Consider the following 48,092-nt stretch of genomic DNA (forward strand, 5'->3'; position numbering starts at 1 on the left):
GCTATTTATGTCCCAGCCTCTTAACTTATTTACGACAATCTAGCAATAATGCCTTCCTCATCATCTAATACAAGCTCGATACCAGTTGAAAATGGATCACCATGTAGGACATCTTTAATCCAAACGCGTAATGCACCAATCATCGCTGCTGTATTGAATAACTCTATCTGTCCATTCACTTCAACTTCAGCACCAAAGCCTGAATCATCATCGTAGGTTAGCTCTACAAGCACTTCTTCTGGGCGAATATTTTTATAATATGCCTGTGATAAGCAAATAGCATTAATAATATCCTGTTCATTAATTATTTGTGCCATTGCGCTTCCTCTTTACGCTTCTTATCTTTAAACATATTGATAATTTTTACAACAAGCATAACGATGACTGCAATTGCTGCTACGTTAATTAATAAACCTAAAATATTACCTAACAAACCCATACCACTAAAGAGGCTACCAAATAATAAGCCGGCTAAACCACCCAGCATTAGTCCTTTCATTAGACCACCAGAAAGGAAGCCGCCTTTTTTTGAAGTTGTATCTGTTTTATTTGTATTATTTTTATTCGTTGTTGCATTATTTTGATCTTTAGATTTATCCTGAGATTTTTGGATATTAGAGCTATTGTTATTGTTTTTAAAGCCTTTTTTCCCCGATTTATAGGATTTAGCTTCTGCAGTTGGTGTATCAGAAACAAACAATGTTGCCCCAACAGTCGCAAACATCAGTGTCGCTACAAAAATAGCGGCAAGAATTTTTTTCATTACTTACATTCCTCCAATTTATCATTTTGTCATAAACTAGTTCTTGCAACTAATTTTACATGAACGTTTTCAAAAAATAAAATAATAGCCGTCATTAATTTAGAAATAACGACAAATTTGAACAAGCAGTGTCAGCAAAAAGGGTATAAAGACAATAGGAAGGAGTGAGACGATTATACAAATATTGTTGCTATTAACGGCAATTTTCCTCCTATTAAATACGACAGAAAAAAGACGTTTTTTTCAATGTAGTAGTTCTAGGGCTATTAGGTTTATATATTTTAAGGGCAATCATTATTCAGTACCCACTATTGCTGCCAGATAATCAGGGTGTTGTCACGGAGATGGGAATCATCATTATACTTGGGGAGTTTTCCGAGCATAATGTTTATTTTATCGATTGTTCAAGATGATTTGGTATGTATTTGTGATATTTATGATTATATGAAATTTGGCATATACTTTTTTCTATGCGTTTTTAATTTTTGGTTATACAATGTTTGTATACACAAGGCTATGAGCCAAATTATATTATTGTTCTGGGATCAGATGAAAAAGTATCGGACGCCTATGCCATGAAAAATTATATGGTGGTGGAAATACATCAAATACCTGCTCAATAGATAATAATGGAAGATCAATTAATAAATACTGAAAAAATATGGCATTTTCAATGGCGATTCATGTGAAAGGAATAGACTGCTTTTTATTATGTTCCAAATGCCTTTACTCGTTTTTTAAACAGTATAAATGGGCTCATATATATGTTTTTTAGTTATCCCATTATTCATTGGGTGAATACTAAGTGTGTATGTGTAATCAATTTTAAACTGTCTTCCATATAATATTGGCAAGACGGTTTTTTTATAATGCAAGGGGGGAAACGAATGTATGGACAATTTTTAGCTGAACGAAATAAAAAGCGAATTGAATCCTTACTAATGCTCACGCAGACTCAAGGTACATGGTTTGCACAAAACATCAAATTGCTAACATTTGAAGAAGTGTCATTAACAGCCTTGCATAAAATGCTGTATCAAGTTGTGCTTGGACTTTTAAAAAAAAATCAACAACGCCATTTACAAATTGTTCATCCAGAGCAGACACAATCAGTACAGGAAAATGTCTTAACGCTTTTAGCTGAGTATGATGATTTACTGCGTGAAGCAATTCCACTCCCTATTTATATTTTAATTTGGCAAATTTCTTCACTTGAGAAGTTAGCCTATTGTAACGAGGTTGCTGACGATGTAATTGATGTATTGGAATGGTATTTTAACAATCAAGATAAGCAGCTTGAAGCATTTGATGAAGAAGATTTAGATCATGAGTTCATTATTGATTTATATAAAGAGGCAATAGAAGAACAAGATGCAGAGGCACAGTTTCAGCTTGGAGAATACTATAGTGCAAGTGAAAGCTTCTGTTTTCAGCCTGAAAAATCTTTAAAATGGTTAGAATTAGCAGCATCGCAGGGGCATGCCGATGCACAATATGAACTTGGGAATTTTTATTTCGAAGGTATAGGTGTACAGGAAAATTATCGCAGAGCTTTTTCATTGTATGAGGCGGCGGCAAAGCAAGGGCATCCAGATGCGGCGAATAACTTGGCAGATATGTATTTTAACGGTGAAGGAGTATCAGAAAACATGCTTCTAGCGAAGAAATGGTTTGACTTTGCTGCCAAGCAGGGTGTTGCTGAAGCAATGTTTACTCTTGGAATTATTTACGAGCAAGGGTTAGACGTTGACATTGACGAGGAGCACGCATACTTCTATTATAAAAAATCTGCCGAAGCTGGCTATGTTGAAGCACAATATAGGCTTGGCGGAATCTGTTTTGAGGGGCGATTAGGTCAGCACCGAGATGTGAATCGAGGTTTATATTGGTATGAAAGAGCTGCAGAGCAATACCATGTGGATGCATTTTATGATTTGGGATTTATTTGGAGTCAGGGTTTAACGGGTATACGTAATATTGAAAAAGGAATTCATTGGTTTAAACAGGCTGCTCTTCAAGGAGACTCAGAGGCAAAATTACAGCTTGGGCATCTTTATAATAATGGAGAGGGCATAACCAGAAATGTAAAAGAAGCTATTAAATGGTATGGACTGGCTGCAGAGTCAGGAATAGAAGAGGCAGCCATTTTGCTGAATGAATTAAAAGGAATGTAAATTTTTCGTAAAAAAATTATAGTTATTTAGTTTCTATTATCGTTCCTGGTTTTATAGGTATAAAAGATTGTTTTTGTTGTTTATTTTAGGTATATAATAGTGCATAGAACTAACGGTAAAAATATTAATATAGTGAAGGGATAATAAAGACAAAGGAAAAATAAACAAAAAATAAGCAAAAGAAATATTAGATGATACAAATTAGCTACCAAAAGATATAGTGGTAGCTTTTTTACTGCTTTAAGCCAATAGATTGGCTACAGGGACTTTTTATACAATTAATGGTAAAAAATGTATAACAGGAAATTGACAGCTATTTATAAAATGGATAAGGTATATGAGTGATTTTGAAAAGAGTAGTTCATCTATGGCTAAATGATGATTGGGATTTTGTTCAACTAGAACTTGAGCAGAAATTAACCTAAACCTATTTTCTTACATTTTGAAATATATATTTTTGTAAACGGAATTGGATTTTCTCAGCTTTGCAAAAGTACACGTGAAAGAGGGAAAATGTGTGATTTTTCAAAAACAGAGAAAGACAGCAGCGATAGACCTTCAGCAATATATTGTAAAAATGGATGTTTCTAATTGCAAGTCAATGGTCAAGCAAATAGAAATGCTAAATTTAACAAAGCAGGATTTACAGTATTTAAAAGCCTTTCAGCCATTTGTTATAGAAAATATTAATGATATTGTTGATAGATTTTATAGAATGATAGGAACTGAGCGTAGTTTAGTAAGTATAATTAATAGTCACAGTTCTGTAGAAAAATTAAAAGTAACGCTTTGCCGCCATATTATAGAAATGTTTAACGGCACAATTGATGATGAATTTTATCAAAGACGTACTAAAATAGCCAAAGTACATGTTCATATTGGTTTAAGAACACAATGGTATATGTGTGCCTTCCAAAATTTATCTATATCATTTATTAACTTAGTGGAGGAGTATATACATCATCCCAAAGATCAGTTGAATACAATACGAGCTATTTCTAAAATTTCAAATTTTGAGCAGCAATTAGTACTAGAGGCTTTTGAAAATACTGTTGAGCAGCACAAGGAGAATATGGAACGGAAAAAGGAAATAGTGGAGAAGGAGATCGTCGCGTCTACAGAAAGTCTTGCTACAATATCTCATGAAACAAATAACTCATTTCATCGAATAAGCAAGCAATCAGATGAAATTAAACAGTTTGCAAAAAACTCACTTTTGGTGTCGGCGATGGCTGAGAAGCAGGCATTAGAGGGGCGAGAACGAATAAAGAGCCAATCACAAAACATGTGTAATATTATTCACTTGCTGAAGGATATAACAGAAAATATTGAACAGTTGACTGGTATGTCCAAAGAAATGGAATCAATTATGAGTGTGGTTACTACTATTGCCAACCAGACTAATTTGTTAGCTTTAAACGCAGCTATTGAAGCAGCCCGTGCTGGAGAGGCGGGTAAAGGCTTTAATATTGTTGCAGATGAGGTTCGAAAACTATCGATTCAAACAAAAGATTCTGTGACCTCAGTAGCCATGTTGTTACATAAAACAAATGAACGGACAAATAAGCTAACACATTCTCTTAATAATATTCAAGAAGAGGTCATATCTGGCAAGGAAAATATGGTTCAAACAGAAGGGCAATTTACGAAAATATTAGAATCGATGACAGAAGCAAAAGAGCAAAATGATAGTATGGAAAAAGAAGTATTAGCGATAGCGGAGGTTCTTAATGAGCTAGGGATTGCCTTTGAAGAAGTAACGAATTCAGCTGAGAAATTAGCAAATGTTGCCCAACACTTAAATTAATTCATGGTAAGGATAATTTTTATTGTGGCAACTGAAATCTACAGCCTATAAACACTATAACAACCATTAATACATGGTGTTAAATGGTTCTTTAGTAAATATTAGCTAGTGAATTGCCGAGATTTTAAGTTCAATGGTATTTTTTGTTTCATCATGAAAAGATACATATTTAGTCATAGTAATGGAGCTATCCTCGCACTGGATAGCTCCATTTTTGCTAAATTTGTAAAGGGTTTAGCGTAATTTTCAATAAAAAGGGTTTATACTAAAGGAAGACAACAAAAATTAGGGGCGGTTAATATGGAAACAGTGGTTGTATTAGGTGGAGGAATTACGGGTTTATGTACGATGCATTATTTACAGCGTCAAGTGAAGGAAAAAAAAATAGATGTAAGGCTGGTGCTTGTTGAAAAAAATACATATCTAGGTGGTAAGTTGTACTCTGAATACGAACAGGGATTCATTATGGAGACAGGGGCAGATTCAATTGTAGCTCGTCATAAAGGTGTTATGGAGCTGGTTGAAGAGCTTAATTTTAAGCAAGATTTGGTATACAACGAAACGGGGATTTCTTATATATACACAAATAATGAGCTCCATGCCATTCCGGCAGATTCAACGTTCGGTATTCCGATGAGCCTTCACTCCCTAGAAGAAAGCACACTTGTATCCGAAGAAGGTAAAAAAGAAGCGTTAAAGGATTTGACAATGCCAAATGTAGGCTTTACAAAAGACAGCTCAATTGGAGAATTTTTAACGTACTATTTAGGGGAGGAGCTTGTTCAAAATCAAATAGCGCCAGTATTAGCAGGTGTGTATTCAGGAGATTTACATCAACTATCGATTGCCTCAACATTACCTTATTTAATTGATTATAAAAATGAGTACGGTAGTATTATTAAAGGTTTTGACGCAAATCGAGAACAATTTGTAAAAGCTGCTAATAAAAAATTTATTTCATTTAAAAATGGTTTATCGTCTTTAATTGATCGTCTTGAAGAAACGTTAACTGATGTAGAAATTTTAAAGGGAATTAGCACTACAAGTGTCAACAAGCAGGAAGATCACTACCAAGTTACTTTAGCAAATGATACGATCATTGAAGCAGATCATGTAGTTTTAGCATTACCTAATGAAACTGTACAGCACTTATTACAGGATGCAACATTGAACCGTTATTTTGACCAATTCAATACTGCCTCCGCTATTACAATTTATTTAGGATTCGATGTACCCGATAGTAGATTACCAGCTGATGGAACAGGCTTTATTGTGTCTCATAATTCAAATGTAATCTGTAATGCATCGACATGGACAAGCCGTAAGTGGAAGCATACTTCAGCAAATGAGCAATTACTTGTTCGACTCTTCTATAAAAGCATTAACCCTGCGTATGAGAAGTTACGTAGGATGACAGATGAAGAATTAGCAGTTGTTGCCTTAGAGGATGTAAGAAAAAGCTTGGGGATTAAAGAAAAACCAAGTGTCGTGAATGTAAGTAGATGGATTGATCAAATGCCGAAATATGATTTAGCACATCGTGAGGCATTACAGGGCTTATTACGAGAGCTCGAAACAAATTATCCAAATTTATCCATTGCAGGCTGCTCTTATTTTGGTGTAGGTATAGGAGCTTGTATTCAAAACGGTAAAAAAATAGGGGATAATATTGCTGGAAAATTATCTTAATTGCAGAATATAAGACAAAAAATTATATTTTTCGTTTGAAATATCCTTTGTTACGTGAAATAGTCTTGACTCAAACGTTTGTTAACGTTATGATTCTTTTAATTATTTAAAAAATTCATACTAAATTCTTATCAAGAGAAGCTGAGGGACTGGCCCAATGACGCTTCAGCAACCAACTTTTTGTCAGGTGCTAAATCCAGAAGACCCTATGGTCGAAGATGAGAAGGAACAAAATTACGAAACGTAAAAGCCTTCTTTGTGTTAAAGAAGGCTTTTTTATTATAGAAAAATAGGAAGAGGGGCTAGTTTTATGGGATTGCTTGAAAAGTTAAAAACGCATGTTCTGACAGCAGATGGTGCAATTGGTACGGTATTATACGGCTATGGCTTGGAATACTGTCATGAGGAAATGAATGTTCAAAGACCAGAATTAATTGAAAAGATTCATAGAGAGTATATCGCAGCTGGAGCCGACATTATTCAAACAAATACTTATGGAGCGAATGCCATAAAATTAGCACGTTACGGATTAGAATCGCGTGTTCAGCAGTTTAATGAAGCAGCTATGACGATTGCCAAGCGAGCAGCTGCAGATGGAGGTCAATTTGTTTTAGGGACTATTGGGGGGATTCGAGGCATTCGAAAAAGCGATGCAACGTTAGAAGAAATTTTAGCGACTGTTGAAGAGCAAGCAACAGTGTTACTGGCTGGGAATCCAGACGGCCTTTTACTTGAAACCTATTATGATTTTGAAGAATTAACGGCGACATTAAAAATGCTTCGAACAAAAACCAAGTTGCCAATCATTGCGCAAGTTTCAATGCATGAACCGGGAGTATTGCAAAATGGTAAGAGTTTAAATAACGCTCTACATGAACTTGAAGCGCTTGGAGCTGATATTGTAGGTGTTAACTGTCGTTTAGGTCCATTCCATACGATTCAAGCATTTGAAGGTGTAGAGCTTCCTGAGAAGGCATTTATGTCAGCATATCCAAATGCATCTCTTCTAGATTTAGAAGACGGGCGTGTTGTTTATGAGTCAGAGACAGACTATTTTGGTCGAGCAGCTGTAGCACTTCGAGATCAAGGCGTCCGTTTAATAGGTGGATGCTGTGGTACAACACCAAAGCATATTGCTGCAGCGAAAAAATACTTAGAGGAATTATCTCCAGTAGAAGAAAAATTAGCGAAGCCTGAGAAAGTAGAGATTGTACGTGAGGCAGAACCTTCAAGATTCGAGCCACTGCATATAAAAGTAAAACGTCAACGTTCGGTTATAGTAGAGTTAGATACACCAAGACATTTAGAAATCGATGGCTTTATTAAAGGTGCTAAAAAATTATATGAGGCAGGCGCAGATGTGGTGATGATGGCGGATAATTCCCTAGCATCGCCAAGAATAAGTAATGTGGCAATGGGCGCTTTATTGAAAGAAACACATGGGGTACGCCCGTTAACACATATTACATGCCGAGATCGTAATTTAATTGGGCTTCAATCCCATTTAATGGGTTTAAATGCACTAGGCATTCATGATATTTTAGCGGTTACTGGAGATCCAACAAAGGTTGGGGATTTCCCAGGGGCAACGAGTGTTTATGACGTATCATCAATGGAGCTTATCCAATTAATCAAACAGTTAAATGAAGGTGTATCTTTTTCAGGGAAGCCGCTACGTCAAAAGGCAAATTTCTCTGTAGCCGCAGCGTTTAATCCGAATGTCCGTGTATTAGACCGAGCTGTATCTCGATTAGAAAAGAAAATTGAACATGGGGCAGATTATTTTATTTCACAGCCTGTCTATACAAAGGAAAAAATTGTAGAAATTTATGAGGCGACAAAGCATTTAGAAGCACCAATTTATATAGGAATTATGCCAGTTACGAGCTATAAAAGTGCAGAGTTCTTACATCATGAAGTTCCCGGCATTAAATTATCTGAAGACGCATTAGCACGGATGAAGGCTTGTGGTGAGGATAAGGAGCACGCGACACTAGAAGGAATTGCAATCGCTAAGGAATTAGTAGAGGTAGCCGCAGAATATTTCAATGGTATTTACCTCATTACACCATTCCTACGCTATGATATGACACTAGAACTAATGGAATTTATAGAGCAATTGGATGAACAGAAAAAAGGGGTAAGTATAAATGGCTAAGCATTTGATTGAAGAGCAACTTGAGAAACGAATTTTAATTCTTGATGGCGCAATGGGAACAATGCTACAAAACGAAAACTTATCAGCTGAAGATTTCGGTGGCGAGGAATATGATGGCTGTAATGAAAATCTTGTACTAACTAGACCTGATGTGCTTGAAAAGGTTCATAGAAAATATTTGGAAGCAGGGGCAGATATTATTTGCACAAATACATTTGGAGGTACTCCTCTTGTATTAAATGAATATAATCTGGGAGCAAAAGCAGAGGAAATCAATAAACGTGCTGTAGAAATAGCACGTAAGGCAGTGGATGATTTTTCTACCTCTGATTGGCCACGTTTTGTAGCAGGAGCGATGGGACCTACTACAAAGACCTTATCAGTGACAGGTGGGATTACCTTTGATGAGCTAGAAGAAAACTTTTATGTACAGGCAAAGGCATTGATTGAAGCTGGAGCGGATGTATTGTTGCTTGAAACCAGCCAGGATATGCTCAATGTGAAGGCGGGTACTTTAGGAGTATCTCGCGCATTTGAAGTGACTGGCAAAGTGCTTCCTGTGATGATATCGGGAACAATTGAACCGATGGGAACGACACTTGCAGGACAATCCATAGATGCATTCTACATTTCTATCGAGCATATTAAACCACTATCTGTAGGTTTGAACTGTGCGACAGGTCCAGAATTCATGACAGACCATATTCGTTCATTAGCAGAGCTTTCTACGGGATATATAAGCTGTTACCCGAATGCAGGCTTACCTGACGAGGAAGGCTGCTACCATGAATCACCAGAGTCACTGTCACAAAAGCTAAAAGGCTTTGCAGAAAAGGGCTGGCTGAATATAGTGGGAGGCTGCTGTGGAACAACACCAGCTCATATCGCTGCTATTCGTGAGGTACTAAGAGACGAAAAGCCACGCCAATTACCTGAGAAAACTCATGGTCATGTAGTTTCGGGTATCGAGTCATTAGTGTATGACGATTCTATGCGTCCATTATTTATTGGAGAACGTACAAATGTAATTGGCTCTCGTAAGTTTAAAAACCTAATTATTGATGGGAAATTTGAGGAAGCAGCAGAAATTGCTCGTGCACAAGTAAAGAATGGTGCTCATGTTATTGATATTTGTTTAGCAAATCCTGATCGCGATGAACTAGCCGATATGCGCGGCTTTATGCAGGAAGTTGTGAAAAAAGTAAAGGTACCTCTTGTGATAGACTCAACGGATGAAAAAGTTATCGAAGAAGCACTTAAATTTTCGCAAGGGAAAGCTATAATCAACTCTATTAATTTAGAGGATGGGGAAGAGCGTTTTGATGCTGTGATGCCGCTTGTGAAAAAATATGGTGCCTCCTTGGTTGTAGGAACGATAGATGAGCAAGGCATGGCGGTTGATCGACATCGTAAACTAGAGATTGCTGAACGTTCCTATCACTTGTTAACTGAAAAATGGGGACTTGCACCAGAAGATATCATCTTTGATCCATTAATGTTTCCAGTAGGTACAGGAGATGAGCAATATATTGGTTCGGCTCTAGAAACAATCGAAGGAATTCGACTCATCAAAGAAAAAATGCCAAATACATTAACGGTGCTTGGTGTCAGCAATATCTCATTTGGTTTACCGCCTGTTGGCCGTGAGGTGTTAAATGCAGTTTATTTATATCATTGTACACAGGCAGGCTTAGACTATGCCATTGTGAATACTGAAAAGCTAGAGCGCTACGCTTCCATTCCAGAAGAGGAAATTAAGCTTGCAAATGATTTATTATTTAATACAAATGATGAGACATTAGCCGTGTTCACAGATTTTTATCGCGATAAAAAGAAAGAAAAAACGGAGGCTGACATCCCTAAAACAGTAGAAGGTCGTTTAGCTTACTATATTTTAGAGGGGACAAAAGAAGGTCTTATTGAGGATCTGGAGGCTGCTCGTGAAATATTTGAAGCACCTCTTGATATTATTAACGGACCATTGATGGAAGGAATGGCTGAGGTCGGTCGATTATTTAATAATAATCAGCTTATCGTCGCGGAAGTATTACAATCAGCTGGGGTTATGAAGGCTGCTGTTGCTCACTTGGAGCAATTTATGGAGAAAAATGAAGAGAGTGCTGGTAAAGGAAAGATGGTGCTCGCAACAGTCAAAGGCGATGTACATGATATTGGGAAAAACCTAGTTGATATTATTTTAAGCAATAACGGCTATAAGGTGGTTGATCTTGGCATCAAAGTAACACCTGCTCAATTAATTGAAGCGGTTCGAAAAGAAAAACCTGACTTTATCGGGCTTTCAGGCTTACTTGTAAAATCAGCACAGCAAATGGTCATTACGGCTCAGGATTTCAAAGAAGCGGGGATTGACGTTCCAATTTTAGTGGGCGGTGCAGCATTATCTCGACGTTTTACAGAAACTAAGATTGCGGATGAGTATGATGGACCAGTCATCTATTCGAAGGACGCGATGCAAGGATTAGAGCAGGCAAATCTTTTAATGGGTTCAGAAACACGTGCAGATTTCCTAGCCGAAATTGTGGAATCCCGTAAAAAACGTTTAGAAGCAGATGAGAAACGAGCGGCCCGCCCTGCAAAAGAAACAGCTATAAAACCTGCTCGTACAGTAAAGGAAGCACCTGTATTTTTACCAGCCGATGTAAGGCGACATGTGAAAAAGGAGTATTCTGTATCTCATTTGTATCCTTATGTAAACATGCGTACTTTACTTGGTCACCACTTGGGTTTGAAGGGGCAAGTACAACAATTACTTGATGTGGGAGATGCAAGAGCAATAGAATTAAAGGACTTAGTGGACGATTATTTAAAAAGTGACTTGTTGAAACCGTCTGGAATGTATCAGTTTTTCCCTGCACAGGCAGATGGAGATGATGTTATCGTCTATGATCCAGCAGATAATAAAACAGAAATTGAGCGTTTTACCTTCCCACGTCAGCAAGTGGAACCATTTTTATGCCTTGCAGATTTCTTAAAAACGGTTGAGAGTGGAGAAATGGATTATATTGCCCTAATGGTTGTTACAGCAGGACAGGGGGTCATGGCCAAGGCGCGTGAATTAAAGGAGGATGGGAAATTCCTTGAAAGCCATGCATTACAATCTACAGCATTAGAATTAGCAGAGGGCTTTGCAGAAAGAATGCATCAGGAAATTCGTGATCAATGGGGCTTCCCGGATGCCACAGACTTTACAATGCGTGATCGTTTTGCAGCCAAATATCAAGGACAGCGCTTCTCATTCGGCTATCCTGCGTGTCCAAATTTAGAGGATCAGGAGAAGTTGTTTGGCTTATTAAAACCGGAGGATATTGGTGTTCATTTAACTGAAGGCTTTATGATGGAACCAGAGGCTTCTGTTTCTGCAATTGTCTTTGCACATCCAGATGCTCGCTATTTTAATGTGTAAGGTTAAAAAAGAAATTTATATAGAAGTACAGATTGGCAAACTGTCATAATTGGTTGAAGGATGTGAACGGGATGATACGCTTCATGGAGGAAAAAGATATACCTGAGGTTTTAGACATCTACAACAATATTATTTTAACGAGTAAGGCTGTTTATCGTTACGAAACGCAATCGTTAGAGGAGAAATTGCAATGGTTTAAGGACCAACAGGCTTCTCATAATCCTCTCCTTGTCTTTGACGAGAATGGTGTAGTAGCAGGCTTTGCTACCTATAGTCAGTTCCGTCCCTATCCTGGTTATAAGCATACGATGGAGCATTCTGTGTATGTGCATAAGGATCATTATCAAAAGGGAATTGCTACTAAGCTAATGCATAAGCTTATTCGAATTGCAGAGGAGCAGGGTGTGAAAACACTTGTAGCAGGCATTGATGGTGAAAATATTGGTAGTATTAAAGCACATGAAAAATTAGGCTTTGAATATGCAGGTACAATAAAGAATGCAGGCTATAAATTTGAACAATGGCTGGACCTGGTGTTTTATCAGCTTCATTTATCTGGACCTGAATAAAAGGATATGACAAATGTCATATCCTTTTTATGATGTTTGCGTCTGTTGCTTGTTTATGCTCATGTTTTATGATGAGGTCATAAAGAAAAAAAGAAAAGAGGGAGCAAAACAATGGCAACAGATAAAGAAAAAACAAAAAAACTGCGTCAAGATGTAGCGCCATTTGCGAAATCAGATACTGCTAAAAGTATTTTTCAAATGATTAATACGATTGTACCGTTAATCGCACTATGGATTGCTGGATATATGGTTGTAGATGTTTCACCATGGTTAACAGCTGGATTAAGTGTTATCTCGGCTGGGTTTGTCGTAAGGGTATTTATAATTTTCCACGACTGTACACACGGTTCATTTTTTAAAAGTAAAAAAGCAAACGATTGGGTTGGCTTTTTTACAGGGGTATTAACGTCATTCCCATATGAAAAATGGAAACGTGAGCATACAATTCACCACGCAACTAGCTCGAACTTAGACAAGCGTGGTATCGGTGATATTGATATGATGACAGTAGAGGAATATTTACAGGCTTCTAAAGGTCAACGATTATGGTACCGTTTCTATCGAAATCCATTCGTTATGTTTGGATTAGGTCCATTATATATGGTATTAGTATTAAATCGTTTTAATCGTAAGGATGCAAAACAAAAGGAACGTCTTAATACCCATGTAACAAATGTTGTGATAGCAGGACTTTGTGCAACGTTAATCTATACGATGGGCTGGCAAGCATTTTTACTAGTACAGGGTGTAACATTATTCGTCGCTGGATCTCTAGGCATTTGGTTATTCTATATTCAACATACGTATGAAGATTCATATTTTGAACATGATTCAGAATGGGATTATGTAAAGGCTGCCGTTGAAGGAAGCTCGTATTATAAATTACCAAAGCTATTACAATGGGTTACTGGGAACATTGGTTTTCACCACGTACATCATTTAGCTCCACGTGTGCCAAACTATAATCTTGAAAAAGCGCATAATGAAACACCACCATTGCATACTGCAACAACAATTACATTGCGTACAAGCTTAGAATCATTGCGCTACAAATTATACGATGAAGATCAAGGGAAGTTTGTAACGTTTAAGGATGTTAATGAAATCATTAAACGAAAAGCAAAAGGCAGTATCGCTGCTTAGTAAAAAATTTTTAGCCATCTCTTCTGAAGGGATGGCTGTTTTTACTTAAATAGTTATCTTTATGATGACTAGCTAAGGAAAGCCATGTACAGGCATAAAATTAATTTTCTTGTTATAATAAGGGAAAAGTAGGAAAGAGCGTGAGATTATGTTGAGGAAATGGCACAGTATTATTCCGAATAGTCCAATGCTCAGTATATATTTATGGATTATTTTTTGTTTCCTACCGTTTTTCTTTATTTTTAGAAAATCATCTTATTTAGAAATATCCATAGGGATTACTTTTTTAATGTTATATTTTATTTTCTATCGATTTTCTATGAATTCGAAAAACGGCCTTGTATATATGTGGATCAGCTTTGAAATGGTCATTAATATCGTGATGACAATACTGTATGGCTATGTGTATTTATCAATTTTCACAGCTTTCTTCATTGGTAATATTCGTAGACCAGTTGGCTTCTATATTATGTATGGATTACATATTGGCTTTACGGTTATTTCGACAGGTGTTGGTTTCTTTGTGGAGCTGCACTTATTTTTATCACAACTGCCGTTTGTTGTATTAACAATTTTAGCGGTTGTACTTCTTCCGTTAACGATTTATTCAAAAAATAAACGTGAAAACTTGGAGGGGCAGCTGGAAACAGCTAATGAGCGAATTGCGGAGTTAATTGTTTTTGAGGAACGACAACGTATTGCACGGGATTTACATGATACACTAGGTCAAAAATTATCCATGATTGGCTTAAAAAGTGACTTAGCATCAAGACTAATTGAACGAGATCCACAACAAGCTTTAATAGAGATTAAGGACATTCGTCAAACAGCTAGTATTGCATTGAAAGAGGTTCGTGAATTAGTTTCTGATATGAGAACAACAAAATTTGAGGATGAGCTTATGCGCATTTCTCAGATATTGAGGGCAGCTGAAATGGAATTTATTTTTGAAGGAGATAAAGAGACATTACAAGTGCCCCCACTTGTAGAAAATGTTTTATCGATGTGTTTAAAAGAGGCTGTAAATAATGTCATCAAGCATAGTGGCGCTACCAAATGTGAAATTGCCTTTCATCAGAATTTTAAAGAGGTGCATTTGGTAGTTCGTGATAATGGACAAGGAATTACGAAAAAGCAAGCATGGAAGACAGGAAATGGCTTAAAGGGAATGCGTGAACGTTTAGAATTTATAAACGGCTCCTTTAAGATTGAAGGTGAGGAGGGCACCACATTATCGGTGTCGATTCCAGTGGCAATTACGCATCAGAAGGTCAAAGAAAACCTGAAGAACATATAGAAAAGAGGCTTGTAACATGATCCGAATTGTAATTGCTGAAGATCAGGGTATGCTATTAGGCGCACTTCGCTCTTTACTTAGTATGGAGGATGATATGGAAGTCGTAGGCTTAGCCAAAAATGGAGAGGAAGCATTGGCACTTGTAGCTGAGCATCAGCCTGATATTTGTATTATGGATATTGAGATGCCAGTGAAAACTGGACTTGACGCTGCAGAGGAAATGCATAACTCTGGATTTGATTGTAAAGTAATTATATTAACAACATTTGCAAGACCAGGTTATTTTGAGCGTGCTAGAAAGGCTAGTGTCCGAGGATATTTGCTAAAGGATAGCCCTATAGAGGAATTGGTCAGTGCCATCCGTACCATTATGGATGGTAAAAGAATTTACGCACCTGAACTAGTCGATTTTGTTTATGAGGATGATAGCGAAAATCCATTAACTGACCGAGAGAGCCAAGTACTGACACTTGTTGCAGAGGGAAAAACGACAAAAGAAATTGCTGCAGAATTATTTTTATCGGCAGGGACTGTTCGGAATTACATCTCCACTATTTTAGAAAAATTAAATGTTGGGAATCGTATTGAAGCCATTGCCCGCTTTAAAGAAAAAGGATGGAATAAATAAGCAGCTTAAGAACCTATCATGAATAACCTTATACCTATGCAAGTATCTTGATTGAAAATAGACAAAAGGCATTGAATCATTTAAATTCAGTGCCTTTTGTCATTACAAAAAATATATTAAGATATTGTATATTTTGACTATTAATGATAAGATTTAGAAAAATTTAATCATTTTAACGGGAAGGATGGAAATAATTATGAGAAAAATTATGAAAGTTACTTCAACAGCGTTATTAGCAACAACATTTGTCGTTACTAGCGCATATCCTTCAGCCGTTTTTGCTGCAAGCAACGATATGGTTGATCCAGTAGTTGAGACAGAGACATCATTACAAAGTAATATGGATCTAGCTGTTCAGGCGGCATTAGTCGGTCCTGAAATTAAAAAATTAAATGTACTAGGTCATGAATTTAATGTGAAACCGGCTTCTATTTCGAAAAAGAATAATCTAACAGTTGTAAATGGGCAAATATCCCATCACTTAAGCTGGCGTCCGGATGATCAGTTATATTACCGTATTGATATAGAAAATGGAGAAGTAAAGCAAGTAGAGATTAAAATTGACCGTGGAGGATGGACAAGTTTATCTGCTCCATTTCTTGCTACATTAGCACAAAAGAATGATATCCCGGTTACGCTCGAAATGATACAAGAACTTGGGCAAAAATTAGGTAGTTTTATTGATGGTAAATGGGAATATGCAGCAGAAGCAATTGTTTCAACTATTGCGTTACATATTGAATAATATAAAAATAATCAGTGAACTCTTTGTCATCCCCACTGATTATTTTTATGACACGTTTTTAAGAATTTCTTTGAGGGATCAGAGTTTGAATATCCACAACTAAAGCCAGAAGCTTATTCATTAAGCTTCTGGCTTCTTTATGTGGGGCCTTATTTTTTCCGTTTTGTTAAACGTCCCAGAACAAATGCACCTGCTGCTACGGCAAGGACTGTATTTGTTTTTTTCGTAAATACTTGTTTTGTCACAAGATTAAGGTTTTGAGGGCGCTCAGCTAAACGGCGCATAAAGTAGCCGTACCAATCCTCACCAAATGGTACATATACACAGAAATTATAGCCTTCATTAGCAAGCTCTTTTTGCATGTCTGTACGGAAACCATAAAGCATTTGGAATTCAAATTTATCTAATGGAATATTATGATCAGCTACAAAGCGTTTTACATGTGCTATTACATTATGGTCATGCGTTGCAATGGACGTAAATTTGCCATGAAGTAAATGATATTCGATTAACTCAATGAAATTTAAATCAATATCTAATTTATCTTGGAAGGCAACCTCAACAGGCTCTTTATAAGCACCTTTTACGATACGTAAACGATAGTCCTTAAATTTCTCAATATCGTCTTTTGCACGGTAGAAGTACGATTGAATAACAGTACCCACATTATTAAAAGTTTTGGAAAGCTCCTCAACCATATCAAATGATGTCTGTAAGCGACCATAGTTTTCCATATCAAAGTTCACAAATATATCATAAGCCGCCGCTTTTTCTACAATCTCGTATAAATTATCGTAGCAAAAATCAACATCGATATCTAATCCTAATTGCGATGGTTTTAACGAAATATGGGCATTCACACCATTTTCGTGAATAGCTTCAATAACAGCGAGGATTTGTTCTTTTGCCTTTGTTGCTTCTTCTTCAGTTGAAACAAATTCTCCTAAATTATCCACTGTGCAAGAGATATTATGTGCGTTTAGCTCTTTGATGCTTGCAATTGTTTCCTCAATATTTGTACCAGCTACTACACTTTGTGCTCCTAATTTAAGGCCATATTTTTTTGCAGCACTATTTAATAATTGGTTTTCAGATAAATGGATGAAAAAATCGCGTAATACCATGGTCATTCTCCTCACTGCTTTTCTTTTTAGTATAACATAATTTATAAAAGTTATATCGATTTCAACACAATCGTTATTTCATTTCAAGAATTTGCATGCGTTTGTTAAAAAGAGCAGGATAGCTTAAAAAGCCTATCATTATGCTTGATAATGTCGCTGTAGTGAGGAGAGCAAAAATAATTAAGAGCTGAAATTGGACTGCTTGTATAGGGTCTGCACCACCGATAATTTGACCACTCATCATGCCCGGCAGTTGAACGAGCCCGATGGTTTTTTGACTCTCGATTGTAGGAATCATACTTGCTTTTACTGCATTTATTAGCTGTCGATGAATAGCCTGTTTAGGCGTGCCACCAAGTGATAAAATTAATTCAATTTCGTCATGTCGATTGGTAATCTCTGCTGTAAAACGATTTAAAAATAGAATGGACAATACCATAGAATTACCAATCAGCATGCCGCTAATGGGAATAATATACTGTGCAGTTGCTGGAACAATATGAAAGCCGAGTAAAACGCCTTGTGTGACAGCTTCGATTACAACTAAAGTCAAAGCTATTTTCCACGTGATGCCTTGAATACCCTCTCCTTTTTTGCGAGCATTTAATGTTGCCACTACAATCATTAATGCAACCATAAGGAAAATATAAAGAAAGCTTTGGGCATCAAAGACAAATTTTAAGATATAGCCTACTGCAAGCAGCTGAATAATTGAGCGTATTGTAGCAATAATTGTATCTTTTTCAAGTCCAAGCTTTAATGTTTTTGATAGCAGCAGAGGGATAAAAACAAAAATTAATGTCAGAGATAATGTTGTAAATGTCATACATTCGCCCCCTGTACAAATTCTACTACACGTGGATTTACAGGTGCTTTCAGTAGAGAGCTTTTTCCTGTTTCAATCAGCTCACCATCCATCATGACCCATGTGAAGTGTCCAATTGTTAATGCTTGCTGCAAATTATGTGTAATCCAGATCATTGTCACATTGTATTTTTTGTTAATGGTAGTAATGAGTGTCTCGATATCCTGGACAGATTGACGGTCCAGTGCAGAGGTGATTTCATCTAATAATAAAATGGAGGACTGATTAATAAGCGTTCTCGCAATAGAGACTTTTTGTCGTTGTCCACCTGATAATCCATTTGTAGAGCGCTGTAAAAAGCTTTGATCAAGTCCGACATCTTGTAAATATTGAATGGCTTCTTCTTTTGTAAGCTTTTTTCCTTGTAATGAACGAGGAAGTGCGAGATTTTCAAACACAGTTCCGTTGGTCATAGGTGCTGCCTGAAGGGCGATGCCGACATGTCTTCTTAAAGCGGTTGGTTCATATGTAGAAATAGGTTGATTATCAATTAATATTTGACCATCTGTAGGTGATAATAAGCCATTGCATAATTTTAGTAGAGTTGTTTTGCCAGCACCAGATGGACCAACTAAAGTGGTAATTTTTCCTTTAGGGAATGACCCAGTAATCGATTTTAAGATGGTCTTGCCATTTGCTGAAAAACTGACCTGCTGAAGGTGAATAGAAGGCTCGTATAACATATTCATGCGGTTGAAACTCCTTTATACTAATAGGTACAATAACTTTATCATGAAATGAATAAAGGCTACAGCTATTTAACCATTGTGTAGTCTGTGAAAATGGAAGGAGAATGGAAAATGAATGTATTATATGTAGATACATTAGCATATGCACAAGGCAATATGTATATCGTAGCCTCAGATGAAGGTCTCGTTTATATTGGAACACCAAATGCACCGTTTGAAGAGGTAGAAGTATGGGCCAAAAAGCCATTTAAAGGCTTTCGTTTTGAAGAAAATAAAGAAAAGTTACAGCCATATATTAAGCAATTTACGGCTTATTTTAATAAAGAGCTTACAGAATTTGATTTGCCGATACATATCAAAGGGACTCCATTTCAGCTAGCAGTATGGGATGCACTAATGGAGCTACCATACGGTACAACTGCATCTTATTCTGATATTGCACACCGCATAGGTAATCCAAAGGCAGTAAGAGCGGTAGGTGGTGCAATAGGGGCTAATCCAATATTGGCGATTATTCCGTGCCATCGTGTGATTGGAAAAAATGGTAAATTAACAGGTTTTCGGAGTGGATTGGCAATGAAAGAGTTTTTACTTGAAATGGAGAGAGCTTGAAGAAATTGATTTCGATAAAGAATGCGCTGATAATAAAAAGTTTACTCCAACAAAATTACATGTTTGAGCGTAAGACTTCAAGGAATGATCAGTAAATCCACACGTTTATTAATTCAGGAAAAGAATCTGCATGACATCTATAGAAGCTATGCAGATTCTTATACTATCAAATATTAGATATGTTCCTCTTGAACATTGGTTTTTGTTTTTCCAAAATGTGTTAAACGATGGGCGAATGTTTCACCTTTAACGGCAGAGCCTTTGAAAATATCCTGGTATTCATAGGCTGGTGTACCATGTTCAATAACATCCAAACCAGCAATTTCTTCCTCTGCAGAAACACGTAATGGCACAAATGCTTTAATAATAAATAAACCGATTGTTACAGAAATGCTAACCCAGGCAATGGTAGCGATAATCCCGATTGCTTGCACGCCTAGAAGGCTGATGCCGCCACCGTAGAATAATCCTTGACCATTAATATCAAATAGACCTACTGCGAGAGTCCCCCAAATACCACAGATTCCATGTACGGCAATGGCACCAACAGGATCATCAACTTTCAATTTCCATTCGATGAAACGTACACCTTCTACAAGTAATGGAGCTGCAATTAAGCCAATAATGATAGAACCCATAACACTAACATTAGCCGCACCAGCTGTAATGCCGACAAGTCCTGCCAAGGCACCGTTTAATGTAAGTGAGCCATCAATATGTCCATATCGAAACTTTGTATAGAAAGCAGTTGCGACAACTCCAGCAGCGGCTGCAAAGAATGTATTGGCAATAACGCTAGGCACTAGTTCAGGATCAGCTGCTAATGTAGATGCTCCATTAAAGCCAAACCAACCAAACCAAAGTAAAAATACCCCTAGAGAGCCCAAAGGAATACTGTGCCCTGTGATGACGTGAACACGACCGTTCTCATATTTACCAAGACGTGGTCCGATCATCGCCGCTGCTACAAATGCTGCTACAGCCCCTGTTAAATGAACTACTGTTGAGCCTGCGAAATCAATAAATCCAAGATCTGTTAACCAGCCCTGACCACTCCACACCCAATGACCGACAACAGGGTAAACTACTAATGTCATGAGTATAATAACGCCGATATAAGCAAAAATATTTGTACGCTCAGCAACTGCACCAGATAAAATGGTTGCGCCTGTAGCTGCAAACATTGTTTGGAAGATAAAGAAGGAAAGATCATCTACACCTTTTAAAGCAAAGCCACTTGTACCAAATAAACCTCCTGCAGTATCACCAAACATAATTGCGTATCCACATAAAAAGTAAATAATACCGCCTAGTGAAATCGTTAGAAAGTTTTTCATAATTATATTGACCGCGTTTTTAGAACGTGTAAAGCCAGCCTCAACCATTGCAAATCCAGCGTGCATAAAAAATACTAAAACTGTACCTAACATTACCCAAACTAAATTTACCGATAATAGAACCGCATCCATATAAATTCCCCCTTATTCTACCGCAATTGAGCCGACTTCTTTAGTACGGATTCGAATTGCCTGTTCTACTGGATAAATAAATATTTTACCGTCACCAACTTGACCGGTCGCAGCATCTCGTAAAAGTACTCCCACTATAGGATCAACTTTTTCATCATCAACAATCATTTCTAATTTCAACTTTGGTAAAAATTCAATTTCGTACGTGTTGCCACGGAATAAACCAGTCCGACCTAGCTGACGTCCACAGCCCGCAATTTCGGAAACACTTAGCCCTGCAATTCCTTCCTGTGCAAGTCCATCCCTAACGGCGCCGAAAACTTCAGGACGAATAATTGCTTCGATTTTTTTCATTGAAACCAGCTCCTTGCGTTAATTTAATTTACATGTTAAAACGACATCAAAAACAACGCAATTATTTTTTTGATATACATGTTATATTTTATGACATGGAATATTTCGTTTCTCGTAATATATTTAGTAAAATGTTTTTATAGGGGGAATGTAAGCGGTACTAAAAAATGTGTCTAAAATGTGTCGTGTTCTAAATTTTCTGATTATTAATGTAAGGAAATCTAACATTAAAACAGAAGAATGTAAAACGCAAGAATTTGGGTATATAGTGTATACTAGGACTAATTATCAAAGCGGAAGAAGGGGTTACTTGTGAGTTCACACTATGCAGATGATAGCTTAGCGCTGCACACAGACTTATACCAAATCAATATGGCAGAGTCGTATTGGGCGGATGGTATACATAATAGAAAAGCAGTTTTTGAATTATATTTCAGAAAATTACCATTTGGCAATGGATATGCCATTTTTGCTGGATTAGAAAGAATGCTTGATTATTTACGCAATTTTAGTTTCAGCGATTCAGATATTACCTACTTACGAGAAGAGGTAGGCTATAAAGAAGACTTTATTGATTATTTGAAAAATATCCGATTCACAGGAGATATGTACTCCATGGTGGAGGGGGAGCTTGTTTTCGCTAATGAACCAATCGTTCGCATTGAAGCACCATTAGTAGAGGCACAGCTAATTGAAACAGCTCTTCTTAATATTGTGAATTACCAAACATTAATTGCAACAAAGGCTAGTCGTATTAAACAAATTATTAAAAATGAAGCAGCAATGGAATTTGGCACAAGACGTGCTCAGGAGATGGATGCGGCCATTTGGGGAACAAGGGCTGCGTTTATTGGTGGCTTTGCTTCTACAAGTAATGTTCGTGCAGGGAAACTATTTCATATACCAGTTTCAGGTACCCATGCACATGCACTTGTTCAAGCTTATAAAAATGATTACGATGCATTCCATGCATATGCAAAACGTCACCGAGATTGCGTGTTCCTTGTGGATACTTACAATACGTTAAAATCAGGTGTGCCGACAGCCATTAAAGTAGCTAAAGAACTTGGGGAAAAAATTAATTTTATTGGCATTCGTTTAGATAGTGGTGATATAGCATTTTTGTCAAAAGAAGCTCGTCGTATGCTAGATGAAGCAGGTTTCCACAATGCCAAAATTATCGTATCCAATGATTTAGATGAATACACCATTTTAAACTTAAAGGCACAAGGTGCAAAAGTGGATGTATGGGGAATCGGTACAAAGCTTATTACAGCTTATGATCAACCTGCTTTAGGGGCTGTCTATAAAATGGTTGCCATCGAAAATGAAGAGGGTCAATTAGAAGATACAATAAAAATTTCTGCGAATGCTGAAAAAGTATCGACACCTGGTCTTAAAAATGTTTATCGAATTATCGATCGAAAGAACGGTAAGGCAGAGGGAGATTATATTACGATGCAGGATGAAAACCCACAAGCAGAGGAACGAATAAAAATGTTCCACCCGGTTCATACCTTTGTTTCGAAATTTGTTACAAACTTCGAAGCAAAAAACTTACATCAACATGTAATTAAAAATGGAGCCATTCATTATCAAAATCCAGCATTAGAAGAAATGCGCGATTATGCTGCGAATAATTTAGAATTGTTATGGGATGAATATAAGCGTGCCATGAATCCTGAGGAATACCCTGTCGATTTAAGCCAAAGATGTTGGGACAATAAAATGCGCAATATTGAAGAAGTGCGTGAAATGGTCAATCGATTATAAGTAAGGAGTGGACAATAAATGACTTTACAGCAGCAGATTATTCAGGAATTACGAGTGAACTCTACTATTGATGTGCAGGAGGAAATTCGTAAATCCATTGATTTTTTAAAGGAATATGCCCGTCGATATAGTTTTGTAAAAGGATTTGTTCTTGGAATATCTGGTGGACAGGATTCTACATTAACAGGGAAATTAGCGCAGCTTGCGGTTGATGAGTTAAATGGGGAGTCAGGAGAAGCGACATATTCCTTTTATGCTATACGCTTACCATATGGTGTTCAGGCTGATGAAAAGGACTGTCAGGATGCCATCGATTATATTAAACCAACAAAAGCCCTAACAGTGAATATTAAAGATGCTGTCGATGCAAGCGTTCAAGCATTAGCGGATGCAGGAATTCAGATAAGTGATTTTGTAAAGGGAAATGAAAAGGCACGTGAGCGCATGAAGGCACAATATGCGATTGCTGCTATGAATAATGCTGTCGTATTAGGAACGGACCACGCTGCTGAAGCAATAACGGGTTTTTACACAAAGTTTGGAGATGGGGGTGCGGATTTGATGCCCATCTTCCGCCTCAACAAACGTCAAGGTAGGCAATTATTAGCTGCGCTTGATTGCCCAGAGCATTTATATTTAAAAACACCAACTGCTGATTTAGAGGAAAATCGCCCATCCCTACCAGATGAGCAAGCACTTGGTGTAACATATGATCAAATTGATGATTATTTAGAGGGAAAGACTATTCCTGAAGAAGCACGTATTACATTAGAAGGATATTATTTACGTTCTCAGCATAAACGCCATATGCCCATAACAATATTTGATGATTTTTGGAAGTGATCTTAAAGAAGAGTTTTATTTAAAGTAGGTTTAACTTTGAATAGAGCTCTTTTTTTATTTAATTTGATTCTGAGTTATTAAGCTTTCGCATAAAATGTCGATATATATACCTATAAAGCTAATAAAAAATAAGGGAGGGTAATTATTTATGAGGACTTCTAGAGTAAGTGCAACGACTAATAGTACATTTCGTAACGAACAACAGTATCTTCATGCAGGGGATATAAGCCATAACTTTGGGCAAAATCCGAAGCAACAATTTAAAAATAGTATGCAAAAAAATAATGATAAGAAGCAAATGAATCATACGAAACAAGATCATCAGCCGCGTTCAAATAAAATAGAAGCTGGTTCTTTAGATCATGTATATGATTTACAAATACGACATGAATTAAATGAAACGGCTGATAAATTAAATCGTCTTAGCAAGCAAAAGAAGCTTCTAAATAGTTACCGCTCTTCTATATAGACATGTATAAAAACTCTCTTCATCTTTCTATAGATGGAGAGAGTTTTTGTATTACAAAAGGAAAATAAATATCTTTTATTCAAAATACTTGAAATCAAAACGTTCAATGAATATTCAAGATAATTTTTCCAATACTTCACAGTGTTTTTTTACTTATTTCACAATTGAACTGTAAAGTAATTGGTAGTAACAGAATAAAGAAATTGGGGGAAGCGGTTGTGAAAAAATTATGGTTACCTGTACTCGCAGTATTATTTTTACTCGTGGCCTGCGGTACAGAAAAGACAGAGGTTAAGGAAGATGCATCAAAGCAAGAGGATACGGTTAATGAATCAGAAGCAAAAGATAATTCGGTACAAGTTGCTTCTTTAGTTGATCCACGTTTACAAGAGCCTAAGGAAGATACATTGTGTGAAATGTGTAATATGAAAGTTTACATGAAAGACGATGAAATGGGAGAGTTCTCTACTCAGGCGATAAAAGAGGATGGAACAATCGCCTTTTACGATGACATTGGCTGTTTATTAAATGCAGAGGTAGCAAATGAGGAAAAGAACGAAAAATTTGTACGAGACTATATCACAAAGGATTGGGCGAAAGTAGAAGATGTAACAATCGTCAAAACAGACCTGAAATCACCGATGAACTGGGGCTATATTTATTTTATTAACAAAGCTGATGCAGATATATTTATTGCAGATAATCCAAGTGCACATGTAGAGGAGTTACAAAAGATTAAGGATGATGCATTGGAGCGTCGTAAAAAAATGATGGAAGAAAAAGCGAAAAAAGAAGCAAACGGTGAATCGGATTCCATGCATATGGAAGAGATGAATCATGATGATCAAGGTCATAATCATTAATAGAAAAGGGCTAGGGGGATTCCTCTAGTCTTTTCATGCTGAAGTGTGAGGTGAGAAAAGGTGAAGAAAATAGGCTTTGCATTATTGTTTTTTCTATTTATGAGCGACATAGTTTACGCTGAATTCGATATACAGGAAGCTATTGATACAGCATCACCCGGTGAGGTAATTCATATTCCTGCTGGCCGTTATCAAGGTAACTTTGTTGTTACAAAGCCACTAACATTACTTGGTGAGGAAGGAACGGAATTTATTTCGAAAAATGATGAGCCTGCACTACGAATTGAAAGCACCACAACTATCAGTATCAGCAATGTAGAATTATCAGGAAAAAGTAAGGCAATTGTTGCTAGTAATGTTGATGGGCTTGAGCTCAGTAATATACACATTAAAGACGCTTATACGGGTGTACATATTCAGCGCTCCAAAAACATTCATATACATGACATTCAAGTAACTGGCAGTGAGGGGCATTATGCAGAGAAAGGTAATGGTATTGCCATTTATAAAAGTGAAGACATCCTTATAGAAAATAATCATATTGAGCAGATGCAGGATGGAATTTATGTAGAGGAAGTCAACAGTATTGTTGTTCAGCACAACAATGTGACACAAAGTCGTTATGCTACACATTTTATGTACACAAGGGATGCGAAGGCATTTTTTAATAACTATCTTTCTAATGTTACTGGCTTTATGGTCATGATGACCACAGATATCTTATTAGAAAACAACACCGTCGAAAACCATTCTGATTATAATGGCTACGGTATGTTGTTGTATGACGTACAGCGAGCTTCAATAGCGAAAAATATTATCAAAAATAATCGAACAGGTGTAGCATTACAAAAAAGTTCGATGATTCAAATGGATACAAATAACTTTCAAATGAATCAAACGGCAGTAGAGGGCACAAAGGTAAGTAATAACACAACGGCTAGTAATAATAGCTTTACTGGCAATATTTTAACAGCCCGCTCTGATCAATTAGGCTTTCAGCTTCATAGCAATTATTATGATGATTATACAGGTATTGATATAGAAGGGGATGGGTATGGTGATGTTCCATATGTGGCAATGTCAAGTTTTGGACAGTGGATGGTTCGGCAGCCTGTCTACCAATATTTTGTGGCCTCTCCTAGTGTTGTTTTATTAACAACGCTTGATCAGCAAATTAATAAAACAGAATCAAAGGTGTTAGTTGATCATACACCGAGATTAGCGACAAAGCATGAAATAGTAAATAACAAACTAAATGTTATACAAACATTAGCAGGTTTACTTTTGCTAGTAGGTAGTTTATGGCTATGGAAAAGAGGGATAACGGAATGAAAAGGGTAATGATGATCTTGTTGTGCTGCGGTGTACTGTGGGGCTGTAGCGAAAAAACATTTGAGCCTCGTGAAATAGTTAGTGAAACGGACGTTTGTAAAATTTGTAATATGAGCATTGTTCATAATGCTTATGCTGGTCAAATAGCCTTGAAAAATGGTGATTATGAAATTTTTGATGATATTGGCTGCTTGATGGAATATATAGCTTCAAATGGCGATGAAGAAATTGGAGCAGCCTACATTAAAGATGCCTCAAAAAATGAATGGATTGATGTTTTTGAAGCTGTCTATGTGTACAACAAGGAGTATTGGACACCAATGAATTACGGTGTAGTGGCCTTTGACACAAAACAAGCAGCACAGGAGTGGATGACGCAAGAAGGAGAGGGAAAACTGCTTCATTATAAGGATTTACACAATTTTAATTGGGGGATCCATGAGTGATGTATAATATGTTAATTAAATTAGAATTGAAACAAATGCTTAGAAGTCGATGGATGCAACTTGTATGTCTGCTATTTACATTTGTTTTTACATCTATTATCGTCATTCAGCAAATGGCACTTCCTGATGTTGAAGGCTTTACACGTCAAACTGCCTCATTTTTAAACGTATTACTATTTTTATTGCCGCTGTTTATCCTAACGATTGGCAGTATGAGCATTGCTGGAGATGTAGAATCTGGCTGGTACTCGTTGTTAAAGACATATCCAATGACACGGTTGCAATACATTACAGGGAAATATATAGCTACTGTACTAGCCTTTTTATTGGTCGTGCTGTTAGCGTTTGGGGTTATCGTAACGCTAGGAGGGATTTTAGGTGGTGTGCGATTGCCTACTATTTTCATCACGCTAACTTTGCTATGTATATTAATTTTTGTGTCTTTAGCCGTTTCGATTGGAGCCTTTGCCAAAACTAGATTATTGGCACTATCGTTATCACTTGTGATTTGGTCTATTTTTTTATTGCTCATTTCTTACGCTTTGATGGCCATAGGTACTGTCGTAGCAGGTCATGTGATGCAAAAGCTTACCATTATTGCGATACATATTAATCCTGTAGAGTGGTTACGCTTCGGCTATTTTATTTTTACAAACCAAGCTAGCGTGCTTGGTCCAGCATTTTATAGTGTGACAAAATTTTACTCCTCATCATTAGGATACACGCTATATGGAGCTATAACGATGCTTTGGATCATTTGTCCATTAGCTTTCAGCAGTAGGCTTTTAAAGAAAGGGGGAAGAAGATGATGCTACTAGAAGCCAACAAATTATCACATGTATATGACAATAATAGAGGACTTCAGGAAGCTTCCTTTTCCCTACAGACAGGGCGTGTTCTAGCTCTTGTGGGGGGGAATGGCGCTGGCAAAAGTACATTAATCCGATTGTTAACAGGACAGGAAAAGCAAAAATCAGGTGAAATGATTTGGCATAAACCGCAAACTATCCGATATATGCCAGATGATGTTGACTTTCCATCTATGTTATCAGCAATAGAGATTTTACAGCTACTTGCCTCTTTCAAGAACGTTGATAAGGAGGAGCAAGAAAATGTATTAAGACGTGTCGCGCTATGGGATGTAAGAAAACAGAGAGTAAAGCAATTCTCAAAAGGAATGCGTCAGCGTCTGAATCTTGCCCAAAGCTTACTTGGCAATGGCTCATTGCTTATTTTAGATGAGCCAACAAATGGACTTGATCCGTTTTGGATAACTGAGCTAAAAAAATTGATGCTTGAGGAAAAAAACAAAGGTTGTACAGTCATATTTTCCACACATTTCTTGGCATTTGCTGAGGAAGTGGCAGATGATGTGTTAGTTTTACACGAGGGGAAAATACTTATCTCAGGAGCCTTAAAGGAAATTCTCTTACAGGAGGATTCACCCTCACTAGAAAATTTATGGTTAAAAAAATTAAATCTGTAACATTTTGATAGGTAATGGCGTTCTATGTTAGTGGGTAGACTTGTTTGAAGGAATTCAGACAAGTCTTCTTTTATGTGCTTAATGGTCAGAATTTCATAATATTGTCTTACAGGCAATATTTCGTTATGCTTAAGATAAGTTATCGTGCAATTCAAATAATTGTAGGATGAAATGGGAGGTTTTTTAATTTATGAATTCGCAAATACAAGATGTTTTAGAAAATATAGAAAAAGTAATGATTGGTAAAAGAGAGGTAGCTGAGCTTAGTATAGTTGCTTTGCTGGCGAGAGGGCATATTTTACTAGAGGATGTACCAGGTGTAGGTAAAACAATGATGGTGCGAGCGCTAGCAAAGTCTTTTGATGCCCAATTTAAAAGAATTCAATTTACGCCGGATTTATTGCCCTCTGATGTGGTTGGGGTATCTATTTATAATCCGAAAACAATGGAATTTGAGTTTCGACCTGGTCCGATAATGGGAGATGTTATATTAGCCGATGAAATCAATCGTACATCTCCAAAAACACAATCTGCGTTGCTTGAAGGAATGGAAGAAGCTTCTGTCACAATCGATGGTAACACCCTAGCAATCCAGCAGCCATTTTTCGTTATGGCAACACAAAATCCGATCGAACATGAAGGGACATATCCATTACCAGAGGCACAGCTTGATCGTTTTTTACTAAAAATAAAAATGGGTTATCCATCTAGAAATGAAGAGGTAGAGATACTACGTCGAGCTGAAAATGGTAAGCCAATTGAAAAGATTAAAGCTGTACTAACAGTTGGGCAATTAAAAGAATTACAGGAACTCGTGCAAGGTGTGTATGTTGAAGATTCTGTCAAAAATTATATGGTAGAGTTAGCATCACAAACAAGGGAAAATAGCTATGTAAATTTAGGGGTAAGCCCTCGTGCAACGATTGCGCTAATGAAAGCCTCACAAGCCTATGCTTTTTTGAAAGGACGTAGTTATGTTACACCGGATGATGTCCAATATCTTGTACCATTTGTATTTAGCCACCGATTAGTATTAAAGCCTGATGCGCGATATGATAACGTAACTGCCGAAGAAATTATTGAGCGCATAATTGCAAAAACACCTGTACCAACAAAGAGGTTTGCGGAGCAATGAAGAAATGGAAAGTATTGATAGAGAAAAGTAAACATTTCTTATTAGTTACTTTGTTAATCATTTTTACATTTTGCTATGCTATGTTTCAGGGGGGCTTTGTTAGTTGGTTTGTATTTTTCACAGTTAGTCCATTTCTGTTATATGCCTTTATTTTCTTATTAGTAAGAGAGGAAATTTTACTTGTAGAACGTGAAATTGAACCCTCTCATATTGAAAGTGGGCAATCAGCTAAGGTTACAATTAATGTAGAGCGAAAAACGCGCTTCCCATTTGCGTATATGATGATGGAGGAGCTAGTAAATAGTGAGTCCCTTGTGCAATCGAAGGTACAAGGAGCAAATGCCCTTATGTTTGTAGGTTTTAAGAAAAAGTTTAGCTGGAGTTATCTGCTAGAAAATATGCCACGCGGTGAGCATCGTTACCTAGGTGTAACTATTGTTTTCAATGATTTCTTTGGTTGGGCAAAAAAAAGTGTTTCCGCGGAAAAGGAACAAGTGATTTTAATTTATCCAAGAGTTCGTGAAATGAAATATGCAGCACTTCAAACAAAATTTGATGCCGGATCCATGATGTCACCTTATTCTATCGTTAAGGATACTTCAATGGCTGTTGGACTACGTGAGTACGTTCCAGGTGATCGTTTTTCGTGGATTCACTGGAAATCATTTGCAAAAACGCAAACTTTACAATCAAAAGAATTTGAGGATCGTCAATCACAGGAGCTAATGTTAGTGCTCAATGCGAAAAAATCACCGTTATTTGAAGAAAAGGTTGAGCTAGTAGCATCAATATTACAAACAATAGTAGATGAACGAGGAGATATTTCATTCGTTTCAGCGGGTGCAAAAACGAAGGTGTTTCCACTAATCCAGGGGAATAAGCAGTTGGATCAGGTCATGCATCATTTAGCTGCTATAAAGTCTACAGAAAATATTAAATTCCAATTACGAGATCAACGAGCCTCTAAGCATGTTGCAACAATGTTATATGTCACGAGCGAAGTATCTGATGAATTATTACATACTCTCGCCACTATGGTGAAAAGCTGTATTTGTTTTGTGGTGGCAGAACAGTCACCTATACAAACAGATTTATCTAAGCGCTATAAACAAATACAAGTTGTTCATGTTAATCCACTTGATTATTATCATTTATTCACGGAGGTGATGAAGCCGTGAAAAAAACAGTAGGAGATTATATAGAATTAACGATTGCATATGTAATTGTTTTTTTAATTTTGCGTGAATGGCTTATTCCAGTAATGGAGCTGACTGATACCGCATTACTTCACTTATTTTTGGTGTTTATTGGTCTATCCTTGGCACTTAGCTTATTTCGGGTACAGCCGCTATTATCAGGGTTGATTAAACTTGGATATATTACATGGTTTATAGTATTTGTATTTAGTAAAGAACCTTTTTTATCTGGCAACACACTGCCTTTTTTAATACAGGAATGGAAATGGAATATGACAGCCATTTTCTCAGGAGAATTTGGACAAGTCTCCGATTCGTTTAGAACAGTTCTTTTCCTTGCCCTTATTTGGATGTTAATATACTTAATTCACCATTGGATAACGGTACGAAATAATATATTCTATTTCTTTGTGTTAACAGTATTCTTTATTGCTACTTTAGATACATTTAGTGATTACAATGGAAAAACGGCAATTGTAAAGGTTATTATACTGGGTTTAATCATGACAGGTTTACTTTTTGTCAAGCGGCTATGGCTCCAAGTTGATGCAACGAATAATGCAATAGGAAAGTGGAAGCTTGTTATACCTATGATTGTTTCTGTATTAATTTTTAGTAGTGTAGCGTTCTTTTTACCGAAGACGGGACCGACCTGGGCTGATCCTGTACCCTTTATCAAAGGAGTTGCAGGACAAGGTGATTTGGGCTCGGGTAAAAAATCAGTTGGCTATAGTAATGATGATAGTCGATTAGGCGGACCATTTCAGGGAGATAATACATTAGTTTTTACAGCCACTTCCCGTGATCGCCACTATTGGCGTATTGATACGAAGGATACCTATACATCAAAAGGGTGGATTCTTTCTCAAGGAAACTTTGGTAAAAATTATTATCAAGCTGATACACCTATTTTAACTTCTTTACAGGTGGGATCTCCAGAAAAAACCCGTGAAATTCAGATGGACATAGCAGTTCCGATGCCGTTTTTAATTCAAACCTATGGAATGCTGTCAGTTTCCGCTCAGGATTCAACCATGTTTGTACAGGATGAGCAAACCGAAAAAATAGGTATCGAGCAACAAAATAACGAATCTAAATTATTATCAAGCTATACGCTATCATATAGTGAACCTATCTATAGTATGGAGCAGCTTCAATTGTCACAACCATCCATGCTAGAAACCTTAGACCCATCCTTTAATCGCTTTTTGCAATTACCAAATACGCTTCCGCAGCGTGTAAGAGAATTGGCGATAGACATAACAAAGGATAAACCATCAGTGTATGATCAAATCAAAGCAATAGAAAGATATTTTTCATATAATGGTTTTAGATACGATAAAACAGCAGCAGCTATTCCTGCTGAGGATCAGGATTATGTTGATCAATTTTTATTCGATACAAAAATTGGCTACTGTGATAATTTTTCAACATCGATGGTTGTACTACTACGATCGGTAGGTATTCCAGCTCGCTGGGTAAAAGGCTTTGCGCCAGGTGATGCTGGCTCAGTGTCAGATGGTTTGCGTGAGTATCGTATTACAAATAATAATGCACACTCATGGGTGGAGGCATATGTACCTGGAACAGGCTGGATGGAGTTCGAGCCAACGATTGGCTTTACTGGAAATGTGAATATTGATTATGATATTGAGAAAGAAACGCCTCAGCAAGAACAAGTCACTCAGCCAGAAGAAAAACAGGAACAGCCGAAGAAAGAGCAAGCACCAAAACAAAAGGCTACTAGTTCAACATTTAGTATAGATGTAGTATGGACATGGATGAAAAAACTCACATATGTATGGCTGGCTTTACTTGTTTTACTCATTGCTGTGAGTATCTCATTGTATACGAAACGTAGAACGTGGATACCTAAAATGCAAATAAGAGCTTATCGTAAAAAAGATGCGAATTGGACAAATTTTGATGCTTCTTACCATGATTTAATGAAGCAATTGTCACGCATAGGCTTACGACGAAAAGATGGAGAAACATTACGAGCTTTTGCTGAAAGGGTAGATATGTCATTAGAGACAGATAAAATGCAAAAATTAACGGTAGTTTATGAGCAACATATCTATGGCAAGAAAGCATACAGTGTTGACTTTAAAGAACTGAAAGAAAGTTGGGAATATTTAATCAATCTCACTATCAGTTGATTTTAGTGGGGACAAAGAGTAAAATGAAAAAAATTATATATGATAAGGATTGCTTTCATATAAGTTCGATAATAAGGTTCGAATGTTTCTACGAAATCACCGTAAATGGTTTCTCTATGAAGGTGAATGTATTGGATAGGTGAGAAGTACGTAAAATCACTTTTCTTTGCTACGCATTCGCCTTTATAATTCAAGAGCTTATGAACGCGTAGGAAGTTTTTACTTTCATACGCGTTTTTCTTTGAACACATGAAGATATCCTTTAAAAATAGTAGAAGAGGTGGAAATTTTGTCAGCTAGCCCTTTATTAAAAGAGCAAGAAAAAATCGTTGTACTAGACTTCGGTAGCCAATTTAACCAATTAATTACGCGTCGTATCCGTGAATTTGGAGTTTTCAGTGAGCTACACCCACACACAGTCACAGCAGAAGAAATTAAAGACATGAATGCAACTGGTATTATCTTCTCAGGTGGTCCAAACTCTGTTTATGATGAAAATGCCTTTCATGTTGACCCAGCTATTTTTGAATTAGGCTTACCAATCCTAGGTATTTGCTACGGTATGCAATTAATGGCACATACACAAGGTGGTAAAGTAGAAGGTGCTGAAACACGCGAATATGGTAAAGCGGAAATCCAAGTAACAACTTCTAATAAACTATTTGGAGAGTTGCCTTCTGAGCAAGTTGTTTGGATGAGTCATGGTGACCATGTGACAGAAGTACCTCCTGGCTTTGAAGTGATCTCAACAAGCGCTTCTTGTCCAATTGCGGCAATGGCGAATGCAGAACGTAAACTTTATGCTGTACAATTCCATCCAGAGGTACGTCACTCTGTATACGGTAATGACCTTTTACGTCAGTTTGTGTTCGATATTTGTGAAGCAAAGGGCGACTGGTCAATGGCAAACTTCATTGAGCTTGAAATCGCGAAAATCCGTGAAACAGTGGGTGACAAAAAAGTTTTATGTGCGCTTTCTGGCGGTGTAGATTCATCAGTTGTTGCAGTTTTAATTCATAAAGCAATTGGTGACCAATTAACTTGTATGTTTGTAGACCATAACTTAAACCGTAAAGGTGAAGTTGAGCAAGTAATGAAAACATTTACTGAAGACTTCGACATGAATCTTATTAAAATTGATGCACGTCAACGTTTCATGGATAAACTTGCTGGCGTATCTGACCCTGAGAAAAAACGCAAAATTATCGGTAACGAATTTATTTATGTTTTTGATGAAGAAGCATCAAAACTGGAAGGTATGGATTTCCTAGCACAAGGAACACTTTATACGGATATTATCGAATCAGGAACATCTACAGCACAAACAATTAAGTCGCACCACAATGTTGGTGGTCTACCAGAAGATATGCAATTCCAATTAATTGAGCCACTTAAAACATTATTTAAAGATGAAGTGCGCGCATTAGGATTAGAGCTTGGTCTTGACGAGAAAATCGTTTGGCGCCAACCATTCCCAGGTCCAGGATTAGGTATTCGTGTACTTGGTGAAGTAACAGAAGAAAAGCTTGAAATTGTACGCGAATCTGATTTCATCCTACGTGAAGAAATCGCAAAAGCTGGCCTTGATCGCGACATCTGGCAATACTTCACAGTATTACCAGATATTCGTTCAGTCGGCGTAATGGGCGATGCACGTACGTATGACTACGCAATCGGTATCCGTGCCGTAACATCGATCGACGGTATGACTTCTGACTGGGCACGCATTCCTTGGGATGTACTAGAGAAAATCTCTGTCCGCCTAGTAAACGAAGTAAAACACGTGAACCGCGTACTGTACGATATTACATCTAAGCCACCAGCAACGATTGAGTGGGAATAATTTAATATAGTTGTATTAGAGATAGACATTTCACCTGCAACAACTGACTTTCAAAACAGGGCTTTCCTTTATTCATGTAATTCATGATTAAAGGGAGGTCTTTTTTTATTAGAATTTTTGAGTTGATAGACGATGTCAAGATGAATCGAGAAATGGGCACAAACCGAAGTATTAAGATGTGTATTTGGCGCATGAAGCTGTGGTTTATGGAATGTCATTGATATTAAAGCAGTAAAGTCGATTCACATTAAGAAATATGCTCAGTACCGTCAGTAACTGGGAATGAAAGGCAGATAAACATTGAACAACAAAATATCGCAACATTATAAGTGTTCTTCAACAATTTGATTGAAGAAGAATTACCCTGAAGTAATCCAATGCTTAGAAACAAAATATGACGTTTAACGCTGGAGAAGTGAAGCGTATTATCAATGTTGTAAAAAAAGAAATGTATTCCAAAATCCATAGTATGAAGGAAGCTAATATTTCAATTTGTCACATTCGGCATAACTAAAGGACTTGCATATATGACATTCATCATACACGCAAGTCTATTAGCTTCAATGTGTGAAGGTTAGTTTCGAATGTAAAAGGGGGTAGTCATCCCTTCACTTGTCATGAAGATCTAACATCCTATACCAAGAAAAAATAATAGACACTAGGCTAACACTAAAAAGTATGCTCCCAATAACTAAAAAAATATTTATGTTTGATTGCATTACTAACTCATACTTCCAAGTATCAGCTCCACCTAGTCTGTGTAACCAATTATCAGCTAGGGATGTGCCAAAACTAACACTAAAGAAACTTAATATTAAACCCACAATTCCTAAAGATGAACCTATAATAATTAGCTTTTTGTATTTTTCCATCTTTTCCTCCTTCTTTGGCTTTAGTTAATTTAATAAATATCCTTCTTAAATAAGATTATAACAGAGTGATATGGAAGTTTTGTGGAAAAATGGGAAATGTGCGACAAGAACAAATGACTGCTCTTCCAACTGACCACGCTTTGAAGCTCAAAATTCAAGCAGGTTGAAGAAATCGTAGGTATGAGTACGTTGAAACGTGAAGCTAGAAAACGTAAAGCCCAAGATACACATAACCTATTTCAATAATAGTAATGTAAAGGATGAATAATAATTGGTCTTTTGCTCTAAGTAAAAAGCTAGTCTGATTTTTTTCAGACTAGCTTTTAATTTCCTTTTTCAGCATTAAAAATAGGCAAAGCACACCAACTTCTACGATTAATGGAACAAAAATAATATGTAAATGGAAGAAGATTATACTTATCAAAATAGCTATACAAATAAGTATTGAACTAAATCGATAACTTTTCGATTGGTAAAAGAATGAATATGGTAACAAATGTGCACCGTAAATAATTGCATATACAGGTAAGACCCACATAGGTGCTTTAATTAATAGAAGAATACAAATAATTAAATATAAAATTTGATTGTTTGTTGCAATCAATAGTCCATTAATCAATGGATTTTCTTTATAAAATAAATCAACTTTTAATATTTTGGCACAAAGAATTGAAACAGGAAACAGCAATGCACCACAAGATAAAATACCAATATTTTTTATCATTAAATCTAAAGGCAACAACGTTATTGTTGTGATAACTCCCCAAATAAATATTGATGCCATTATAAAGGGAAGCCCCCTTTTTTGTTTTTGAGCAATATCATTTAATAGTACTTGTAAGCTAGTATTGATGTTCATTTTCGTCTCCTTAATTTTCTAGCGATCTATTCAAACTAGCCGCTATTTTTTTATTTTCATATTTTGAGAAAAAATAAAATCCGATGATATGACCAATTAACGTTAACACTAAAATTAGCAATAAATAAGGTTTGATAAATTCAAATACTTTCGGTGAAAAAAGATATACACTTCCAATACAACAGAAAAAATTCAAAAAAGTACTAATAGTAATTTTAGTTGTTACTTTTAATGTAGAGTAGTTCCACAAATAAGGATAAGCTATACCAAAAACAATCCCCATTAGAACGCTAATCCCAATTAAATTCCAGATATAAAGAAAATTTACTATTTCTTCGTGAAGATTAAAAATAGTAATTAAAAAAACAATCCAAATTAAAACCATAAATGAAACGTTCAAAAAACTATTTTTTAAGTCATTTATCATATTAATTTCTCCTTAATAGATTTTGCATAATGTCTACTGACAATATACTTGTTATGATGCTTGGTAATAACCTCCAATCTAGCGTGACTTCCCGAAGCAAACGAAAGTATTTGATTCAAATTCAAAATCATTGAATTGTTGATTCTAACCAATCCGAATGATTCTAGGTAAGATAACTCTTTTAAAATCTTATTCAACATTAGCTCAGTACCATCTATTAAAAGGATTTTTGTAAAATGACCAGATGCCTCAATTGCTTCTATGTCATTGAGTTCAATTTTAACCTGACGATTTGTTTTGAAATCTGTTGCGCTTAATGTTATAGATTGAAAAAAACGTTGTTCAAATGTTGAAAGCAATTCTTTATTCGATGGATTACTAATAATCTCAATTTCAGAAGATGATTTATTGCTCTTCCAAATATAGTTGAATTTCATGCTGATCTCCTTCCTGTTTTTATCGTAGCAACACTTCTCAGTACTTACGATGTTTTTTCGTTTTGTTGCAAAAAAAATAGATTTTGTTACAACGTTGATTCAGTAAATGTAAAGTTAAAGTTTTTACACCCTCAAAAACTTAGAGATGATTCTAAATTTGACTATTTAATAGAATCGACAAATAAAAGTATAACGTATTGTATATTTTGTGTAATTCCTCGTTCACACAGTAAACAAAGTAATTTGATGACCGCGACTGACTAATCCTTCTAAAAATCACGGATCGTATCGTACCGTGATGCCTACAATCCGTTTCGAAGCTAGGTTGCGAATTAAGTTTAGAGATGTTTATAGTTTCATTGCCCCTATTCAAGATTGTTTTAAAGTTTTGAAAAGTAAAAAGGGAGGATTTAAATATGTGTCATTCGATTTTTGCTAATCTTCTATACTTTTCTACTTTAGCTTTATCGATATTTTTCTCCAATAATTTTTGAAATTTTGAAATTTGGGTCTATAGATTTTTGAGAGAGATATTTATGGCTTGAAATAGTCCGAAATTCCTGTTTCGTTTTTGAAAAATTTATTAATTTTATTGTTTATATACAAAAAATACGATTTAAGTTATTGCCGAAAATGTTCAGTTTTTGTTCAACTCCTAATGATAAATTTAACTAGATACACTGTATCAGCTTGGCATAGACTGTATGTGCTAAGTGTCGATGTATGGCTTCGCGCTAGTTCATTAGTCGGGATTGCTCAAAGGTAGATTACCATACGGTCGACAAGAAATATAAGGAAAAAGGAGGGTATTTTTGGCATGAAACGAAAACGAAGTTTGTCAGTGCTTTCATTTTTGCTTGTAGTGATGCTTATTTTGCAAACATTGACATTCGCAGTTCCTGCATATGCAGAAGATTCGACAAGCCCTGTAGAAAGCGAAATAGTCGATACGGGTAAGGAAGCAGGAAACGAAGGCGAATCGGTTGATACTGATAAATCAACAGCCACCGAAGGTCAATTGGCAGACACTGACAAAACGACGAGCAATGAAGAGGAATCAGTCGATACTGATAAAACAACAGGTAATGAAGGTGAATTAGTCGATACTGATAAAACAACAGGCAATGAAGGTGAATCAGTCGATACTAATAAGCCAGAAGGTTCAGACGATGAAGTTGAGACAGATCCATCGGAAACGAAAACAGTATCTGACGTACCAGCAGTTGTTGGACCACTGATCAATGGAGCGCCTGCAGATAAAACAGCGGTGCTTATGGAAGCTAATTCAACTTTTCCGCTGGAGGTGAAGCAGGGGGATGCTGTTATTGATTCAAATGGAACTATTCGGGGCAGACAACAATTTACGATTAAATCGGAAGGCCTTAGGGTGCCAGTGAATGGTGATGACCTAAATCCGACTAATGCAGATCCTGAAAAATACATTCAGAAAGGCGACTGGATTGAGCTGAACAGAGAAGACTACTTCAAGGAAGTAGTCATACCAACAGCTACTAAAGTCTTGAATGCACAGACTGAGTCAGGTATGAAACCGCTTGGTACCGCTTATTTCACTCCGAACAGCATCAAAATTGTATTTAACGGTGATGACAACTTTTTCAACGGTGTCGGACGAGATATTGTCTTCAGCTTTGAAACAACTGCCGATGCCGATGTAACAGGAATGGAGTATGGTGAAACAAAGCCAATCAACATCTTTGGGTCTGCTTACCAGTTAAGCAATCCAGATGTTGCGGCAGCGTATCGTATTACATTAAGTTCGCCTGGAATGATTAGGTGGGATCAGTATAGTTATCGCGGAATTCAAGCTGCACAATTTGTTGAGGGAGCAATTACATGGGAATCAACTGTATCTGCTACCGATCAGTTTGATCCGACAATCAAACTCCCGTTAGATGGGAAGACATTTTTTACGGATCCTGCATCATATAATACTGGCTTTGGAAATGTCCGCGGTATCTATATGGAGAATTCCTTCAAAGTAAACGGCCAAAACGTAACTCCAGATATCGGAGCAGACGGATCGTTGACATACACTTTCCCACTGGGAACAGGCGTAGATCCTAAGGTCGAGTATAAAACATGGATTCCCAAAGAAGGCTACTATTACGAACACAAAAATCCACCAGGTAATCTTGGTCGTAGCTATCGAGATATGCAAGGTAAAGTACAACTAAAACAGGACGATGTTAAGTTGGTAGAGGCAAGTCAAGAGATTTCTTTTGCACCAGACTGGATTCAAGCCAGCGCCTCATATAACCATGATAGTGAAACAATCACTTGGACAGTCGCAGTTAATCACTATAACAAAAAAGGGTTAAAGGACTTTACAATCACAAATGTACTACCTACTGGGCTGAAGTTTGAGTCAGCAACATGGCAAACATGGGAAGATGGTACTGCATCTGATAAAACACCAATTACACCAGATGAGAACAGCGTTTATTCCTTTGGAAATATTAATGGAAAAGTGGAACTAGTGATTAAAAGTAAAGTAACAAGTGGCTCTGATTTCAGAATCGACCCACGCGCTAACTGGAATTTGGATACTCCTGATGGCATACAGAACAATGATGTAATGAGCGGTATAAGACCTGTCGCAGTAACTGATGAGGCAATGGTTACTATTGGTGCGCATTCTTTTACAAAAAGTGGCTCTATCTCGATGGAGGATTTCAACCTTGGCGGTATTACATGGACAGTTAATCTAAAACCACAATATGCCTTGCCAGATGCTGCTGTATATGATGTCCTAGTGCATGGTGGAGATTTGAACGTCTTGAATAATGCTGTGGATGCAACTGGAGAAGTGAGTGCAGAAACCATTGCGAAAATCAAAACGAATATTAATGATGCTCAGCTTTGGAAGCAATATCACGAAGGTACTCTCAAAAGCACAAATGGCTTGATTTTAAAGGCTCTTCCTTTGACAGTGAACGGTGAAGTGGTGGCTGATTTAATCAAAGTGACCGGATATACTACTGATCAAGCTGCTTCCTTCAGCTTCCGTGCACTTGAGACAAATCCGAATTTCCTATTTAAGCAGGATATTAATACAGGGAAAGCAAAATGGAATCGAGCTTTGTTATTTGATGGCGAAGTCGTAAAATCAGCACAAAATACGGTTAATCTACATGTGCGCATGCTGAATAAGGATATGCTTTTTGCGTCGAAACCATTAAAGGCAGATGGTACACCTGAGAATGTTAACCCAAATAACGTTAGCAGCTACATTAGAAACGATAGCAATGAAGCATGGACAATTTCTGGCTATGACAGGACAACCAAGACTGTTACATTCCGCTTAGGGGTGAATATGCCAGGATACAATACAGAAGAAATGGCTAAGGATGGCGGTAGCCGGGTAATCAGTAACATTAAGCTAATCGATACACTGCCTGAGGGCTGGGAATTCGTGCCGTTTTCTGAGGGGAAAGATTTTGAGCTTTGGAAAGGTTATTCGGACAATAGTGGTGGTACCGAATACGGTATTAGAAACGATGCCAAAACACTTATTGAACCGGGCACGAATGCTCATGTGGTAAGCTTTTCTCATAGTGGAAACGTGGGAACGTTCACCTTCAGTAAATTAGAAAGTCCTTATGTTATTTTGGTGAAAGCAAGGCCATCCAATGCTGCATTAGAGAAATATTTAGAAGAATACACTACAAGCGGCACAAACAAGCAGGTGCTATATAATAAAGCTGACCTTCACATGACATGGGGTGGAGAGGAAAAGGTTATCACTGAACAACGTAAGATTATTGTACCTATTCAAACATTAAGGAAATCGGTAACTAAGCCAGTTCCAGGGGTGCTAGAATGGACAGTGAACTATACACCACCATTTAATATGGAGCAGGGTGTTTATTTGCAGGATACTTTAGGTGCAAACATGAACCTGCGTTATGATGTTGACGGAAAGCTTGTGCTGACGGCACCTAGTATGGCAGTATATCGTGCTAAACTGACTGCTAGTGGTGCTCTGGAAAAAGAGGGTGCAGCACTCGACCTAAGCGACCCAAATGCTGAAGTTCAAATAGAAGCTTCGCCAGGGACAGGTGGCACCACAATTCTAAAATTCAAAATGAACGACCCAAATAAGTTTTACCAGTTTGTGTACCAAACAGAGATTGATTCATCTAAAGCGAAAGCTGGAGACAAAATGGGCAATGAGGTAAAGCTAGCGGGCAATGATAAGTTGGAATCTATCAGTGCAAAAAGCGAGAGCACGTTAGATAGCTCAGACGTAGCTGGCAGTTCTAGTTCCAATGCTTTATTACCATTGAAAAAGGTTGATCCTGACGGAAAGCCGTTGCAAGGAGTACAGTTTACGCTGTATAAAAAAGGCGATGGAACGGAAGTTGCAAAAGGAACAACAGATAGTGGAGGGAAGCTTAATCTACTATTCCCAGATCCGGGGTATTATGAATTAAAGGAAACTTATATTGATACAAATACTTGGCTACCAACTACAAGAATTTATCAAGTATATGTAGGAAATACGCCAGGGAAGCCTATCTGGGTAGACGGTGTAAAAGTAACTACTGATAATCCACTGGTAGTACCAACACCTGATACAGGAGGTCTAACTATCAATAATACTGTGAAAGGCAATGGTGGCGATAAGGACAAGCTGTTTAATTACACTATTACCTTCGGTGGGGAAGACAAGGACGCTACCTATAAATATGTAAAGAATGGAATAGAAGCTACTATAAAGAGCGGAGAATCTATCGTTCTGAAACATGGTGAGGTCATTACATTCGCTAAATTAATTGACGGTCTTACTTATACTGTTACCCAAGAGAGCTATGAGGGTGATGGCTATACGACAGAGCCAGAAATTCTAGTTTATAATGGAGCAATTGAAAAGAAAGTCATCACAGAGCTGAAATTTGTCAACACTCGGACGATATACGGCAGTCTGCTAATTGGTAATACAGTGACTGGAAGCGGTGGAGATATAAATAAGGAATTTGAGTATACAATCACCCTCGCTGGAGAAGATGCGGACAAAACATATATCTATATAAGGTCTGATGGAACTACAGGGACAATTAAATCCGGTGATACTATCACACTGAAACATAATGAGACAATCACTGTTAATAATCTACCTATGGGACTTACTTACATTGTCAAGCAAACTGATTACACTAACGATGAATATGTTACTAACCCAGAGGAGTTGACATATTCAGGCGGCATCGAAGAGGGGAAAACGACCGAAGCTAAGTTTGCTAATCATAGAGATTTACCAGGTGGTCTACGTGTTAGTAATATAGTAACTGGCAACGGCAGTGATACAAACAAGAAATTCGAGTATACAGTCATCTTCACGGGAGAAGGTGCAAACAAGACTTATAGTTTTACGAAGTCTGACGGTACTACAGGGACAATCCAATCAGGAGACAAGTTCCATCTCGAGCACGAACAGACAGTTATTATTGAAGGTATCTTAAAGGGCACTGGATATGTTGTAACACAAGTGGATTATACTGAGGGCGGTTATACAACAGAACCAACGGGCCTAGAGTATACAGGCACTATTGAGGCGAACAAAATCGCTGAAGCACCATTCGAGAATGCTAGGTATCTTCCAGGTACTTTGGCTTTAGAGCCAAAAATACAGAAGGTACGTGGAGATGGTAAGACACCTACAGAGTTGACTGCTACACTTACAGGGATGGATGGCAAGCCAATAGAGGGCGAGGAAATTGTGTTCAAACATGAGGATGGTACAGTAATTGGGAAGGCGATTACTAATAAAGATGGGAAGGCTAAAATTTCCTATACACCGCCAAAGTTAACTGAAACAACATCTAAGGAGCACGAAATCACTGCGGCTACCACAGCTACTAGTCCATCAGGTGTACCATATAACGAGGATAAGGCAATTGTAATTACAATGCCAGCAGCACTCACTGGTGTTCTACGAGACAATGAAACTGGATTAGTGATTCCTAATGTAGCCATTACGGTAAAGAACGTTAAGACTGGTGAAGTGCACACTATCACTACAGATTCGGAAGGGAAGTACTACCATCCAGTTCAACAAGATGAAGAGTATACAATTACTTATACTCGAATGGTCGATATTGGTGGGGTACAAACGCCTATTCCATTCACACAAAAGGCATTCATTGAGGACAATAACCCTACGATAGAGGGTAACCTAATTCCGGCAGAAATCACTGCCGTAGGTATCGTGCTATTTAAGCAGCCTGATGGCAAAACTGCACTGTTAAATGGTGCGTTTTCTGGTAAATTGCACATTTATTTAAAGGATGCATCTGGCAACTATATCTTAGAGAATGGTGCTCCCAAAGCATTCCCGTTAGATAGCAACGGTACTTTTTTAGCAGATGGTTTAACTACAGGTAATTACACGATGGAAGTACGATATGAATTTGAACCTGGTAAAGAATTGACGATTGCTAAGGGTAAAGTGCTTAAAGTAACAGCTAATGGCGAACTTAATATCTCCCAAGAGTTAGTTGATCCATATGGAACTGTGTATGACAAAAATACAAAAGCACCAATTGAGGGAGCTACTGTGACGTTGTACTATACAAATACACCTAGAAACATAGCTAAAGGAATCACTCCAGGTACAAAAGTAGTATTGCCTAAGATTCCAGGCTTTGCACCAAATGATAACGCTAGCCCAAGTCAGAATAGTGATGCAAACGGTCTCTATGCATATATGGTATTCCCAGAAGCGGATTACTATTTAGTTGTAACGAAAGACGGATATGAAACATTTACAAGCCCAACAATTTCTGTTGAATTGGACATTGTACAATTCAATGTACCGATGAAACCAGTTAGCTCTGGAGAAGGTAACCCAGGCCCTGGAGGAAATCCAGGAGACTCTGGAAGCAACCCAGGCCCTGGAGGAAATCCAGGAGAATCAGGAAACAACCCAGGCCCTGGAGGAAATCCGAGAGACTCTGGAAGCAACCCAGGCTCTGGAGGAAATCCGGGAGACTCTGGAAGCAACCCAAGCTCTGTAGGAAATCCGGGAGACTCTGGAAGCAACCCAAGCCCTGGAGGAAATCCAGGAGAATCAGGAAACAACCCAGGCCCTGGAGGTAATCCGGGAGACTCTGGAAGCAACCCAGGCTCTGGAGGAAATCCGGGAGACTCTGGAAGCAACCCAAGCTCTGTAGGAAATCCGGGAGACTCTGGAAATAACTCTGGTTTTGGAAGTAATTCCGAAGTTTCTGAAGACAAAACTGAACCAAATAGAAACAGTAAATCTGAAGACAGTAACAAACACAACAATAATAGCGGAGCAAGCAAAGAAAACAAACTAGATAATGTTCCAAAAACAGGTGATAATAGTATGCCACCAATTTTCTATATGGCTTTGGCGCTTATGTCTTTAATAATGCTAGGAATCCTCTTGTTTGGAAACAAGAAGAAAAATCATATTTAGTAAAGAGAAAGGTGTAAGGAAATGAGCAAAATAAAAAAAATTCTTATTGCCTTTTTCACAACTTTGCTCGTTTATTCACTAGTCTCTCTTGGTAGAAGTTATTTACAGGATTATGCAGAAAATCAACAAATAAAAGTGCTGGCAGAAATACGATATAAAGAAAATGATAAAGATGAGGTTGTAGAAGCAACCTCATCTTATATCCCTAATGTTATGCTTCCTGAATTTCAAGAACTTTACAATCAAAATTCGGATATCGTCGGGTGGCTGAAAATAGATGGCACCCGAATTGATTACCCGATAATGCAAAATCAACAAGATCCACAGTACTATCTCAATCATGGCTTTGATAAAGAGAAAAACAAAAATGGACTCCCTTTTTTGGATGAATACAGCCATATAGATGATTCAAATATTTTACTCATTCACGGACATCATATGAAAAGTGGGGCAATGTTTGCAGATTTGGTGAAGTATAAGAAGGAAAGCTACTATAAGGAGCATACAACAATACAATTCACTACGCTTTATGAACAGGAAGAGTATGAAATCGTTGCTGTTATTCTCTCGAAGGTATACAACAAAACGGATGACGTTTTTAAATACTATCAGATAGAGCATATAGAAACACCCATCGAGTTTGACTCATATGTTCAGAATATTGAACAACTCGCGCTTTATAACACTGGGGTGACAGCGCAATATGGTGACAAACTTATTGTTCTGTCGACATGTGAATATTCTAACGAGAATAGTCGGTTAGCAGTGGTCGCTCGAAAGCGAAGTTGACGATGGGGAAAACCTTAAAATTAATTATATTGTATTAATTTCATAACGAGTTGAAATTATGAATAACGAAACTCTAGAATCTTAGAAGGGATTCTAGAGTTTTTATTAGTTAATAAGCAATTAGTCTAAAATATGTTTAATGAATAAAACATGAACATTAATTAAGTATTTTACCCGAACTTTCGTATTTTTTTTATAAAAAATGTTCGGAAATAGGGTTGAAATCTGAAAAATGAAATGATATATTACGATTGTAAATTAAATAAGTCGTCGTATAATGTCGGGAATAAGGCCCGTGAGTTTCTACCAAGTTACCGTAAATAACTTGACTACGATTTTAGTTATATATACGAATGTATAGACACTAAATCTTTCACACAATACAGGTGATGAAATATCGTAGACATGCGACTAGTAGTAGAATAGTCAGTGTGTCTTTTTTTGTTTTCGATATTGAAGACGACCAACGGAGGATTTCTTTCAAATGAAAAAATATTTCATGTTCGATGAATTAGGAACGAATTATCGTCGGGAATTTCTTGGTGGCTTCACAACGTTCTTAGCAATGGCTTACATTTTAGTAGTAAACCCATTAACATTGACATTAGCAGATGTGAAGAATTTACCAGATGCTTTACGTATGGATTATGGGGCAGTATTTGTTGCAACTGCTGTGTCAGCAGCAATTGGTTGTTTTATTATGGGGCTCTTAGCGAAGTATCCTTTGGCTTTAGCGCCTGGTTTAGGGCTTAATGCATTTTTTGCTTATACAGTGGTACTAGTTAATGGTAGCCCATGGCAACATGCTTTAGCAGCAGTATTTATTTCAGGTGTTTTCTTCTTATTATTAACATTAACAGGTTTACGAGAAAAATTAATTAATGCTATCCCTATGGAATTAAAATTGGCGGTAGGTGCTGGTATTGGTTTATTCATTGCATTTATCGGAATGCAAAATGCGAAGATTATTGTTAATAATGATGCGACATTAGTTGGTATTGGTAATTTACGTGATCCCCAGGTATTACTAGCGATTTTTGGCATTATTGTTACAGTTATTCTGATGGTGCGTGGAATTAAAGGCGGCGTATTCTATGGTATGGTAATTACTTCAATTGTAGGTATGATTACTGGACAAGTTGGGTTACCAGAAAAAGTTTTTTCAGCACCACCTAGTATTTCACCAACATTCGGTGCATTATTCAGTGCCTTTTCTGATCCAAGCTTCTATACATTATCTATGCTGTCCGTAATTTTAACTTTCTTATTTGTTGACTTCTTTGATAATGCAGGAACATTAATGGCAGTTGCGAACCAAGCGGGATTAGTGAAAGATAATCGTTTACCCCGTGCTGGTAAAGCTTTAATTTCTGATTCAATTGCAACGATTGTAGGTTCCATTTTTGGTACATCTACAATCACATCTTATGTAGAATCCTCTTCAGGTGTAGCAGCCGGTGCACGTTCAGGTTTTGCTTCAATTGTGACGGGATGTTTATTCCTATTAGCACTCTTCATCTCTCCATTGTTAGGAGTTATTACTTCAGCTGTTACTGCTCCCGCATTAATTATAGTTGGAGTCCTAATGGTTGCTTCTTTAGGTCAAATTGCTTGGAATCGTTTTGAAATTGCTGTACCGTCATTTTTAACAATGATAATGATGCCACTAACTTACTCAATCGCAACAGGTATTGCAGTAGGCTTCATCTTCTATCCATTAACAATGATTATTAAAGGAAAAGCAAAAGAAGTAAATCCGATTATGTATGTGTTTGCGGTCATCTTCTTATTGTATTTAGCAACTTTATAAACAAAGGACTGTTCGTAAATTTTGGTTTTAACCATATTTGTGAACAGTTTTTTTATTGATTTAGTTAATTGATTACTATTCATTTTAAAGATGTATATATAGGAAGTAATTTAATTTATTTAGCTATTAAACTTCACAGAATTATTTTTCTTTTTAAATACAGTTGCATTACTAGAAGATTAATGATATATTTTAAAACGTTGTTACAAAAGCAAACGACAATCTTGAAAAATATTAACACAAACAGTTGACATAGAGTCAACACTGTGTTAAAGTGTAGAAAGTCACTTAAATGTGACGAGTTAATGAACCTTGAAAACTGAACTAGCAAAACATAATCAATATAGTTTTCAGTAGCTAGCTTTTGCTAGTGAACGAAAC

The 48,092-nt window shown here is 37.0% G+C and carries 37 protein-coding genes and 3 riboswitches; of the genes, 26 read left to right on the top strand and 11 right to left on the bottom strand.

From position 1 onward, the window contains the following. Nucleotides 1-29: 29 nt before the first annotated feature. Complete coding sequence (locus B2R82_RS10025) at nt 30-317, bottom strand: DUF2653 family protein (RefSeq protein WP_286924710.1); 288 nt, start codon at nt 315-317, stop codon at nt 30-32. Further along, nucleotides 305-763 carry a hypothetical protein gene (locus B2R82_RS10030; RefSeq protein WP_286924711.1) on the bottom strand — a complete coding sequence of 153 codons (459 nt, stop codon included), beginning with the start codon at nt 761-763 and terminating at the stop codon, nt 305-307. The genes B2R82_RS10025 and B2R82_RS10030 overlap by 13 nt, the downstream gene beginning before the upstream one ends. An 887-nt stretch (nt 764-1,650) precedes the next feature. Here B2R82_RS10030 and B2R82_RS10035 point away from each other — a divergent pair. The 10 genes from B2R82_RS10035 to B2R82_RS10080 all read left to right on the top strand — a co-directional run bounded on the left by B2R82_RS10035 (nt 1,651) and on the right by B2R82_RS10080 (nt 16,397). Next, the gene (locus tag B2R82_RS10035; RefSeq protein ID WP_286924712.1) at nt 1,651-2,937 is read left to right on the top strand and encodes an SEL1-like repeat protein; all 1,287 of its coding nucleotides are present in this window, start codon (nt 1,651-1,653) and stop codon (nt 2,935-2,937) included. Between the two features lie 517 nt (nt 2,938-3,454). Beyond that, nucleotides 3,455-4,744, top strand: a complete 1,290-nt coding sequence (locus B2R82_RS10040) for a globin-coupled sensor protein (protein WP_286924713.1) — start codon at nt 3,455-3,457, stop codon at nt 4,742-4,744. Between the two features lie 300 nt (nt 4,745-5,044). Further along, nucleotides 5,045-6,433 carry a protoporphyrinogen oxidase gene (locus B2R82_RS10045; protein WP_286924714.1) on the top strand — a complete coding sequence of 463 codons (1,389 nt, stop codon included), beginning with the start codon at nt 5,045-5,047 and terminating at the stop codon, nt 6,431-6,433. Nucleotides 6,434-6,558: 125 nt separating this feature from the next. Then, nucleotides 6,559-6,658: riboswitch (SAM riboswitch) on the top strand. 85 nt (nt 6,659-6,743) lie between these two features. Then, nucleotides 6,744-8,591 (top strand): bifunctional homocysteine S-methyltransferase/methylenetetrahydrofolate reductase, encoded by a 1,848-nt coding sequence (locus B2R82_RS10050; protein WP_286924716.1) that lies wholly within the window; start codon nt 6,744-6,746, stop codon nt 8,589-8,591. Next, the gene (metH, locus tag B2R82_RS10055; protein WP_286924717.1) at nt 8,584-12,015 is read left to right on the top strand and encodes a methionine synthase; all 3,432 of its coding nucleotides are present in this window, start codon (nt 8,584-8,586) and stop codon (nt 12,013-12,015) included. Before B2R82_RS10050 ends, metH begins: the two co-directional genes overlap by 8 nt. 71 nt (nt 12,016-12,086) lie before the next feature. Further along, nucleotides 12,087-12,584, top strand: coding sequence for a GNAT family N-acetyltransferase (locus B2R82_RS10060; protein WP_286924718.1), 498 nt, complete (start codon nt 12,087-12,089; stop codon nt 12,582-12,584). A 111-nt stretch (nt 12,585-12,695) separates the two neighbouring features. Then, nucleotides 12,696-13,727, top strand: coding sequence for a fatty acid desaturase (locus B2R82_RS10065; RefSeq protein WP_283869737.1), 1,032 nt, complete (start codon nt 12,696-12,698; stop codon nt 13,725-13,727). A 148-nt stretch (nt 13,728-13,875) separates the two neighbouring features. After that, on the top strand, nt 13,876-15,024 hold the full coding sequence (locus B2R82_RS10070; protein ID WP_422655555.1) for a sensor histidine kinase: 1,149 nt from the start codon (nt 13,876-13,878) through the stop codon (nt 15,022-15,024). A gap of 16 nt (nt 15,025-15,040) precedes the next feature. Then, on the top strand, nt 15,041-15,652 hold the full coding sequence (locus B2R82_RS10075) for a response regulator transcription factor (protein ID WP_283869735.1): 612 nt from the start codon (nt 15,041-15,043) through the stop codon (nt 15,650-15,652). Nucleotides 15,653-15,848: 196 nt separating this feature from the next. Then, nucleotides 15,849-16,397, top strand: coding sequence for a methyltransferase (locus B2R82_RS10080; RefSeq protein WP_286924721.1), 549 nt, complete (start codon nt 15,849-15,851; stop codon nt 16,395-16,397). Nucleotides 16,398-16,546: 149 nt separating this feature from the next. Here B2R82_RS10080 and B2R82_RS10085 read toward each other — a convergent pair whose 3' ends face one another. From B2R82_RS10085 to B2R82_RS10095, 3 genes are all read right to left on the bottom strand, one after another. After that, entirely contained in the window at nt 16,547-17,521 is a 975-nt protein-coding gene (locus tag B2R82_RS10085; protein ID WP_286924722.1) for a proline dehydrogenase family protein, read from the bottom strand. A gap of 73 nt (nt 17,522-17,594) precedes the next feature. Continuing rightward, complete coding sequence (locus tag B2R82_RS10090; RefSeq protein WP_283869732.1) at nt 17,595-18,347, bottom strand: ABC transporter permease; 753 nt, start codon at nt 18,345-18,347, stop codon at nt 17,595-17,597. Then, on the bottom strand, nt 18,344-19,075 hold the full coding sequence (locus tag B2R82_RS10095; RefSeq protein WP_286924723.1) for a phosphate ABC transporter ATP-binding protein: 732 nt from the start codon (nt 19,073-19,075) through the stop codon (nt 18,344-18,346). The genes B2R82_RS10090 and B2R82_RS10095 overlap by 4 nt, the downstream gene beginning before the upstream one ends. 111 nt (nt 19,076-19,186) lie before the next feature. On the opposite strand from B2R82_RS10095, the gene B2R82_RS10100 reads away from it, so the two are divergent. Next, entirely contained in the window at nt 19,187-19,687 is a 501-nt protein-coding gene (locus B2R82_RS10100) for a methylated-DNA--[protein]-cysteine S-methyltransferase (protein ID WP_286924725.1), read from the top strand. Between the two features lie 173 nt (nt 19,688-19,860). Here the strand turns inward: B2R82_RS10100 and B2R82_RS10105 are convergent, their stop codons facing one another. Together B2R82_RS10105 and B2R82_RS10110 are read right to left on the bottom strand one after the other, a co-directional pair. Then, a complete protein-coding gene (locus B2R82_RS10105) occupies nt 19,861-21,156 on the bottom strand; it encodes an ammonium transporter (RefSeq protein WP_286924726.1) in 1,296 nt (431 codons plus the stop codon). A gap of 12 nt (nt 21,157-21,168) precedes the next feature. Continuing rightward, on the bottom strand, nt 21,169-21,510 hold the full coding sequence (locus tag B2R82_RS10110; RefSeq protein ID WP_286924727.1) for a P-II family nitrogen regulator: 342 nt from the start codon (nt 21,508-21,510) through the stop codon (nt 21,169-21,171). 312 nt (nt 21,511-21,822) lie between these two features. On the opposite strand from B2R82_RS10110, the gene B2R82_RS10115 reads away from it, so the two are divergent. From B2R82_RS10115 to guaA, 12 genes are all read left to right on the top strand, one after another. Next, complete coding sequence (locus tag B2R82_RS10115; RefSeq protein ID WP_286924728.1) at nt 21,823-23,283, top strand: nicotinate phosphoribosyltransferase; 1,461 nt, start codon at nt 21,823-21,825, stop codon at nt 23,281-23,283. Nucleotides 23,284-23,301: 18 nt separating this feature from the next. After that, the gene (nadE, locus tag B2R82_RS10120; RefSeq protein WP_286924729.1) at nt 23,302-24,126 is read left to right on the top strand and encodes an ammonia-dependent NAD(+) synthetase; all 825 of its coding nucleotides are present in this window, start codon (nt 23,302-23,304) and stop codon (nt 24,124-24,126) included. 148 nt (nt 24,127-24,274) lie between these two features. Further along, on the top strand, nt 24,275-24,595 hold the full coding sequence (locus tag B2R82_RS10125) for an NAD synthetase (RefSeq protein WP_286924730.1): 321 nt from the start codon (nt 24,275-24,277) through the stop codon (nt 24,593-24,595). A gap of 218 nt (nt 24,596-24,813) precedes the next feature. Beyond that, nucleotides 24,814-25,458 (top strand): nitrous oxide reductase accessory protein NosL, encoded by a 645-nt coding sequence (locus B2R82_RS10130; RefSeq protein WP_286924731.1) that lies wholly within the window; start codon nt 24,814-24,816, stop codon nt 25,456-25,458. Between the two features lie 60 nt (nt 25,459-25,518). Next, nucleotides 25,519-26,790 (top strand): right-handed parallel beta-helix repeat-containing protein, encoded by a 1,272-nt coding sequence (locus tag B2R82_RS10135; protein ID WP_286924732.1) that lies wholly within the window; start codon nt 25,519-25,521, stop codon nt 26,788-26,790. Continuing rightward, nucleotides 26,787-27,236, top strand: a complete 450-nt coding sequence (locus tag B2R82_RS10140) for a nitrous oxide reductase accessory protein NosL (protein WP_286924733.1) — start codon at nt 26,787-26,789, stop codon at nt 27,234-27,236. The genes B2R82_RS10135 and B2R82_RS10140 overlap by 4 nt, the downstream gene beginning before the upstream one ends. Beyond that, nucleotides 27,236-28,045: an ABC transporter permease gene (locus B2R82_RS10145; protein WP_286924746.1), complete on the top strand. Its 810-nt coding sequence runs from the start codon at nt 27,236-27,238 to the stop codon at nt 28,043-28,045. The genes B2R82_RS10140 and B2R82_RS10145 overlap by 1 nt, the downstream gene beginning before the upstream one ends. Then, on the top strand, nt 28,042-28,722 hold the full coding sequence (locus B2R82_RS10150) for an ABC transporter ATP-binding protein (protein WP_286924734.1): 681 nt from the start codon (nt 28,042-28,044) through the stop codon (nt 28,720-28,722). Before B2R82_RS10145 ends, B2R82_RS10150 begins: the two co-directional genes overlap by 4 nt. 190 nt (nt 28,723-28,912) lie before the next feature. After that, entirely contained in the window at nt 28,913-29,857 is a 945-nt protein-coding gene (locus B2R82_RS10155) for an AAA family ATPase (protein WP_286924735.1), read from the top strand. Further along, nucleotides 29,854-31,035, top strand: coding sequence for a DUF58 domain-containing protein (locus B2R82_RS10160; RefSeq protein WP_286924736.1), 1,182 nt, complete (start codon nt 29,854-29,856; stop codon nt 31,033-31,035). The genes B2R82_RS10155 and B2R82_RS10160 overlap by 4 nt, the downstream gene beginning before the upstream one ends. Continuing rightward, nucleotides 31,032-33,212, top strand: a complete 2,181-nt coding sequence (locus tag B2R82_RS10165) for a transglutaminase TgpA family protein (protein WP_286924737.1) — start codon at nt 31,032-31,034, stop codon at nt 33,210-33,212. Before B2R82_RS10160 ends, B2R82_RS10165 begins: the two co-directional genes overlap by 4 nt. 35 nt (nt 33,213-33,247) lie before the next feature. Further along, nucleotides 33,248-33,349, top strand: a riboswitch (purine riboswitch). A 152-nt stretch (nt 33,350-33,501) separates the two neighbouring features. Further along, entirely contained in the window at nt 33,502-35,055 is a 1,554-nt protein-coding gene (gene guaA / locus B2R82_RS10170) for a glutamine-hydrolyzing GMP synthase (protein ID WP_286924738.1), read from the top strand. A 608-nt stretch (nt 35,056-35,663) separates the two neighbouring features. On the opposite strand, the gene B2R82_RS10175 is transcribed toward guaA, so the two are convergent. The 4 genes from B2R82_RS10175 to B2R82_RS10190 form a co-directional block, all read right to left on the bottom strand. Next, nucleotides 35,664-35,927: a hypothetical protein gene (locus B2R82_RS10175; protein ID WP_286924739.1), complete on the bottom strand. Its 264-nt coding sequence runs from the start codon at nt 35,925-35,927 to the stop codon at nt 35,664-35,666. Between the two features lie 316 nt (nt 35,928-36,243). Then, a complete protein-coding gene (locus B2R82_RS10180) occupies nt 36,244-36,786 on the bottom strand; it encodes a DUF7010 family protein (protein ID WP_286924740.1) in 543 nt (180 codons plus the stop codon). Nucleotides 36,787-36,796: 10 nt separating this feature from the next. Further along, nucleotides 36,797-37,213, bottom strand: coding sequence for a hypothetical protein (locus tag B2R82_RS10185; RefSeq protein WP_286924741.1), 417 nt, complete (start codon nt 37,211-37,213; stop codon nt 36,797-36,799). Further along, nucleotides 37,210-37,650, bottom strand: coding sequence for a LytTR family DNA-binding domain-containing protein (locus tag B2R82_RS10190; protein ID WP_286924742.1), 441 nt, complete (start codon nt 37,648-37,650; stop codon nt 37,210-37,212). Before B2R82_RS10190 ends, B2R82_RS10185 begins: the two co-directional genes overlap by 4 nt. Before the next feature lie 817 nt (nt 37,651-38,467). Between B2R82_RS10190 and B2R82_RS10195 the strand changes: the two genes are divergently transcribed. From B2R82_RS10195 to B2R82_RS10205, 3 genes are all read left to right on the top strand, one after another. Continuing rightward, a complete protein-coding gene (locus B2R82_RS10195) occupies nt 38,468-45,112 on the top strand; it encodes a DUF7601 domain-containing protein (RefSeq protein WP_286924743.1) in 6,645 nt (2,214 codons plus the stop codon). Nucleotides 45,113-45,133: 21 nt separating this feature from the next. After that, nucleotides 45,134-45,901, top strand: a complete 768-nt coding sequence (locus tag B2R82_RS10200; protein ID WP_286924744.1) for a class B sortase — start codon at nt 45,134-45,136, stop codon at nt 45,899-45,901. 250 nt (nt 45,902-46,151) lie between these two features. Further along, nucleotides 46,152-46,253: riboswitch (purine riboswitch) on the top strand. A 132-nt stretch (nt 46,254-46,385) separates the two neighbouring features. Continuing rightward, the gene (locus B2R82_RS10205) at nt 46,386-47,711 is read left to right on the top strand and encodes an NCS2 family permease (RefSeq protein ID WP_286924745.1); all 1,326 of its coding nucleotides are present in this window, start codon (nt 46,386-46,388) and stop codon (nt 47,709-47,711) included. The last annotated feature ends 381 nt before the right edge of the window (nt 47,712-48,092 follow it).

This window comes from Lysinibacillus sp. UBA6686 (genome assembly GCF_002455205.1).
Taxonomy (GTDB): domain Bacteria; phylum Bacillota; class Bacilli; order Bacillales_A; family Planococcaceae; genus Lysinibacillus; species Lysinibacillus pakistanensis.

What these genes read in the sequence shown, in the direction of transcription:
- B2R82_RS10025 (WP_286924710.1), bottom strand. Translation starts at nt 317, where the DNA reads ATGGCACAAATAATTAATGAACAGGATATTATTAATGCTATTTGCTTA.
- B2R82_RS10030 (WP_286924711.1), bottom strand. Translation starts at nt 763, where the DNA reads ATGAAAAAAATTCTTGCCGCTATTTTTGTAGCGACACTGATGTTTGCG.
- B2R82_RS10035 (WP_286924712.1), top strand. Translation starts at nt 1,651, where the DNA reads ATGTATGGACAATTTTTAGCTGAACGAAATAAAAAGCGAATTGAATCC.
- B2R82_RS10045 (WP_286924714.1), top strand. Translation starts at nt 5,045, where the DNA reads ATGGAAACAGTGGTTGTATTAGGTGGAGGAATTACGGGTTTATGTACG.
- B2R82_RS10050 (WP_286924716.1), top strand. Translation starts at nt 6,744, where the DNA reads ATGGGATTGCTTGAAAAGTTAAAAACGCATGTTCTGACAGCAGATGGT.
- metH (WP_286924717.1), top strand. Translation starts at nt 8,584, where the DNA reads ATGGCTAAGCATTTGATTGAAGAGCAACTTGAGAAACGAATTTTAATT.
- B2R82_RS10060 (WP_286924718.1), top strand. Translation starts at nt 12,087, where the DNA reads ATGATACGCTTCATGGAGGAAAAAGATATACCTGAGGTTTTAGACATC.
- B2R82_RS10065 (WP_283869737.1), top strand. Translation starts at nt 12,696, where the DNA reads ATGGCAACAGATAAAGAAAAAACAAAAAAACTGCGTCAAGATGTAGCG.
- B2R82_RS10070 (WP_422655555.1), top strand. Translation starts at nt 13,876, where the DNA reads ATGTTGAGGAAATGGCACAGTATTATTCCGAATAGTCCAATGCTCAGT.
- B2R82_RS10075 (WP_283869735.1), top strand. Translation starts at nt 15,041, where the DNA reads ATGATCCGAATTGTAATTGCTGAAGATCAGGGTATGCTATTAGGCGCA.
- B2R82_RS10080 (WP_286924721.1), top strand. Translation starts at nt 15,849, where the DNA reads ATGAGAAAAATTATGAAAGTTACTTCAACAGCGTTATTAGCAACAACA.
- B2R82_RS10085 (WP_286924722.1), bottom strand. Translation starts at nt 17,521, where the DNA reads ATGGTATTACGCGATTTTTTCATCCATTTATCTGAAAACCAATTATTA.
- B2R82_RS10090 (WP_283869732.1), bottom strand. Translation starts at nt 18,347, where the DNA reads ATGACATTTACAACATTATCTCTGACATTAATTTTTGTTTTTATCCCT.
- B2R82_RS10095 (WP_286924723.1), bottom strand. Translation starts at nt 19,075, where the DNA reads ATGAATATGTTATACGAGCCTTCTATTCACCTTCAGCAGGTCAGTTTT.
- B2R82_RS10100 (WP_286924725.1), top strand. Translation starts at nt 19,187, where the DNA reads ATGAATGTATTATATGTAGATACATTAGCATATGCACAAGGCAATATG.
- B2R82_RS10105 (WP_286924726.1), bottom strand. Translation starts at nt 21,156, where the DNA reads ATGGATGCGGTTCTATTATCGGTAAATTTAGTTTGGGTAATGTTAGGT.
- B2R82_RS10110 (WP_286924727.1), bottom strand. Translation starts at nt 21,510, where the DNA reads ATGAAAAAAATCGAAGCAATTATTCGTCCTGAAGTTTTCGGCGCCGTT.
- nadE (WP_286924729.1), top strand. Translation starts at nt 23,302, where the DNA reads ATGACTTTACAGCAGCAGATTATTCAGGAATTACGAGTGAACTCTACT.
- B2R82_RS10125 (WP_286924730.1), top strand. Translation starts at nt 24,275, where the DNA reads ATGAGGACTTCTAGAGTAAGTGCAACGACTAATAGTACATTTCGTAAC.
- B2R82_RS10140 (WP_286924733.1), top strand. Translation starts at nt 26,787, where the DNA reads ATGAAAAGGGTAATGATGATCTTGTTGTGCTGCGGTGTACTGTGGGGC.
- B2R82_RS10145 (WP_286924746.1), top strand. Translation starts at nt 27,236, where the DNA reads ATGTATAATATGTTAATTAAATTAGAATTGAAACAAATGCTTAGAAGT.
- B2R82_RS10150 (WP_286924734.1), top strand. Translation starts at nt 28,042, where the DNA reads ATGATGCTACTAGAAGCCAACAAATTATCACATGTATATGACAATAAT.
- B2R82_RS10155 (WP_286924735.1), top strand. Translation starts at nt 28,913, where the DNA reads ATGAATTCGCAAATACAAGATGTTTTAGAAAATATAGAAAAAGTAATG.
- B2R82_RS10160 (WP_286924736.1), top strand. Translation starts at nt 29,854, where the DNA reads ATGAAGAAATGGAAAGTATTGATAGAGAAAAGTAAACATTTCTTATTA.
- B2R82_RS10175 (WP_286924739.1), bottom strand. Translation starts at nt 35,927, where the DNA reads ATGGAAAAATACAAAAAGCTAATTATTATAGGTTCATCTTTAGGAATT.
- B2R82_RS10180 (WP_286924740.1), bottom strand. Translation starts at nt 36,786, where the DNA reads ATGAACATCAATACTAGCTTACAAGTACTATTAAATGATATTGCTCAA.
- B2R82_RS10185 (WP_286924741.1), bottom strand. Translation starts at nt 37,213, where the DNA reads ATGATAAATGACTTAAAAAATAGTTTTTTGAACGTTTCATTTATGGTT.
- B2R82_RS10190 (WP_286924742.1), bottom strand. Translation starts at nt 37,650, where the DNA reads ATGAAATTCAACTATATTTGGAAGAGCAATAAATCATCTTCTGAAATT.
- B2R82_RS10195 (WP_286924743.1), top strand. Translation starts at nt 38,468, where the DNA reads ATGAAACGAAAACGAAGTTTGTCAGTGCTTTCATTTTTGCTTGTAGTG.
- B2R82_RS10200 (WP_286924744.1), top strand. Translation starts at nt 45,134, where the DNA reads ATGAGCAAAATAAAAAAAATTCTTATTGCCTTTTTCACAACTTTGCTC.
- B2R82_RS10205 (WP_286924745.1), top strand. Translation starts at nt 46,386, where the DNA reads ATGAAAAAATATTTCATGTTCGATGAATTAGGAACGAATTATCGTCGG.